Source organism: Floridaenema fluviatile BLCC-F154 (assembly GCF_041929135.1).
Lineage (GTDB): Bacteria > Cyanobacteriota > Cyanobacteriia > Cyanobacteriales > Aerosakkonemataceae > Floridanema > Floridanema fluviatile.
This window is the reverse complement of the sequence record NZ_JBHFNS010000066.1, coordinates 1-57671: the sequence shown is the minus strand read 5'-3', so window position 1 is coordinate 57671 and position 57671 is coordinate 1. Positions and strand designations below refer to the sequence as shown.

Sequence of the window (57671 nt, the reverse complement as noted above, 5' to 3'; positions counted from 1 at the left end):
CTTTCCCACAACCCAAGAAGATTCACCGAGGAATAATCACTGATTTGAGAAGGTAAAGCGAAAGAAGGGCGGAAAATCAGCGCCTTTGCGGATAAATTCCCACAAATTCCCACTAATTCATCCAACCACGCCTCTGGTAACGCCGTAGCAATAATTTCCCGTCGAATATGTTGCGCCACTAATTGCAATTGTCGCGGATTATCTACATCCAAATGGAGAGCAGAATTCGCCAAATCAGCAAAAAATGGGTCTAACCACTCAATAGAAGCCAGAAATTGCCGCAATACTGGAGCTTTAACCACAAAACCAGGAACTATCGGATAACCCCTGTGAATTAAATGGCTCAAGTAAAACGCCTTTTCGCCTACAGCGAGGCGATCGTCAAATCGAATCTGGTCAAGCCAGAGAAAATCATCCACAGATAGACAGAAAAATTAACATAATATTTTATTTTCCCTTTTTCATTGTGCCGTGGCGTGGTGTCTCCTGCTTTTCTGCTAATTGCAGCAAAACCTCTGGAAACATTACAAACAACATCTGTAGAGTAGATCAAGAAGTAAGTAAGTGAAAGTATCGGCATGGCCGTTTCTCCAACTCCAGAAACCAAGTCCGTGCGTGAGATCAGCGCCATTTCCCTGTTAATTGACCTCGCAGAACGCGGGGAAATTGACCCTTGGGATGTACAGGTCATTGAAGTGATTGACTTAGCTTTGAGTCAACTAGCCGCTTTAAATGATACTCGTTCTGGCTCTTGCGAGGCTGACTTATCTCAATCTGGACAAGCGTTTTTAGATGCCTCTCTGTTAGTGTTACTCAAAGCTAAAACTTTAGAGGAACTAGAATTATTCACCGATGAAGCTGATGTGGAAACAGAAGCGGAAATTGCTGAGTTGGATGATTGGGGTAATCCTTTATTACTACCCAGGAATTTGGAACGTCAACTACGCCGTAGACCTACGCCAGCACCACCCACTCGCCGACGGGTAACTCTTCAAGAGTTAATCGACCAACTGCGGTTAGTCGCAGCTGCCATTGAGAAAAAACCACCAAAAATCCGTACCAGTCCCTTGCGTTCCCAGTCACGCACCCAAGCGATGCGCGTCGCTATGGAATTGGTGAATGAAGAAAATTCTGTGGAAGTGGCAGCAGAATTGGAACATTTACTGGCTACATTCTGGTCAGAAGATACGGAAGATGACAATTGGTTAGATTTAGACCTGCTAGTACACTTATGGTGGCAAAGAAAACAAAGAGATCTGGAGGTATCTACAGAGATTGCTGCACAGCTGGCGGTTGTAGCGGATGACTCTGCTCAAACTGTGGAATTAGAAGCCGCAGAAACCTTTTCTGTTATTCATCCTTCACCCCAAGAATTAGTCAATGAACGGGTGAACGTTTTCTGGGCTTTGTTGATGCTTTCGGCTCAGTCCAAGGTAGAGTTAGTTCAAGAGGAATTCTACCAAGACTTGAAAATCCGCACTTTAGTAGAAGTGGAAGAAAATCGATCGGCTTCACCGATGAGTGAATCAGTTCCAGGCAAGTGACAATTGATGAAGGAAGCAAGACAATAAATTAATGAGCACTGACAAGTAGCCAATTTATATGGACTCTAGTTTGAGGTAAGCATATTTATGAAAGCCATGATTCTGGCAGCAGGTAAAGGTACTCGCGTTCGCCCAATTACATATACTGTACCCAAACCCTTAATTCCGATTTTGCAAAAGCCAGTGATGGAGTTTTTAGTTGAATTGCTGCGCTTGCATGGTTTTGACCAAATTATGGTCAATGTCAGCCATTTGGCGGATGAGATTGAAAATTATTTTCGTGATGGTCAAAGGTTTGGGGTACAAATTGGCTATTCTTTTGAAGGCAGAATTGATGAAGGTAAGTTAGTTGGAGAGGCGATCGGATCGGCAGGCGGAATCAAACGCATTCAAGATTTTTATCCTTTCTTTGATGATACTTTTGTGGTATTGTGCGGCGATGCTTTGATCGATTTGGATTTGACGGAAGCGGTGAAATGGCACAAGGCAAAAGGTGCGATCGCCACCGTAGTCATGAAGTCTGTTCCCAAAGAAGAAGTTCCTAGTTACGGCGTAGTCGTGACTGATGAAGAGGGAAGAATCAAAGCTTTCCAAGAAAAACCCAGTGTGGAAGAAGCCCTCAGCACTGATATCAACACGGGTATTTATATTTTTGAACCTGAAGTTTTGAATTATGTTCCTTCAGGTATGGAGTACGATTTAGGCGGTCAGTTATTCCCTAAATTAGTGGAAATGAATGCTCCTTTTTATGGAGTAACAATGGATTTCCAATGGGTAGATATTGGAAAAGTTCCTGATTATTGGCGGGCGATTCGTGATGTATTAATGGGGAAAGTGAAAAATGTTTCTATTCCCGGACATGAAGTGCGCCCCGGTGTTTTTACTGGCTTAAATGTGGCAGTAAATTGGGACAAAGTTGATATTAAAGGCCCAGTTTATATTGGTGGCATGACTCGCATTGAAGATGGGGCAAAAATTGTTGGCCCAACGATGATCGGCCCAAATTGTTGGGTTTGTAAAGGTGCAACTGTAGATAACAGTATTATTTTTGAATACTCACGTTTGGGAGAAGGTGTGCAACTAGTAGATAAGCTGGTGTTTGGTCGTTATTGTATTGACAAAACGGGTGCGGCGATCGATGTTCAAGCCGCAGCTTTAGACTGGTTGATTACTGATACTCGCCAAGAACCTCCTTCGATGACTCCGATCGAACGACAAGCGATCGCAGAAGTTCTCGGTCTCGAAACTCGGTAAAAGAGGCAGGGGGGCAGGGGGGCAGGGGTGCAAGAAAAGTCCGTTACTCAAAACGTCCCCAGTCCCCAGTCCCCAGTCCCCAGTCCCCAGTCCGCTTCTTAATCGACCAAATAAGTGTACCGACTGAGACTGCGTTCGTAATTTTGCAGTAACAGTTGAGATTCTTGTAAAGTAATGCGTTTTTCTTGCAAGGCTTGTTCGGAACGACGGCGAATTTGTTCGACTAAATCTTCCACATCATACTGTACATAACCGAGTACTTCGTTCATGGTGTCACCTTTAACAACGTGCTCAATTTGATATCCCTTGGGAGTAAGTTTGATGTGAACGGCATTAGTATCACCGAACAAATTATGTAGAGAACCCATAATTTCTTGGTATGCGCCATTGAGGAACATTCCTAAATAGTAAGGTTCTTCGGATTTTAAAGAATGAAGTTCCAGAACTGATTTAACATCGCGGAGATCGATAAAGCGATCGATCTTGCCATCGCTATCACAAGTTAAATCGGCCAAAATTGCTCTTTCTGTTGGTTCTTGATCTAAGCGATGAATGGGCAAAATTGGGAATAGTTGATCGATCGCCCAACAATCAGGTGCCGACTGGAAAACTGACATATTAATGTAATAGATGGAAGCCATGATTTTTTCCAAGTCTTCCAACTCGTCAGGAACATAATCTTGTTCTCTGGTCAACTTCACAATTTTCCGACAACAAGCCCAGTAAAACCTTTCAACTCTCGCTCTTTCAGTGAGTCGCAAAATTCCTAAATTAAACCGACTAACTGCTTCTTCTTTGAACTGAGTAGCATCATGATAAGCTTCTTGGTAATTCTCAGAATTAATTGATTGATAGGTTTCCCAAAGATTCCAAATAATCGGAGGTTCTCCTTCTTGTGGCGGTTCAGGTTCTTCATTAGGAACATCGCTACTACCAAGAACGTCAAAAATCAAGACTGATTGATGAGATGCGATCGCTCTACCACTTTCACTGACTAAAGTAGGAACCGAGACATTATTTTCCGCGCAAGCGTCCTTTAACTCTGCCACAATATCGTAAGCATAGTTTTGCATATTGTAGTTTTTGGACGCATAGAAATTAGTTTGGGAACCGTCATAATCTACCGCCAAACCACCACCGACATCAAGATATTTCATATCTGCACCCAATCTCGCCAACTCCACATAAATTTTGCTGGCTTCTTGGATGGCATCTTTAATTACTTGAATAGCCGAAATTTGGGAACCAATATGAAAATGTAGCAACTGCAAAGAACTTAACAGATCCGCTTCCCGAAACTTGTCTACAACTTGAATAATTTCCGGGATAGTTAAGCCAAATTTAGCGCGATCGCCCGTAGAAGTTCCCCAACGTCCCACGCCTTGAGTACTCAATTTAGCACGCACGCCAACAATGGGTTTAATCCCCAAATTTTTCGCTGCATCAATTACCAAATTGACTTCTTCAGTTTGTTCTAAGACAATGATTGGAGTTTGTCCTAAACGCTGGGCTAACATTGCCGTTTCAATGTATTCTTGGTCTTTGTAACCATTGCAAATCAGCAAAGCCCCAGGCGTATCTAACATTGCCAAAGCAATCATTAATTCCGGTTTAGAACCCGCTTCCAAGCCAAATTGATGTGGTTTACCAAAAGTAACCAAATCTTCAATTAAGTGGCGTTGTTGGTTGCATTTGACGGGATAGACACCCTTGTAAGTGCCGGGGTAGTTGTAACGTGCGATCGCTTTCGCAAAACAAGCATTTAATCGCTCAATCCGATCCTCTAAAATATCCGAAAAGCGAATCATCAACGGCAAACCCAAATTCCGCTGTTTCAGAGCATTTACCAACTCAAATAAATCCAGCGAACCACCACGCTCACCTTTAGGCGAAACAGTAATATGACCAGCCGCATTAATAGAAAAATAAGGCTGACCCCAACCTTCAATTCGATACAGGGCTTCGCTATCTTCAATACTCCACTGTCTAGTTACTTCTCTAGCCACCAATGGCATACCCTTATCCACTTGTGCTAAAGCCGAAGATTTCACATTTTCTTCCACAGTGGTATCTTCAGTCCGTGAGTAAGCCCCCATAGTTCTCGCCCCTACAACAACTACCGAATAGACAGTTTAGCGTATTGGCTAGCAAGTAGTTGGCTAATTTCCTCACCAAGCTTGTCCAGTTTCCCCAACCATTAGAAATTAATAAAAATTTCACCCCAGAAAGCTTTACCATACTATCCGGTAGACAATGTTTGGGAGCGAATTTTTTTGTGGAACGCACATTTTTAGCAATCAAACCCGACGGTGTACAGCGAGCACTTATAGGCGAAATCATCAGCCGTTTGGAAAGCAAAGGTTTTACCTTAGTAGGTTTAAAACTAGTCAAAGTCAGCCGCGAACTCGCTGAAAAACACTACGACGTGCATAAGGAAAGACCATTTTTCCCCGGTTTGGTTGACTTTATTACCTCTGGTCCCGTGGTAGCAATGGTTTGGGAAGGCGACGGGGTAATCGCCTCGGCAAGGAAAATTATTGGTGCTACCAATCCTTTAAATGCTGAACCTGGTACAATTCGTGGTGATTTTGGTGTGAGTGTGGGACGTAATTTAATTCACGGTTCCGATGCGCCAGAAACTGCAACTCGCGAAATTAGTCTTTGGTTCAAAGACGAAGAATTGGTAAATTGGCAACCAACAATTACCCCTTGGTTGTATGAATAATTTTAGTTGAGTTTCATTTTTCTGCCACCGCTAATCCGGTGGCTTTTTTCTTGTTAAAATTAGGAAAAAAACAACAGGTTCGTTGTAGGGATTTAGTCCTACTGTTTGAGGTTGCTACGACTGAAGTCGTCACTACAAACTAATTTATTGGGAAGTATCTTTTATGTTTCAATACGACCCGAAATTACATTGGCCTTCGGCGGAAGATTTACCCGATTCTGATGATACTCCTGTGGATAATGAATTACAAGATTTAATTCCGGGTTTACTCAAAGCAATATTAGCTTTAATTTGGGTCGATCGACAGGATTGGTTTTTCGGTGTTGATATGGGAATTTATTATCATCCTGAACAAAGTGCGATCGTACCTGATGGTTTTCTTAGTTTAGGTGTTGAGCGTTGTATCGATGAAGATTTACGCTTAAGTTACACCCTTTGGGAAGAAAAGCAAGTACCAATTTTTGTCTTAGAAGTTATCTCCCAAACTTACCGAGGCGAGTTAACAACTAAGAAAGATAAGTACGCTGAATTAGGAGTTTTGTACTATGCAGTGTATAACCCGCGGCGGCGCAGAAAACCCCGTTTAGAAGTGTTTAAATTAATTGATGGAGTTTATGATTTGTTGCCCGGTAATCCTGTTTGGATGCCAGAAATCGGTTTAGGAATTGGTAGAGAAGAGGGAGTTTATCAAGGAATAAATCGAGAATGGTTGTATTGGTATAATCAACAAAATCAGAGGTTTTTAACAGCGGAAGAACGAGCTTTTGCGGCAGAAAGACGGGTGGAGATATTGGGGGAGAGATTGCGATCGCTAGGAATAGATCCAGACACCTTAATATAAACATAGTCTAGCCATCTTGTATAAAATGAAAACTACAAGAGTTAAGGAGTAAAAAATATTCCGACTAACGAACAAATACTAAGCTGCTTTACTCTCAGCTGTTGGGCAACAAAAATGTATCTACCAATTTACCTAATTCGTTTTGATGAACGCACTGGGGATGTGTTCTTCTTAGCAGGTGAAGAAACTGAGATATCAATTTACCCTAATGGAGAATGGAGATTTGAGTCATGAAACCTAACTTTCAAACCATGAGTCGAAAAGAGTTAAGGGAATATGTACTAGCACATCGAGATGATGATGAAGCTTTCTATGCTTTAATGGACAAAATAAAGCAAAACCCAAACAGAGGGCCAGTTTTTCCAGCACCAAAATCAATTGATGACTTGAAACATTTCCCTGAGTTGTTAGAAAAACACCGACAAAGGAAACAAGAAGAACAATAAGTTATAAACAAGAATCAGAAACCCGGTTTCTCAGAGAAACCGGGTTTCTAAAATCCTGGCTAAACTACTCGCCAAATCCTAATTGTTTTATCACTACTACCACTAACAAGTGTTCTTTGATCTGGACTAATAGCCAAAGTCTTGTCATTACTGCCACTAACAAGCGTCTTCCCATCTCGACTGATGGCGAGAGAAAAAATAGTATCCGAATGCCCAGTTAGGGTGCGTAAGTCACTACTCAAATTACTTCGATCGCTAAGTAGTAATTATACTCAAGTTAATCAAAGCTCAAGTGATAATAAATAATAAAAAATCCTACTTTTAGCTAAATATTACTAAGCAAAAGTTGCGATTACTAAAATTTAGTGACAATTGTGTGACCTGCTAATCTTCTGACTTTAAGTTATATGCCAAAACCCAACTCTGTTAAAGAATCGGGTTTGGCAAAGGGAATATTTAATTAAGGAAAATTGTCTGAATTTCTGACTTAACGAAATGTTTCTTGTTTTTCTGCTTCAGGGGTGGTAATTTCGGGTTCAGTTTCCGAATCATTTGCTGTGCGCTTAGAAAATCCCCAAATAAATAGCAGTGCAATGATACTAATCATTATCCATTCTGGGGGAATTAAATCTGGGTTAAATGCTCTTACTAGTAACCGCAATCCTACGATGCCAACGGTGAAATAACCAGCGTCTCCTAAATGGACGAATTCATCTAACCAACGGATGAATAAACCTGCCATGAATCGCAATGTGATGATGCCGATCGTCGCACCTGTCAAGACTAACCAAATTTCCTTAGAAACTGCGATCGCAGTTGTCACACTATCCAAAGAAAAAGCTAAATCCGTAAACGCAATCATTGGAATAGCGTGCCAAACTGAGGGAAATCTAGGGCCATGATGATGGTGTTCTTCATTATCATTCGAGGTAAAATATTGGAACACTAGCCAAAGTAGATAAAGCCCACCCAATACTTCAAACTGCCAGTATTTTGTCACCCAGGTAGCTGTTAAAATTAAAGCCATTCTAAGTATGTATGCTATCAGCAAACCTATATTGAGCGCCTGACGTTGGAGTTTGCTATCTGCGAGTCCTTGGGAAATTGCGGCTAAGGCGATCGCATTATCCGCAGACAACACCGCCTCTAAAAACACTAAAATCACTAAAATGAACAGCGTCTCAATCCCAACATTAAAAGGAGAGTTAAATATCTGATCCAGCATTAATTATTTCTCAAACCTGACAGTTTATCTTCAACAGCTAACAGTCCACAACCCTTTGCTAAAGAGATTACCTCCATATTAACTAATCTTTAATAAAGTTTTTCAGTTTTCAGTTAGGCAGGTTTCGGGAGTTTTAAATTTAGAATTTTCCTGCCCACCTGCCCCTCTGCCCCTCTGCCCACCTGCCCCCCTACCCCTTTGTCCCGATTTATTGCGACTTGTTACAAAGTATTCCAAAAAGGGGGTAGTTTGACGGAAATTGGTGAACGAACACCCCTAAATCAGGAGATGAGCAATATGTCGATATCTGATACCCAAGTTTTTGTAGCCCTTGTTGTAGCGTTGATTCCGGGAATTCTCGCCTTCCGTCTCGCTACAGAACTTTATAAATAAACAACTCCCGTTTAGGGAATGGGGGTTTTTGGGAAGCTTCAGATTGAAGGAGAGACATCTATTGCCTGTCTGGTGTCTGTTGCTTCTCAATAATTCCCCAAGGGCGGAATTTTCTGGGGCATCTACAGGAGGAAGTGGTAGCCAGGGGATCTAAATAGTTGAATGTGGAGTTCTCGGATCGGCACAAATAGTGTAAACCATCTGGTACTGTCTGCAATCAACTGCTAGGATATACCCTGCTGCTAGCTTCCTACCGCACTGCCAGATATGCCAGCCGCACTTTTTTTGGTGTGGGAATGTCATAATCTCAGTCAGGTATGAGCGGTAAGCTTTCCCTTTCCTTAGCGACTTAGCCCTGGTTGTAGTTTAGGAAAAACCCTTTCAGGATCATGAATGCAATTCAACCATCAAGACCACACCTGGAACCGATACAATCTCCGACTCCCAAAGTTGTACGGAAAAAAGTTCCACAGTTACGAACTCAGCGAACTGGCGCACTTGCTATAGAAACAACTGTTAAATTAGCAGTTAATGTAATTATTTCTGGAGTAGCAGTTTCTAGCTTGGTGCATTTATTGCCTTATCACCAATCAATACAAACCAAGTTACAAGAAATTAGGTTTGAAGTTAAAGAAACTGAGCAGCGGGTTAGTCGCTTGGAAACAGAATACAAGCGTACTTCCGATCCGCAACAAGCAAAAAATATTATGCGCGAACAGAGTCATTTAGTTGATCCGGCACGCCGTCAGATTGTTTTGCTTCGTAAAGATAACAAAGGTATTCAGGAATTAGATTAAGCAGTGGCGATCGCAGGAATTTTTGGGATTGTTTGCTGAAGCTCGATCGGGAAAAGGGGAGCAATCACCGCAACCCTTCCTGTTTTGTGCTTAAAAGTCAAAGGGACTGAGTATTTCGGCGATCCAAGCTTGAATTTGCTGCTTTTGGCGACCTTCGGGGAAGAAGGGTAGGGCACGACGATAGTCGGCGATCGCATAGTTCCAGTCGCCTCGTAGGTGGTGGGTGCGTCCCCGTTCTGCCCAAGCGTGTCCTGGGAGTTGTCCTAGTCTTAAGGCGAAGTCGAAGTTTTCTAGGGCGCGATCGTACATTTTTAAGTCTCGAAAGGTAATGCCCCGATTAATTAAAGCGCGAACATGAAGGGGGTTGAGATCGATCGCTCGATCGTAATCTGCGATCGCTTTAATTAATTGTTTTTTGGCAGCATAATAATTAGCACGGTTATTGTAAGCAGCTGCTAAATCAGGATTAATTTGAATTGCTTTGTTATAGTCGGCTAAAGCGGCATCTAATTCACCGTTCTGGTAGTAAACAAATCCCCGATTATTGTAATCGTTGGCGTTGTTGGGGTGGCGATCGAGCAAACAAGTTATAATCGCAATTGCTTCCGAGTAGTTGCCTTGACGCATTTTGTTTTGCGCTAATTTCCGCAGACAAGTTTCTCGCTCTACCTGCGTGGATGCCAAACTCGGCGTAACTGAAGAGTTGCCCTCTTGACTTGGACAATCAGATCGGTTAGGGTGGTAAGCCTTGTTTGTCGATGGAACATTTGAGCAGGCTTGATATTTGAAACAGTCTTGGTTGTCTACAAAATAGCTAGTGTTCATCTGACCCCTACAATCCCCTTACGCTAAGTTTGGTTCCACACCTTACAATTTAGAAACTTGTGACTCAAAATCTATCTATCTGTTGTGTCACTTTGTAGATGTGTCTTTAGTAATAAAGACTGTTATTAGCCGTGATAAGTTCACTACATACTAAAAACAGTGGTCAATTTGGCTATTGTCTACTAAGTACAAACTACAGATTGGATGAGCGGGATTCCTGAATTAGCAGTAGACGCTACAATTTCTGATTCCCTTAGATACTTTTACAAGGGTTTTTATATCAATCGGGAAAGTATTGATGTCCCCAGGTCACGGTAAGATCCAAACGGTTAGGATATCTTTGTTGCTGAATGTGAGATGACCATGACAACTGCTTTCCTAAATGCTCAAGCTTCTGATGTGTCGGCTGATGATTATGTGGTTCTGGGATTAGCCACTTGCTTTCTGAAAGCAGATGGAGAAGTACATCAGGTTTCTGTTGTGGAACCTATTCCTTCGGCGGCGCTAGAAGCATTGATTAAAGGAATTCCTACTTCCTATCAGTTTGCTAGTGCGACTACGCTGGGAACGGTTTTACCCAGTGAAATACCGCAGTTACCCGCAGATTTTCCTGCGGATGCTCAGTTTTGTGATGATTTTGCGGAACGTGCGATCGCAGCTGCCCGGACTTATAAAAGTCGTCCGGTTGCTCAATCTCATATTCCTCTAGGTACAATCCGCCAGGATTTCAATTATTCTGTAGAACGGAAGCGAGTGTTGAATTCTCAACGCATTGTTCGTACTGAGGATAATGTGAAGCAGCACGAATATACACACAAGACACTCTAGCATATTTACTGAGTTTAACTAAGACGAAATGTTAAAACTATACGGCGGTGCTTTTAGTCGGGCAGCAATTGTTAAATGGTATTTGGCAGAATTAGATGTTCCCTTTGAGTTTGTCCTGTTGGATATGAAAAATGGGGAACATAAAGAACCTGAGTACTTAGCAATTAACCCTTTTGCAAAAGTCCCGGCAATTGTGGATGGAGATTTTCAACTTTGGGAGTCGGGGGCGATTTTGCTATATTTGGCGGAAAAGTACGGCAATTTACCTAATTCACCGGAGTATAAAGCGACGCTGGTTCAGTGGGTGTTGTTTGCTAATGCTACATTGGGGACTGGGGTGTTTGTGGAGGCAAATCGCGATCGGGAAATGCCCCGCTTAATGACTGCATTAAATTCAATTTTGGCTAACCAAGCTTTCTTGTTAGGTGAAGAATTTACAGTGGCAGATGTGGCCGTGGGCTCGCTTTTAGCCTACATTCCCATTATGTTGAAGGAAGTCGATCTCAGCCCATATCCAGCGGTTTTAGATTATATGAAACGGGTGACTGAACGCCCCGCTTTTCAAAAGGCAATGCAGCCATAAATTAAGAAAGCTGATTTATCTGGCTAATCGATCGAAAATTGAAAATCCCAAATCGAATGTCCCACGGCTACTAGTCGTGGGTTCTCTATTGCATAAATAAAAATAGAGAGATAACGTAGGTTTGGAGCCTTTTCTCCAACACTATACAAATTGCAAATTTGACAAACAAAACTTAAAAATATGCCAGAAATCAGACGTAACCTAATTACTAGAGATTGGGTCATTATTGCAACTGAAAGAGCAAAAAGACCTCATGAGTTAATTACGCCAAGACCTGCCAAAACAGTGCTATCATCTTATAGTCCAAGTTGCCCATTTTGCGCGGGAAATGAGGAACGTACACCGATTGAATGTGGTCGGATTAGTGATGGTAATAGCTGGAAAGTACGTTCTGTTCCTAACAAGTTTCCTGCCTTAACAACTGAAGGCGAGCCTCTAATGAAAATTCAAGGAATTTACCGTTCTATAGAAGCGATAGGCACTCACGAAGTAATAATTGAACACCCTCGCCATGATTTAACTACTGCTTTGTTACCAGTGTCAGATGTAGCTAATATTATTTTCCTCTACCGCCAGCGTTATCAGGAAATCAGGAAAGATAAGAGAATTAGAGCAATCATTATTTTCAAAAATCATGGAGAAAGAGCAGGTACTTCTCTAGAACATCCTCATTCACAAATTGCTGCTACTCCGGTTGTTCCATCACAAATTCGGATTCGCATTGAAGAAGCGATTCGATTTTTTGATGATACGGGAGAGTGTTTATTTTGCCGAACTTTGCGGGAAGAATTAGTTGCTAATAAAAGAATCGTTTTCAGCAGTGAATACTTTGTCGCTTTTATTCCTTATGCGGCACTTTCACCTTTTCATATTTGGATTTTTCCCCGTCGTCATACAGCATCTTTTGATGAAATTACTGATGTAGAAGTTGTGGATCTGGCTTTTACTTTGAAAACTGTGTTAGCCAAACTGTATTATGGTTTAAATAATCCTGATTATAATTATTCTATTCGTTCTTTACCTACAGATTCCTTTGCTAAAGATTACTTTCATTGGTATATTGCTATTGTGCCTCGTTTGGGGATTACTGCTGGTTTTGAATTAGGAAGTGGAATGTATATTAACCCGGCTCTCCCGGAAGAAAGTGCCAAATATTTATCAGAGTTACAAGTTCCTGAGTGAGGTTAAATTAACGGATTTAGCGGTTATTTAATAGATAAAATTGCCTTACTTTTAACTAACTGTTTAAAATCGCGAAATGGCAGGGGACGACTAAATAAGTAACCTTGCATTTCGTCACATCCATTTTGGCAGAGAAATTGCAGTTCTCCTGCGGTTTCTACTCCTTCAGCAATTACTTTTAAACCTAATTGATGAGCCATGTCAATGATGGCTTTGGTAATGGCTTGCTTTTTGGAATTATGCTCAATATCACGCACAAAGCATTGATCGATTTTCAAAATATCAAAGGGTAGTTGTTGTAAGTAATTTAAGGAGGAGTATCTTGTGCCAAAATCGTCGATCGCAATTTTAATTCCCAAAGATTTCAATAATTTTAGTTTATCAACTGCTAACTTAACATCAGCGATTAACAAACTTTCCGTTAATTCAAATTCAATAAACTTTGGTTCTATGCCAGCACTTAAGGTGATTTTAAGTAACTGTTGCGGTAATTCTTCTTGATTGAACTGGTATCCTGATAAATTGACGGCGACGCGGATAAATCCTAATCCTTCTTGATGAAGCAATTTTGTATGTTTGCAAGCGGTTTTCAATACCCAATCACTAATTGGTTTAATCAAACCTGTTTCTTCAGCTATGGGAATAAATTTAGCGGGGGAAATAAATCCTTTAGCTTGCTGAAACCAACGTAAAAGAGCTTCTGCACCGACAATTTCCCCGGTGCGTAAATCCACTTTAGGCTGATAGTAAAGTTGCAGTTCTTGACGCTCTATTGCATGACGCAAATCTATTTCTAATGCTAGTTCGTTGTCCCAATCTACACTCAATAATTTCTGATAAAACTCATAGCGATTCCCTCCTAAAGTTTGGGCATAATTCATCGCTTTTTTGCTACAATTAATTAATTGTTCTAATTCATAACCATCATCATTAAACATTGCCATGCCAAGGCTAGCAGTGACAAAAATTTCTCGATGATTAACTAAGAAAGGTTCGTTAAACAATGAGAGAATTTGTTGAGCAGCGTTGCTTACTTCTTGTTTATAATTTACAGCATTGAGAACGATCGCAAATTCATCATTATTTAATCTAGCTAAAAGTTCCTGATTACCTAAATAAGCAATCAATCTTTTGCTGACTAAATTTACTAAACATTCATTTTCTTGATAACTTAATATGTTACTGAGTTTTTGTATGCGATCTAACCGCAAACAAAACACTGGAACAATTCTCGGCGCGAGATTGTCAACTATCTCCGATTTGGCGGAAAAATTTAGAGTACTAGTAATTTGATGAAACTGTTTTTCTAATAAAGTTAAATTGGGTAATTGACTTAATTGCAGCAATTTTTCCTGAGCTACTTGAATTTGTGCAGTGTAACGAATTGCCATTGCTTTTTCAGTTTCATATCTTTTTAAAGCAATTTCGATCGTAGTGCTAACATCTTGCGGCTTAAAAGGTTTAACTAAATAACCATAAGGCTCTGTATGTTTGGCTTTTTCTAAAGTATCATTATCAGCATAGGCGGTCATATAAACTATAGGAATTTGTAGTTGAGTATGAATTATATAAGCTGCTTTGATACCGTCGATCTCTCCGGGTAGCATAATATCCATGAGTATTAAGTCTGGATGATTAGCGATCGCTTCTTGAATAGCTTCTTCACCCGTACTCACTAAACCTACGATTTCATAACCTTGTTGTTGTAGGTTTCTAGAGATATTTTCGGCGGCTATTAACTCATCTTCAACTATAAGTAGTTTAATGTTCTTTTTCATGGTTATTCAATTTTTGCTTAGTTACTAGGGTGAACATGATTTTTGCTTAACTAACTGGATAATTTCTAAATTCTCGGTTTATACTCTAACTGCTGAAAGGTTAATTTGACAAAAGTGCCAATTTGAAAATCTAATTCTAAATTAGCTTTCAATTGTTTGGCGAGAATTTGGACTAGTTTCAAACCCAAAGAAGCTGGATTTTGCCAGTCTACTGTTCCCGGAATACCAATGCCATTATCTACCACAATTAAATGCAATTTTTGATTTTCAGCTTGAAAGAGTTGGACTTTAACTTCTCCCGATCGACCATTCGGAAAAGCGTGTTTATAAGCATTTGTCACTAATTCATTGATAATTAAACCGCAAGGAATAGCTGTTTCTAAATTTAATGATAATGGTTCAGCTTCCACAACTAGTTCGATATTGTTGTTACTACTATTAAAGGAAGTACATAGGTTGTTAATTAATCGTTTAATATATTTCCCCAAATTTACCTTTCCTAAATTTTCCGATTGATACAATTGCTCATGGATCAATGCCATTGTATGAATACGATTTTGGCTATCATGGAAAATTCCTAAGAGATTAGGATCGTTAATACTATGAGCTTGCAAATGTAAGAGGCTAGCAATTACATGAAGATTATTTTTGACGCGATGGTGTATTTCTTTCAGTAAAACTTCCTTCTCCTTCAGAGAAATATGAATTTTTTCTTCTGCTTCTTTGCGCTCAGTAATGTCACGCACTATAATTAATACTTCATCTTTACCACAGGGAGAAATCCGAATTTCTTCATAACAAACTCTGTTATATTTGAGGAGTTGATGTTCGTAAATTTGAACTTCTTTGGTAGTCAGTGCTTTGTCTATGTGTTCTAATTGTTTTTGCAGAATCTCTGGGGTAAGTAGTTCGGAAAGATGGGTGGCGATCGGGACGTAATTCCTAGCAGATGAGTCTTTGGGAGGAATAAAATTTAGGCAAGTCCCATCTCTTTTTACCCGTAATAATAAATCAGGGATTCCATCAATAATCGCCCGATTTGTAGCTTCGGTTTGTGATAATGCTTTTTCAGTGATTTTGCGTTTACTAATGTCAGTTACCATAGCTAATGCACCGATGTATTCTCCAGTTTGACTATAAATTGGTGAGCAGGAAACAATTGCCCATAAGTCTGAGCCATCTTTACATTTAAATTTAAAATCTTGCTGTTTTGTAACACTTTTGCGGCAAAGTTCTAATCTTTCTCTAGCGATAACTTGGCTTTCTCGATCCATAAATTCAAAAATTGACTTTCCCAGCATATCTTCGGGATTATAACCTAACATTGTAGCTATTTTACTGTTCGCAAAAGTAGTATTTTGCTGACGATCGAATTGCCAAATTCCCTCCCCAGCAGTTTCGACGATTCGACGATATTGTTCTTCACTAGTACGTAATGCTTCTTCGGTAAGTTTATGTTCGCTAATGTTCCTAACTACCGCCAAAATTTGGTTACTTTTCCAAGGAATTAGTCGAGCTTCTTCCCAAACTCTTTCAGTTAATTTATAATCAAAAGTTACCGGAGTTTGCGTTTTTATTGCTTGTGCGATCGCAGTTTTATATTTAGCAAAAACCTCGGCTGGTAAAATTTCAAATAATTTTTTATCTAATACTTCTTGATTAGGTAAATTTAAACTTAAACTGGCCTGATTATTATTATAATTGGTAACTTGATAATTATTGTCTATATGTAGTATTAAATCAGGAATAGCCTGGAAAATCGCTGACATTTCTTCCAATAAGGAAGCTAAGTGATATTTGTTTTGAGGAACTCGCTTTGATAAAAACTTGCCATTGAACGATTTAATAAAAATTGAGGAATCTAAAGCTGGAAATATTTTTAATAGGGAAGCAAAAAATTCTCTTAGACCGATCGAGGTAATCATAGCAGCCACAGCAATAATGATTGAGTTAAATTTATAAAATCCATTTTGAAAGCCCCACATTGAGACGATTTCCCTGATTTTATTCCCAATATAGAAAATTATCAATCCTCCGCATACCCAAAAAAGTTGGTTAAGTTGCTTTTGGTTAGATAAATATGCTAAATAAATAGCGATCGACCATAGTAGATAACAGCTAAAGTAAATTACACTATAGAGAAGTAAGTCTTGCTCCCAAGTACTAGAATGGCGATCGAAAAGTTTTATAATCTCTGCTATTTTCATTGGTTTCCTTTTCTTGAGCTTTGACGCTCCTAATTTCAAAATTCAATAAACAAGAAATCTGACTAGGTGGCAATTTAACCAATTTTATCTATACGAATTCGCTAGTTTTAAGTATTTTCACTTGCCACTAAGCTATCGATATAAGCAGAGCATTTCTCCACAAACTACTGAGTTTAAATTTCCTTTGCTTAAAAACTAAAGTAGACCCAGGGGGAAATTTTTGACAGATGTTCTCCATGTCAGATAGAGAAACATTTCTACTACACTAAACTGTGCAATATTTGTTTATAATAAACTAAGTTATTCCAATCGCATAGATAAATTTATTTAAATTTAATAAAAATTTTAAATTATCAATAATTCTCAGGGAAGCTCAGTCAAAAGATGATGTTATTACTTATCATTATATATAATTTAATTCACATTTAAAAAATTATTTTAAGTTTTTCGGCAATTTTACTGATAATCTTTAGTTATAAATTAGCGATCGTTACGACATTTCCTGAGTAAATTTACACAATATTTGCATAAAAAAATACCTGTACTATGCAAAATTAAACTATAGTAAATATTAAACCGTATTTTTAATTACATTGAGGAAAGGTGAAAAGGAAATGAGAAGATTCCACCCTTTCCCCCTTTCTCTGATAACTAAAGAAGTTTAGTTTGAGAAGCGATTTACTTCACAAACAACAAAGAAGAAGTGATTAATCACGTTGTATATTCTGCATTAATCTTCACATAATCATAACTCAGGTCGCAACCCCAAGCTTTGCCAGAGCCATTGCCATTGCCAATGCTGACAGAAATCAACACTGTATCATCTTGCAAAAAAGCACCCGAAGCAGCTTTCTTGAGATATTCATTAGCCGCAGAACGATCGAAAGCTAAAGGCTGACCATTTTCCATTAACAGAAAGTTACCCAAACTAACTTGCAAATCTTTTTGGTCAAAATGCACACCTGCACGACCAGCCGCAGCTGCAATTCTACCCCAATTGGGATCGCGACCAAAGATCGCAGATTTGACCAAAGAAGAGCCAGCGATCGTTCTAGCGACTTGACGCGCCGCCCGATCGTCCGACGCACCAGAAACTACCACTTCAATTAAACAAGTAGCACCTTCACCATCCCGCGCCATTGCCTTAGCCAAATATTGACAAACTGCGGTTAACATAGCTTCTAGTTTCTCTGCTTCCGGGCCCATTTCCGTAATTGCCGGAGTGCGGGATTGACCATTTGCCAAAGCAATTAAACTATCATTAGTGCTAGTATCGCCATCAACCGTAATTTGATTAAAAGTCTTGTCAGCGGCGCGAGAGAGCATTTCTTGCCACAGTGCCGAAGAAACAGCAGCATCGCAAGTCACAAAAGATAACATTGTCGCCATATTAGGATGAATCATCCCTGCACCTTTAGCAATTCCCCCAATTCGTACCGGACGACCATCAATAGTAGTTTCCAAAGCAATACTTTTCGGTACAGTATCGGTAGTCATAATTGCTTTAGCTGCTGAGTCTCCCCCATTGTCCGAGAGAGAAGTAACTAATTGAGGAATGGCAGCTTTTAAGATGTCCATTTTAATTCTTTGACCGATCACCCCAGTCGAGGCAAGTAAGATCGAATCTGGAGGAATATTTAAAGCTTCTCCCAGAGTTTTGGCGCATTCTTCTGCATCCGTCATGCCTTGAGTGCCTGTACCAGCGTTAGCTTGTCCAGAGTTACAAAGAATCGCTCTAGCACTAGCTTTAGTTTGCAATATTTGCCGACAATAGTCCACTGGCGCAGCCCGGACAACAGAGGTGGTAAAAACTCCCGCGGCGATCGCTTCCTCATCCGACACAATTAACGCCAAATCCGGCAATCCCGAAGCCTTCAATCCCGCCGTAATACCCGCCGCCCGATAACCTCTTGGTGCCGTAATGCTACCATCAATCACTTGCCAATCTGACATTTTTCTTTCTCCCAACAGCATCGTTTGAGAGGCGATTATATCAGGAAAGGCATGGGACAGGGGGGCAGAGGGGCAGAGGGGCAGAGGGGCAGGGGGGCAGAACAATAATTGATTTTTTTGGTTATTCGCGTCGCATTAGCCAGGGAGAGGGGTTAATAATCATATTGACTAACATACCGAGAATTTTATTGTAATTTCGATAAAGTTCTCTTCCCTGTTCAACATCTAAATAGTTAGACTTGACTGCAAACTCTATCCAGCATTGAGTTTCTGCTGCTTCTGCTTCTGAGTCACTTAACTTAGCTACAAATGCGGCTTGATAACGACGCTTGCGCCACGCTTCAGCTAAGTTAGCGCATACAGAACGTGAGGAACGACGAATTTAATCGGTGAATGAGAAACGTTCTTCCACAGGAAATTTCTTACTCAATTCAAAAATTTGCATCGCTACCTCAAATGCCAACTGGTAAACTTCCAAATCTCGGTGACTTTGGATAGGCTTCTTTTGATTCATTTAAATTAATTAAAATTGCTTTTTGTTTGTTCTAGTACAATACCATTTTCTCCTCTGCCCCCCTGCCCCTCTGCCTCCCTGCCCCTCTGCCCCCCTGCCCCTCTGCCCCCCTGCCCCTCTGCCCCTCTGCCCCTCTGCCCCTCTGCCCCTCTGCCCCCCTGCCCCTCTGCCCCCCTGCCCCCCTGCCAAAAAAAAAAGGGGAGCCGCTTGGATAACGACTCTCCCGATCATCAGGGTGCATCTACTTACATCAATATACCATTCTGGGGGTGAGGGGTGACACCCCTTTTTTAAGTTTTTTATGAAGTTTGACAGATTTTTAGTAAAGAAGTTGTCAAGATTGCAGCTTCTTGGCTAAAAGTTGATTGGTGAGTTGGGGGTCGGCGCGACCGTTCGTTTCTTTCATCATTTGTCCGACGAAGAAGCCGAGTAGTTTAGTTTTGCCGTTGCGGTATTGTTCCAACTCTTTGGGATTGGCGGCGAGGATTTTATCAATTAAGGATTCTAAAACGGCAGGATCGGAGATTAATCCTTTATCTTTGACCATTTCTTGAACTGAGCCGCCTTTTTTGAGCAGTTCTGGCAAAATCTCTTTAGCAATCTTACCACTGATGGTTTTATCTTCGATTAAGGAGATGAGTTCCGCTAAGGAATTTGGTTTCAGGGCAATTTCGGTAATACTGAGTTTTTCGTTGTTCAGGTAGGCCGTAATATCACCCATTACCCAGTTTGCCGCTTGTTTGGGGCTAGCACCATTAGCGACTGTGGCTTCAAAATACTCGGCTACGGTGCGATCGTCCGTCAATACCCTCGCGTCGTAAGGGGAAAGTCCCAATTCAGTTTCATAACGGTGGCGCTTGGCGGCTGGTAATTCGGGTAATTGCTCTTTCCATTGTTGCTTTTGGTCGGTGGAGACTTCAATCGGTGCAAGATCTGGTTCGGGGAAGTAGCGATAGTCGCTGGAACCTTCTTTAGTTCGCATACTGACGGTTTTTTGACTTCCTTCTTCCCAAAGGCGTGTTTCTTGAAGGATTTTTTCTCCGGCTTCTAGTGCGGAAATTTGCCGTTCTATTTCGTAATCGATCGCCCTTTGAATTGCACTAAAGGAGTTCATATTTTTAATTTCAACTTTAGTGCCAAATTCTTTTTGTCCTACTGGACGCACGGAAACGTTAACATCACAACGTAAGGAACCTTCTTGCATATTCCCGTCGCTGACTCCGAGATAACGCATAATGCGCCTTAGTTCTTGGGCATATTCTGCTGCTTCTTGTCCCGATCGCATATCTGGTTCGGAAACAATTTCTAACAAAGGAACGCCTGTGCGGTTAAAGTCAACTAAGGAATAGGTAGAACCGGAAAGGCGATCGCTACCTGCGTGAACTAACTTTCCTGCATCTTCTTCCATGTGTAGACGAGTAATGCCAATTTTTTTCCTTGTTGCATTACCTTCTTCATCTACTAACTCAATTTCTAACCAACCATGTTCACAAATTGGCAAGTCATATTGAGAGATTTGATAATTCTTTGGTAAGTCAGGATAGAAGTATTGTTTGCGATCGAACTTGCTATAGGTGGCAATTTCCGCATTCAGGGCTAAACCAGCTTTTACGGCATATTCCAGCACCTTTTGATTCAGTACTGGTAATACTCCTGGCATCCCCATACAAATAGGACAAACATTTTCGTTCGGTGCTGCACCAAATTTAGTCGAACAATTACAGAAAATTTTGGTAGCAGTACTCAGTTGACAATGGGTTTCTAAACCAATGATGGCTTCGTAGGTAGTTTTAGCTGGAGCAGCTGTAGTCATGGGTTAATAAATCGCAGCTTTCTTGTGAATTGGCTTCTATTTTAACTTCTGCGTCCCTCCATGATAATCGGTTTCCCGCAATTTTTTTGCCCGTCTGCTACCAGCTAACTAAATAAGCACTGCTAATTTTATTTTCCCATATACTTACTAACAATATTGGCAATATATTCTTCGGTCACGATCTCCTTTTCTTTTTCTGAGCCAAATTGACTGCGAATTTCTGCTAATTCTCCAGCATCTAACCAAACACCTGCACAACCAGGACATTTATCAATTAAAACCTTTCTTTTGATACTGTAGTAATGCCGCATCATTGGAATACTGGGACACTTAGGACAGTATCTTCTCAGATTAGGATTAACTTCTAGTTCTGAATTTTTTGTAATATTCAGGAGACTTTCTCCCTCTACCTCTTCCAGGTTATCAACCTTGTCTAGTTCAAATCGATCGAACCAAATCCCCCCACAGCCGCCTTCGCAAACATCAACAATAATATTTCCAGCTAATTTCTGACTTAACTCATTGCCACAAGCCGGACATCTCATATATTTGTTCTCCTAACTAACTCTTCAATTTTATCCTTTCTGCTAAAAAATAAAAAAATATAATTCCCGCTAAGTCAGCCAGCAAGTTGATCGGCCCAGAGGTAGATATAGAGGAAAATGTTCGGAGGAGTTCATCAATTATACAAAACAGAGCGATGATTAATGGAGCTTGGGGAAACAGGATGCCAAATAACATTACAGTACGTTTACTTAGGGCTAGATGACTAAAGAACGAAGCTAAGCCCAGAAATAAAAAGTGCATGAACGTATTGGCAAAAGGAATATTTGTCAGTAGATAGAAGAAACTCTTTAAAGTAGCAGAAGTAGAAATAAAAATTAAAAATCCTAAGTATAAGCAACAAGCAAAAATCCAAATTTTGTTTGATGATTTCATCTGGAAAAAGTTCATAATTGCTGAGTCTGTTATAAACATCATGACAACTACAAAGGCAATTCAGCTAATTTTCGATTTAGCTGAATTTTATCAGGGTTAGGGCATTCCTCCAGCGATCGATGGTTTCGATTCTCTCTTGCTTTATGTATTGCTGCCAATATATCAAAAGCGGTAAATCTCGGATTGACTAATTTTCAGCAATTCTACTATCAGAGTACTGACTACTATAGCAGAAGGCAGAAAGCAGTAAGGTAGAAATCCAGAAAAATCTAATGGTTTGAGCATAATTTGGGCAACCAGGAATGGCTGAGTCACCTTGGCGGTTGCCATCTAACAAAAAGTGAGCGATCGGCAAACCAGTTACAGCACAACGAAAAAGGAGGGAGAAAGCGGAAAAAATACTATTTTTCCCTCCTCAGCAATTTCATTTCGCAGATGCTAATTTATAGTCCTTCTCGTAACTGTTTGCGTGCAGTTTCTAAGGCTTCGGTTAATTTTGTTGCATCTCTTCCACCTGCTTGGGCTAAATTTGGTTTGCCTCCGCCTCCGCCTCCGCAAATTTTGGCGATTTGTCCGATAAACTTGCCAGCTTGTAAGCCTTTTTTATTGACTTTTGGGCTAAAAGCTGCTATGAAATTTACCTTTTGGGGTTCAGAACTGGATGCTAAAATTACGGCTGCTTCGCCTAATTTTTGCTGTAACCTTTCGGCGGCGGTTTTTAATGATTCAGCATCAACATTTGGCAGTTCAGCTACTAGGATTTTCACCTCGCCAACTGTTTCGGCTTCTGCTAACAATTGCTCGGATTTAGTAATTGCTAATTCGCCTTTTAAGCTGTCTAATTCTTTTTGAGTTGCTTTCAGTTCGTTTTGTAAACTGGTAATTCTTTCGGGGATTTCTTCAGGTTTGGCTTTAAAGCGATCGCTCAAATCCCGCACCACTTTATCCCGCAGATTCAAGTATTCTAACACTGCTGGTCCTGCCACGGCTTCAATCCGTCGAATTCCCGCAGCAACACCTGTTTCTGAGATAATTTTAAATACCCCGATTTCGGCAGTATTATTCACATGAGTTCCGCCGCAAAGTTCCATCGAAATACCGAAATCTAACACCCTTACTTCTGCACCATATTTTTCTCCAAACATGGCGATCGCACCTTTTGCTTTTGCTTCTGCTAAGGGCAGAACTTCCACAACTCCCGCGTGTGCTTCCCCAATCCAAGTATTAACTAATTCTTCAACTTGTTGGATTTCTTCGGTTGTTAAAGCACGGGGACAATTGAAGTCAAATCTTAAGCGATCGAATGCTACCAAAGAACCAGCTTGCGAAATAGAATCATCAACAATTTTCTTCAAAGCTGATTGTAACAAATGGGTAGCGGTGTGATTAGCTTGGGCGCGACGACGACAAGATCGATCGATTTGGGCGTTGACGCTATCTCCGACTCTTAAATTACCTCTTTCGATGCGTCCAAAATGGACAAAGAAATCTGATTCTTTTTTAACATCGTGAATGCTCACAATGGAACCATAGCCGCTAATTGTTCCGCGATCGCCAATTTGTCCGCCAGATTCGGCATAAAATGGAGTTCGATCCAAAACTATTTGTACTTCGCTTCCGGCTTCTGCTTCTTCTACTGCTTCCCCCTCAATTAAAAGTACTTCAATTTTGGCATTAGCTACAGCTTCGGTATAACCTACAAACTGCGTAGCATGGATATTTTCAGCTAATTTATCCAGGGAACCTTGTACAGTTAAATCTATCGTTTCGTGGGCAGATTGCGATCGAATTGTTTGTTTCTTCATCGCCGCCTCATACCCTGCCAAATCTACCGTTAATCCCTCTTCTTCCGCAATTTCTTGCGTTAGTTCTAAAGGAAAACCGTAAGTATCATAAAGAGTGAAGGCATCATTTCCGGGAATTTCCGTTTTTCCCGCTTTTTTAACTTTTTCAATAATTTCTTGCAGCAGTTTTTCACCCCTTGCCAAAGTCTTCAAAAAGCGAGTTTCTTCCCTTTGTAATTCCGCTTTGATAGTTTCTTCTCTTTGGCGGACATGAGGGTAAGCTGATTCGGAAAGTGCGATCGCAGTTTCGGCAACTTTCGGAGTAAAATCTTCAGAAATTCCCATCAATCTCCCATGACGCACTACCCGACGAATTAATCGCCGCAACACATAACCCCGCCCGATATTTGATGCCCGAACTTCATCAGCAATCAAATGAACAACCGCCCGAACATGATCGCCAATTACTTTTAAAGAAACCTGAGTTTTTTCATCAGCTTTAGCGTAATCAATACCAGCAATTTCCGCCGCAGTTTTGATAATCGGAAAAATCAAATCTGTTTCGTAATTATTGGGAACTTGTTGGAGGATTTGCGCCATCCTTTCCAATCCCATTCCGGTGTCAATATTCTTGTTTTGTAGAGGAGTTAAATTACCCTCAGCATCCTGGTTATACTGCATAAAAACCAGGTTATAAAATTCAATAAACCGAGAATCATCATTTAGATCGATCTCGTCGTCGCCTCGTTCAGGATGAAAATCGTAATATAATTCTGAACAAGGGCCACAAGGTCCAGTTGGGCCAGAATTCCAAAAGTTATCATCTGCGCCCATGCGTTTAATTCGCTTTTCTGATACCCCTATTTGATCTCGCCAAATTGCAAAAGCTTCGTCATCTTCCTCGAAGACACTAACAGCAATGCGTTCTTTGGGTAAACCAAAAGTTTTTGTCGAGAGTTCCCAGGCATAAGCGATCGCAACTTCTTTAAAATAATCCCCAAAGCTAAAATTACCCAGCATCTCAAAAAAAGTATGATGCCTTGCGGTACGCCCAACATTTTCAATATCGTTAGTGCGAATACACTTTTGCGACGTAGTGGCGCGAGGAAAATCTGGGCTTCTCTGTCCCAAAAAAATCGGCTTAAATGGTAACATCCCAGCAATAGTTAACAAAACAGTGGGATCTTCCGGTACTAAAGATGCGCTAGGCAAAATTTGATGTCCTTTTTGGGCAAAGAAGTCGAGGAACTTTTGCCGAATTTCGCTACCGCTAAGATATGGGAGAGATGCTGGCATGAGTCTGTCTAATGTACTTGGTGATAGGGGACTAGGGATTAGGGACTGGGGACTGGGAAGAAAGATTTTAGTTGTTTCCCTATGCTATCCAGTCTTCAATCTCCAAACCCCCATTTTAACTATATTTTGGGTTTTATTTCCGGCTTTTACTGAGGGCAGGGGTGCAGAGGAGATGGGGAAGTGGGGAGACAAGGGGAATTTTTAACTCAAAACTCAAAACTCAAAACTTCCCCAGTCCCCAATCCCCAATACCCAATCCCCAGTCCCCAAAACCACAAATGTTAACGCTATTTGCTAAAAACTAAGTAGTGTAAAGACAAATCAAATTAAGTAAACAAGTTCTCACCGCAAAAGTTATCTGTGCTACTTTAAAGATGGACACCGAAAGGAACAATAAATCAACCAAAAACAAACGGTTCGGTCGCGGTGTCTCCTGACAGGAACCAGATTGCAGTTATCAAGGCATAGCTTAAAGAAGTGGCAAAACTCTCTTTGTTAGAGCAGCGCCAAACCCGGATCAGGAAAGACCAATCTATGCGAAAGCCGTGGTAGTCAAGCTGCAATTATTATTGTCCACCTTAGTTGTTTACCGTTTATCTTCGTCCTACTTTTTGACGATTAACAGTTGAAAATTTTGATCATTTTTTCCGAACGTGCCTAGTCCCCTCGACTAGGCATTGTTGTGTTTTGGGGTAAGAATTTGAGGAATAGTCTATACAGTGGTAAAAAGATAATAGTTCCTCAGCAATGCAATAATAATGCTTACCTCAACTATTGAACTTTTAGAAACGGCGCGGATCAATGCTTATGCGATCGGTGCTTTCAATATTTATAACCTGGAAGGGGTAAAAGCTGTCATTAATGCGGCTGAAGCTTTGCAAAGTCCAGCTATGTTGCAACTTCATCCCAGTGCTTTAACTTATGGTAAATCGCCTTTGGTGGCGCTGTGTTTGGAAGCAGCTAAGTCTTCTTTAGTACCAATTTCCGTTCATTTAGATCACAGCACTTCGGAAAAAGATATTCAAGCAGCTTTAGCAGCAGGAATCAAATCTATTATGGCAGATGGTTCGCCTCTTGAGTATGAGAAAAATTTAGCTTTCACTCGTGAAATGACTAAGTTATCTCATGAAAATGGGGCGGTTGTAGAGGCAGAAATTGGCAGAATCAGCGGTACAGAAGATGGTTTAACTGTAGCAGAATACGAAGCAAAAATGACCGATCCGCAACAAGCAGCGGAGTTTGTTCGGGAAACAAATGTTGATACTTTGGCTGTAACTATTGGCAATGTTCACGGTAAATATAGAAGTGAACCTAAGTTAGATTTTCCTCGATTGGCGGCGATTCGGAGGTTAGTTGATATACCTTTAGTTTTGCATGGCGCTTCCGGTTTACCTGAATCTATGATTAGCAAATCAATTCAATTGGGAGTTTGCAAGTTTAATGTGAATACGGAAGTGCGGGAAGCTTATTTAGATGTATTGAAATCAACTAATTCTTTGTCTTCTCCTGATTTGTTAGATGTGATGGAAAAGTCGATCGCAGCTATGCAATCAGTTGTAGAAGATAAGTTACAGCTTTTTGGTTCTTGTGGCAAAGCTTGGTTACACCAAAATTCGCCTAATGGAGTGCTAGCTTTTAAGTGATTCTAATACAATTTGAGCCGCATTATAACCTGCTGCACCAATAACCGATCCAGCTGGATGACAACCTGCACTGGCGGAATAAAGCCCGGTTATTGGTGTAGTATATGGGAGGCGATCGCTAAATCCATAAGAGTTATCAACGTGGTGAATATGTCCTCTGGTAATCCCAAAATGTTGCTCAATTTTTTGGGGATGTAAGGGAAAGACTTCTTGCACTAATTCGGATGTTCCGGGGGCGAAGCGATCGCAAATTGACAACAAATTATTTACATAGCGACTCTCTTCTTTTTCCCAAGTTGTTCCTGTTAATTCGTAAGGCACCCATTGCACAAACAAAGCTGAATTATGTCTTCCTTCTTCATCTTGTAAAGATGGATCGATCGTTGTATGAATGTACCATTCAATTGTCGGAAAATCTGGTAAAATTCCGGCTTGAACTTCGGCGAATGTGGTGTTTAGCGATCGCATTACCTCCGATTCATCTGGTAATAAATGAATTGTCGTGTTAAACTGCCCTTTATTTTCCGGTAAACAGGTGAATTTTGGCAAGTCTTTTAAACAAATATTTACTTTAAAAGTTGTGCCGTTTTTCCTGTATCCTTCTAACCTTTGATTATACTCGTTTGGTAATCTTTCCGCACCTACTAATTCTCGCATTCGGAAAGGATCTGCATTAACAATAATTATATTAGCAGAAACTTCGCTACCATCAGCTAAAACTAAGCCTTTTACTTGATTATTTTCTACCAAAATTTCGCTGACACCTTTGCCAGTTTCGATTTTTGCCCCAGCTTTAATTGCTTCCTTAGCCAAAGTTTGGGTAACAGTTCCCATTCCCCCTTTTACTACCATCCAAGTACCGTCACTTCCCGGTAATCTACACATATTATGAATTAAAAAATTCATCCCTGTTCCGGGTGTATCCCAAGTTCCACAAAGTCCCGAAAACCCATCGGTAACGGCGTACATTGCTTTAACTAAGTCGCTTTTGAAGTTAAAGCGATCGAGATATTCTCCAACTGATTTTCGACATAAATCAATAAATATTTTGCGTAGTTTTGGACGGACATATTTTTCCGCTGTTTCTTCAATTGAAAGTGGCGCAGTTAACCAAGTTGGGGCGATGTCTTCTCTAATTTGGGAAATCTCGTTTTGTAATGCTTCGTTTGCTTTCCAGTCTGCTTGCGAAAAGAAGTCAATAAATTGCTGTTTCATTGCTTCTTGATTTGAACCAAAAAGCAAATATCTGTTATCGGTAGTGGGTAAAAAATAATGAGGATCGCGCCTAATTGTCGGTAAGTTTATGTGGAGTTTTTTTAGTAGTTCGGGAGGCATTAAACCGAGTAGGTATGCACCTGTTGATGTTCCTAAGTTGGGGGCGGTTTTGAAGGGTTTTTCGGTGCGACAAGCGCCGCCAATTACGGGTTTTTCTTCTAATACTAGAACGTTAAATCCTTGGCGTGCTAGAATTAATGCTGATACTAATCCATTGTGTCCAGCACCGATAATTAAGATATCAGATTTTCTGTTTGGTTGCTTCATAAGTTTGTTTTTTAAACCGCAGATAAACGCAGATGTTCATGAGAGTTTTTGCTGGGGCGCATCATCTTTTTTTTTACCACAGATATCCACAGATGAACACGGATGAACACAGATTTTTATTCAAGTTTTTGGTTAGCGCATAGATAAGTCTGGATGTTTTTTATTATCTGCATTCAACTGCGGTTTTTAAATACCATTTTATCTGCATTGCTGCAAAAATCTTGTGGGAATTTCTGGATGACTACCAAAGTGCAAGTGGATGTAAGAAGCATGAATTTTATGCGAGTTCCATCCTTCTTCACTTACTAAATTAGCAGAAAACCCTTTGAGTTTAAACAAAGGTTTTGTTGGAGTTTTGGATAAGCTGGAACGATGAAATTCATGTCCCCAAACTGTTACATCAGATGGTAAAATTGGGCTATCCTGCAATGCTGTTGCTTGGCGATATCCTAATGTTAAACGCCTACCCATTTCTGCTGTTGTGGGTAAAATTCCTAGCATCGGATAACTGTTTCCTGAAAAATCTATTATTTCCTCGCATAAGTACATTAAACCTCCACATTCTGCATAAGTTGGAGTTCCTGACAAAATCGCTTTTTTCACTGCTTCTCTAATCGAAATATTCTCAGTTAATTCTTGGGCAAAAACTTCGGGAAATCCACCCCCAAAATAAAATCCTTGCACATCTTTCGGTAAAGTAGTATCATTAAGAGGACTCCAAAATACTAATTCTGCTCCTAATTGCTTCAGTAAATCTAGGTTGTCTTGATAATAGAAATTAAATGCTTTATCTTGTGCGATCGCAATTCTCACTGGGGACTGGAGACTGGAGACTGGGGACTGGGTTTTTTTTAATTTTAGTTCTGGAGTTTTCAACATTGGGAGTAGTTTTTCCCAGTTAAAACAAGTTTCTCCTAAATGGGCTAACTTATCAATTACAGCATCCATTTGGGGAAGTTCTTCAGTAGGAATTAAACCTAAATGTCGATCGGGAATTGCAATATCATCTTCTCGCCGCAATACTCCTAAAATTGGTAAATTTAAAGGCAATAAAGCATCTTTTAAAAGTTCTAAATGTCGATCGCTTCCCACCCGATTTAATATTAATCCAGCTATCTTAATTCTAGGATCGAAAGTGCAGTAACCTTTTGCGATCGCAGCAACCGACCCAGACAACCGACTACAATCAATTACTAATAATACAGGCAAATCCAACAACTGAGCAATATGTGCAGTACTAGCAAAAAATTTATTTTCTTCCCCAGTACCCAGTCCCCAGTCCCCAGTCACCTTTACCCCATCAAACAACCCCATCACCCCCTCAACTAAAGCAAATTCTACCCCTTGAATATGGCGAGAAAAACATTGCTTGACGTAACTTTCCGAAGTCAAAACTGGATCTAAATTTCGACAGGGTTTTCCCGTAACATAATGATGAAACATTGGGTCAATATAATCTGGCCCAACCTTAAAAGATTGTACTGCTAAACAGCGATGTTTTAAAGTTGCAAGTAGGGCAAGTGTTACCGTTGTTTTACCTACCCCACTGCGTTCTCCAGCAATAATTAAACTCATGGCGATTTTAGATTTTAGATTTCAGATTTTAGATTTTATCCTGAATCGAAAATCCAAAATCTAAAATTGATCTTACCGATTGACTAGCTTGAGAATTTCCGCCGTGACTGCCATACTTTCTTCATACAAAGTATCACGACTCCAGCGTTGTAACTGCTGACTCAATAAGTTTTCTGCTTGTTGATCGAACATTGGTGTTACTTGTTCAATCCGACAATTTTGTGCGCCACCGCCTGATTCCATTCGCATACAACCTGCGATTTGCGAACATAAAATTGTACAACAATCAGCTTGGGGATTAGTAGACATCAAACGTAAACCAATTAAATCTCCCGGTATTTCTCCAGCGGCGATCGGAATTGCGGCTAATTCTACTTCAATTTGTCGCTGATCGGCACCGACAAATTTAACCTTGGTAATATCATATTCTCCGCCAAGATTTTCATGGATCACTGGATGCCATTGTAACCGACTAGCAAACCAACCTAAAAACATTAAAGCTTGTGCCGAATTACCTTTTTCATAATCGATCGTCATCAGATCAATTTCCTTGACATAAGGACGACGTTCTGGGGGATCGAATGCTTCTGCACTTAACTCTTGCCAAGGGAACAAACGCCGCCAATTTAAGTCAGCAATATTCAATCCCGACTCAATCAAATCTTGCACAATTAGCAAATCTTCTTCTATAGCATTAAAGTGCGAAGAATCGATAATTATGCAATCGCTAGACTCAGCAATGCGCTTAAACAAATCATGGTTAGGATCGGGTGTTGCTTTCCACCAAGCGAATTTCGGTAAATCTGCGATCGCCAATTCGGGAATCATCCCACTAATTCGATCTAAAGCCGTTTGTGTGCCTTTCAGCGTAATATATTCACAGCAAATTAACGTCGAACTAGTGCGTTTTTGTACCGGACAATAAGCCGAAACTTGGGCGGTAACACCTTCATCTTCCCCCACCGTTGGACATAGCGCAATGATGCGACAAGGATTAGCAGCAGCGATCGCATCTGCAAAACCTGCACCCGAAGCATCTAACGCATATTGTGTATTTGTGGTGGTGTTACCATCAGCTTTTAAACCATCACCTTTTTTGGCAATTTCCGCTTTTAATTTCGCCAAAGTTTCTGGATTAGACTTTCCAGTTACTTCCAAACCTAAAGCTTTTTGGGCAACTTCTAAAGCTGTTTGCGTCCGGGGCCCGCCAATACCATCAATCGGGCCCATATAATATCCTAAAGCCGCTAAAAGTTGTTGCGTTTCTTCCGGTTCATAAATTACTAAACTAAAAGTAGCTGCCCTAGTTGCAGCTGCTAAAGAACCTTCGCCGCCAGCATTATAACTTTGCCAAATTTGACTTAGTTCGGTTTCAATATCGGCGACAGAGACATCTTTTGGTGCTTGTAACGAAACTAATGGTGCAGATGAAGTAGTCATAGTTCAATTTTGGAGTTTGGATTTTGGACTTTAGATTTTCGAGTCAACCGATTTTAAATTTCCGATTTTCGATTCAGCATCAATCCAAAATCGAAAATCGAAAATCGAAAATTGTTAGGGTCTTCGCCAACGTTTGCCATCACGGTTAATTAGCAATTCTGCTTCTGCTGGTTCCCAAGTGCCTGCTTCATACTGAGGAATAGATGCGGGGTCAGTCGGAGTTTCCCATGCTGTGAGTGCGGGAGTCACTACTCGCCAAGCTTCTTCTACTTCATCGGCGCGAGTAAACAAAGTTTGGTCGCCCATCATGCAGTCTAGCAATAAGCGATCGTAAGCGTCGCCACTGGTTTTACCAAAAGTCGTCCCATAACCAAAGTCCATTTCTACTGTCCGAGTTCGCACTTCTAAACCAGGCATTTTCACTTCAAAACGCAAAGCAATTCCTTCGTTTGGTTGAATTCGCATAATTAGGACATTAGCACTAGCTTGTTGGGCTGCCGACTGAAATAATAAATAAGGCACTTCCCGAAAATGAATCGCTATTTCTGATACTTTTTTCGGCATCCGTTTCCCAGTTCGCAAATAAAAAGGTACACCTTGCCAGCGCCAATTATCAATCATCAATTTCATCGCCACATAAGTTGGCGTAGTCGAATTAGGATTAACCCCCGGTTCATCTCGATATCCCGGCACCTTTTCCCCTTTCATCCAACCAGCTGAATATTGCGCCCGAATCGCTGATTGAGTTAAATCATGGACATTCGCCAACCTTGTCGCTTGCAAAACTTTTACCTTTTCCGTCCGCACTGAATCCGACTCCAAAGAATTAGGCGGTTCCATCGCCGTCAAGCAAAATACTTGCATCAAGTGATTTTGCACCATATCCCGCAACGCCCCAGAGGTTTCATAATAACCTGCACGGTCTTCTACCCCTACAGTTTCCGCGACAGTAATTTCAACGTGATCCACAAATTGGCGATTCCACAAAGGTTCAAAAATCGCATTGGCAAACCGGAATACCAACAAGTTCTGCACGGTTTCTTTGCCTAAATAATGGTCAATCCGGTAAACTTGTTGTTCTTTACAATACTGAGTTACAACTCGGTTCAGTGCTCTCGCAGTTGCTAAATCTCGACCAAAAGGTTTTTCAATTACCAAGCGAGTTTTTGTCGCATCAGCAGTCATTCCAGCATTTCCCAACTGTTTAATTGCTTCCCCATATAATTTAGGCGCAACTGAGAGGTAAAATACCCGATTTCCTCTTGTACCTCTCTTGCTATCTAACTCGGCTAAAAATTCTTTCAGTTTTTCATAGCTGTCCGGGTTGTCAATATCACCGGGACAGTAGAACAAACCTTGAGCAAATTCTTCCCAAAGTTCCTCGCTACCCACGCCGTCAGAAAATTCTTCTAATCCTTTCCGCATTTGTTCGCGGAAATAATCATGACTCCAGTCTCGACGCGCCACACCTACGATCGTCGTTTCTGGCGGTAGTCGTCGCTCTCGTCTTAAATGATAAATTGCCGGAATCAATTTCCGTTGCGTCAAATCCCCAGATGCACCGAAGATTACCAAAATTTGTGGTTCTGGCATCTTCTCTTGTTGTAAACCTACGCGCAGGGGATTGGGTAACAATGTAACCATTTTGTTCTTTCTACCTTATATATATAGTGTCAATTTTCGATTACGCTTTCACTTGCAACCGTATTTCTTCTAACTGTCTGCTTAATTCCTTGACTTGAGCAGTTAGATCGTTAATGATTCCTTCATATTCTGCTTTCAGTTCTGCTCTCACTTCGGCTCTAATTTTCTCCCTTTCATAAGCCAAACGACGTTCCCAATCAATATCTCTTTGTCTGAGTTCAGCTTTCAGTTGTCTGTTTTCTTCCCGCAACCTTTCTAATTCTGCCGCTACTTCAGCTGCTCGCTTTTCCCTCTCGATATTCTGTTTCCGAATTTGCTCTCTGAGTCGTTGATTTTCTTGGCGCAACTGTTCTACTTCCGAGAAATTACCCGAAGCACTTCGCTTTGTCTTCGCTGATGAAAGTTTTTCCTCAACTAACCTCTGTACTGCTGCACCTGTGGGAATACCATTTGGCGCTAACTCTACTGCCTGTTGCCAAATTTCTATCTGTAACTCTGGGTAAAGTTGGGTCAAGGGACGAACTTGATTTTCCTTTCTTGGCAAAATGTCTCCAATTGGAGACAAATTTTCCATCACCTGGGCAGCATTAATGAAACGATAGGCTGTGGGTCGTGCCATTCCCCACCTATCTCGGCAATAAGCCTCGAAAGTTTTGTGAGTTTCCCGGTGCAGTTTCTTTTCCCGAATTTCTTCCAAAGCTTTGCCGACTTCATAAAAAGTCTGAAGTCCCCGTTCGATGACGGTTTCTAGTTCGTCAAGTCTCGCTTTTTCGGAAGCATCGAGTTGGGCGTTCAGGTCGCTGTTGTCTGAAATCCTGTTGGTACTTAACATGGCAGTTGTCTCCAATTTGGCAACACCACAGTGGTTATTCAAGTAAAGTTGCTCTTACCCCCTCTGTAGAGACGTTGTATACAACGTCTCTACAGAGGGGGATTTACAGCAACGATAGCCTTAATTTACACTGGCTCTAGTTGTTTTACTTTAGTTTCTAAGGAATCCATTAAGGATTGGAAAGGTTGAACGAATTTTTCAATGCCTTCGCTGAGTAATTCTTCCATGACTCGATCGATGTCAATGTCAATGTCTGGATCTTTGAGGTTTTCCATTAAGGTGTAAGCTTCATCAACTTTCGATTCCACGCGATTATCTACATGACAATGATCGGCGCAAGCTTCGATCGTACTCGGTGGTAAAGTGTTAACTGTATCTGGGCCAATCAGTTCATCAACGTACATGACATCGCTGTAATCAGGGTCTTTAGTACTAGTGGAAGCCCAGAGTAGTCTTTGGACTTTAGCACCTTTGGCGGCTAGTGCTTTCCAGCGATCGCTCTGGATTATCTCTTTATACTTTTGGTAAGCAATCTTGGCATTAGCAATGGCAACTTTCCCTTTCACTTCTCGTAATTTTGCTTCTTGGGTAATGCTCACTGCACCAGCTTTTAGCTTATTATCAATCCGACTGTCAATGTTAGAATCAATCCGACTCAGGAAGAAACTAGCAACGGAAGCAATCTTACTAATATCTTTGCCTTCAGCTGCGCGTTTTTCCAAACCTTTGATGTAAGCCCAAGCCGAATTGATGTAACTGTCTACTGAGAATAACAGGGTTACATTCACATTAATCCCATCGGCAATTACTTGCTCAACTGCTGGTAATCCGGCGCTAGTACCAGGAATTTTAATCATCACGTTTTCCCGACCGATTTCTTGATAGTAACGGCGGGCTTCGTTAATGGTAGCTTCTGTGTCGTGAGCAATGGTAGGTGGTACTTCAATGCTGATGTAACCATCTAATCCATTTGATGCTTCGTAAACTGGACGGAAGATATCGCAAGCGTGACGAATATCGTCAAAAATCAGAGATTCGTAAATCTTGTAAGTTGGTAATTTTTCCCTAATTCCTTTTTCGATATCAGCATCGTAAATTTTGTTGCCTGCGATCGCTTTTTCAAAAATCGCTGGATTAGAAGTAATTCCTTTAATCCCACGAGTTTCAATCATCTTTTTGAGTTCACCGGACTCAATCAAATCACGAGTCAAATTATCCATCCAAATACTTTGACCGTATTCAGCTATTTCTAAGATATGATTCGTTGGCATGATCTTCCTTTTTTACTACTATCTACTTGCGAATTATCTGGTGTAAATTAGATTTTTTATGAACTGGCAAACGTTTACGGCAGATTAGGCTAAAGCTTTTTGCTTATCTTCTCTAGCTCCTTCGGTGATAAAAGATTCCACCAAAGCCACATCTTCTTTACTGCCAATAAATAGCGGTACACGCTCATGCAATTTCTTCGGCACTACATCCATAATTTCCTGCATTCCATTACTAGCACGACCACCAGCTTGGGCTGCTAAAAATGCTAAAGGTGCAGCTTCATAAAGTAACCGTAATTTACCATCTGGTTTCTTCTGCGTGCCGGGATATAAAAATACTCCTCCCTGGAACAAAATGCGGTGGAAATCTCCCACTAATGCCCCACCATAACGGGCAGTGTAACCTTCATGACGATGCACATAACGGGTATAATTCCGAATCGAGTCTTCCCACTGCCAAAAGTTACCTTCATTCACACTATAAATCGGCCCATGTTCGGGAATTTGAATGTTTTCATTAGAAAGAATAAACTCACCTAAACTAGGGTCAAGAGTGAAGGAATGAACACCTTTGCCGATCGAATAAACCAACATCGTACTCGGCCCGTAAAGTATATAACCTGCGGCAATTTGTTTGTGTCCATTTTGTAACAAATCTAACGCAGAACCATCTTCATCGGTGCCTTCTTGTTGGCGAATGGAAAAGATCGAACCAACATTAATATTGATATCAATGTTAGAGGAACCATCGATCGGATCGTAGAGCAAAGTATAACGTCCGATCGGGCAATTTTCTGGGATGTAATAAGGTTTTTCCATTTCCTCGGAAGCTAAGCGACAAACTAATCCACTTTGCTTAAATACCGAGATAAAAACCTCATTGGCGTATAAGTCCATCTTTTTGACAGACTCTCCCTGTACATTTACTTCCCCAGTAAATCCCAGGACATTCTCCATTAAACCTGCTCTACTCATGCGACGGGCAATTAATTTTCCCGCCAAAGCAATACGATTCATCAAAGCACTCAAATCTTGTGCATCTGCTGAGAAACTTTGTAATTGCTGCAAAACGTGCCGGGAGAGCGTGGTACAATCCCGGTCTAGAGCACGTTCCTGAACTAGAGGCTCAATAGCTTCCATTGATTTTCCTCCTCTCTACAAAAGCCGCTGTTTAAGTGGGACAGTTTCAGATGTTGCTCCTGCGATTTCTGCCCAAGCGTCTCCTATTAATAATCTTAGAGAGGCTTTTTTCATAGAGCCTCTAACTTTAGACGAACTACAGAAATGCTATTTGCAGTTAAACGATAAATGGTTATTTGGCAATATGTCGGAGGTATTATTTTTGCTAACCAGATCCCTGACTTTTTGAAGAAGTCGGGGATCTGAATCTGTGTGTATTATTCGATCGAAATTGATTGTGGCCCACTGCTTCTGCCGTTGTTATCGTCAGTGGTGCTCGAACTAGGAGTGGTAACACCTGATTGTTGATCTAACCAGCTTTTCACTGGGTCATCATTTAAGCTGAGGTGAAGAATACCAGAAAGAAATCCACCCATAAAGGAAACTGGGTGTTGGATTATTTCTTTAAAAACGGGGGTTAGTTCGTCGATAAACATAAGTAATACACTGGCGCAGTGATGATTCCTTTGGGATTGTAGCGCGTAAAATCAGGGATTGGGGAGTAAAATCTCCTAGTAACTGTTTCGCTACAACTCTTACTCAGGTGATAGTTGTAGCCAGGGATAATTTTTTACTTTACTAATTTTTGCTGATTTTTGAGGATTTGCGATCGCTTTTGTTGGTGTTATGGCATACAAGTTTCTAGCAATAAGCTGTTACGCATTTAAAAGTCATATTGTAGGGTGCGTCAGATTTAGATATTTTCCTTTCTACATAGGCTTTACCGTCTGACGCACCCTACTCGTTAATAAGTGATTTAAATGCGTAACAGCTTACAGTTGCGATCGCCGATTCAGGGAACAATCGAGTTATGCTGTGGAACTTAAATAATCCTTAATTGATATTTGCTAAGAAAGTTTGAAATTTTGGTGAATCTGACTGGCAATCGCTTAAATATAAGTATGGTAAAAAAAACAATTGCAACAAACAGTAAAGCTGAATATACATCTGTGTTCATCCGTGTTCATCTGTGGTAAAAAAAAATTCTAATTTTAACAAAATGCTAACCAATATTAACTTAAAAATAGCTGAAGAAATTCGGGTACGTGGTACAGTCCAGGGAGTAGGATTTCGCCCAACAGTTTATCGCCTTGCTAAACTTTGTAATTTGCGAGGTGAAGTTTGTAATGATGGGGAAGGCGTACTGATTAAAGTTGTGGGAATTGCTGAAGCTGTAGAAAGTTTTGTCGATCGACTTCAGAAAGAATGTCCGCCTTTAGCAAAAATTGAAGCGATCGCACGTTTCCCCCTACCTCAACCACCAAACTATACAGATTTTACCATTACTCAAAGTATTAGTAATAAAGTGAAAACCAGCATTACTCCCGATGCTGCAACTTGTCCTCAATGTAAAGCGGAAATCTTCGATCCTTTTAGCCGTTGGTATCGCTATCCTTTCACTAATTGTACTCACTGCGGCCCTCGTTTAAGCATTGTTCGGGCTATTCCTTACGATCGCCGCAACACCAGCATGGCAAATTTTACTATGTGTTCGGAATGCGCGAAAGAATATGCAGATGTCACAAATCGCCGCTTTCACGCCCAACCTGTAGCCTGCCATTTTTGTGGCCCAAAAGCTTGGTTAGAACGAGCAGATGGTAAACCCATTGTATCAGATATGTTCTCAATATTGGACGATGTGGATGCAGTTTGTACTCTGTTGCAACGCGGGGAAATTGTTGCTATTAAGGGCATTGGTGGAATACATCTCGCTTGTGATGCTACCAATGAAACAGCAGTGCAAAAACTGAGAGAACGCAAACATCGCTATCACAAACCCTTTGCTTTGATGGCGAAGAATTTAGAAATTATCGAGAAGTATTGTGTCATCAATGAGTTAGAAAGGGAACTGTTAGAAAGTGCGGTTGCTCCCATTGTACTCTTACAATTAAAAGAACACAATACAGAAATTTTAAAACCTATTGCTGCTTCGGTTGCGCCTAATATTAAATCTCTTGGTTTCATGTTGCCTTACACACCGTTGCATCATCTGATATTGCGGCGCATGGAACGTCCGATCGTCCTCACTAGCGGCAACATTTCCGATGAACCACAATGTATTACTAATGAAGTAGCAAAAGACAAGTTGAGTAAAATAGCTGATTATTTTTTACTACACAACCGCGAAATTGTCAATCGGGTTGATGATTCGGTAGTTAAAGTAGTAGGAAATCGCCCCCAAATCTTACGTCGTGCGCGTGGTTATGCACCTGCGCCAATCCGCTTGCCATCAGGATTTGAACAAGCTCTTCTTATTTTAGCAATGGGGAGTGAATTGAAAAACACTTTTTGTTTGTTGCGAGAGGGAGAAGCGATTTTATCGCAGCATTTAGGGGATTTAGAGAATGTGGCGGCGCTGACAGCTTATCGGGAAACATTGGAATTGTATTTGCATTTGTTTGAGCATAAACCAGAAGCGATCGCACTAGATCTTCATCCCGAATATCTCTCGACCAAAATAGGTAAAGAATTAGGAATTAATCCCGTCTATTCTATTCAACATCATCACGCCCATATAGCAGCTTGCATGGCAGAAAATGGGATAAATTTAGAGACTAAACCGATTTTAGGAATTGCTTTAGATGGTTTAGGTTATGGTGAAGACGGCACGCTTTGGGGGGGTGAGTTTCTCTTAGCAGACTATCGCAGCTATGAAAGATTAGCAACCTTCAAACCAATTGCTATGTTAGGAGGAGAACAGGCGATTTATCAACCTTGGCGGAATACTTACGCTCACCTGATGGCAGGATTTAAATGGGAGGAATTGGAGGTAAAATATAGAGAGTTAGAAATAGTAAAATTTTTAGGGAGACAACCGCGATCGCTCTTAAACCAAATGTTAGCAAAAAAGATTAATTCTCCGTTAGCTTCTTCCGCCGGACGCTTGTTTGATGCGGTAGCTGCTACTTTGGGAATTTGTTGCGATCGTGCGAGTTATGAAGGACAAGGTGCAATCGAATTAGAAGCTTTAGTTGATGATATTTATGAGCAAACAATATATCCTTTTGAAATCATCTCTGCACCAATTTCCTATTTGGAACCTCGGACAATGTGGCAAGCATTGTTAACAGATTTACAACAAGGAGTTTCCCAGAGAGTGATAGCGACTAGATTTCATTTGGGACTGGCAAAAGCGATCGCATCAATGGTAAATCATTTGCGAGAAACTCACTCTTTTACTCAAGTTGCTTTAACAGGAGGTGTCTTTCAAAATCAGGTATTATTAGAACAGGTTAGTAAACATCTAAAGGAGATGAATTTAACAGTTTTAACTCATAGTTTAGTCCCAGCAAATGATGGCGGATTGTCTTTAGGACAAGTTGCGATCGCAGCAGCGCGATCGATCCATAATTGATTGTAAATTGCTTGAGAAAACGGAAAACATGAAAACTTTTACCGCAATTATTGAACGAGATCCAGATACCAGACTCTATGTAGGTTATGTCCCCGGATTTCCGGGAGCACATTCCCAAGGAGAAAGTTTAGATGAACTACAAGAGAATCTCCGCGAAGTAATTGAGATGCTTTTAGAAGACGAGAATCCTGTCTTTCAAGCAGAATTTGTTGGTACTCAACAAATAGTAGTTAAGTAAAATATGGGCAACATTCCTGTTTTGAAACCACAAGAAGTTGTCCGAATCCTAGAAAATTTAGGATTTGTTGAAGTTCGTCAAAAAGGTTCACACAAGCAATTCCGTCATGAAGATGGTCGAGGTACAACAGTTCCGTTTCACAAAGGTCGAGACATTTCGCCTAAACTGCTACGTCAGATTGCAAATGATATTGGTTTGACAATTGAAGAAATGCTAGAGATGGAATAAAAGAAAATAAATTTCAAATTACAAAAGGTAACATAAAATGTGTTTAGGAATCCCCGGTCAAATAGTCGAAATCACAGACGTAAAAAACAAACTCGCCACCGTTGATATTAGTGGCGTAAAACGTCAAGTTAACATTGCTTGCATAGTCGATGATACCCATCCCGTCGAATCTTGTTTAGGAGATTGGGTATTAGTTCACGTCGGTTTTGCTATGCAACGAATAGACCCCAGAGAAGCAGCAGAAACCCTAAAATTACTAGAGGAACTAGCAGAAATTCAAGAATCCCTAACGGTTAGTAATTAACTTTTCACAAATGACCAATGACCAATGACCAATGACAAACCACTATGAAATACATCAACGAATTTCGAGATCCCCAAAAAGCGCAAACATTAATAGAACAAATTCGACAAATAAGCAACCAAATTTCCAGCGAAAAACCGATTAAAATTATGGAAGTTTGCGGCGGACATACCCATGCAATTTTTAAATATGGACTAGAAGATTTGTTACCAAAAACGATCGAACTAGTTCACGGCCCCGGTTGTCCAGTGTGTATAATGCCAAAAGGTAGACTAGATGATGCGATCGCCCTAGCACAACAATCTAACATTATTTTCACAACTTTTGGCGATGCAATGCGAGTTCCCGGATCTAAATATAGCTTGCTGCAAGCTAAAGCGAATGGTGCAGATATTCGCATGGTTTATTCGCCTTTAGATGCGCTACAAATCGCCAAACAAAATCCTGAAAAAGAGGTGGTGTTTTTTGCGATCGGATTTGAAACAACCGCACCTAGCACTGCTTTAACTGTACTCCAGGCAGAGTGCGATCGTGTAGAAAATTTTAGTCTATTTTGCAATCATGTATTAGTTGTACCAGCATTAGAAGCATTATTAGCTAATCCCGATTTGCAATTACAAGGATTTGTTGGCCCAGGTCATGTTAGCACAGTAATTGGTACAGAACCTTATCAAGTTATTGCCGAAAGATATCACAAACCTGTCGTAGTTTCCGGGTTTGAACCTTTAGATATTTTGCAATCAATTTGGATGGTTGTTAAACAGTTGGCAGAAAAACGTTGTGAGGTAGAAAATCAATATAGTCGCTTAGTGCATTCTCACGGTAACGCCGTTGCTTTGGATGCCATGCAACGAGTGTTTGCGGTGAGAGAGGCGTTTGAGTGGCGTGGATTGGGTGATATTCCGCTGTCTGGGTTGAAAATGCGTGCAGAATATGCGCGTTTTGATGCAGAGGCGAAATTTACTTTCCCCGGTAGACAAGTTGCAGATCACAAAGCTTGTCAGTGTGGGGAGATTCTTAAGGGTGTGCTGAAACCTTGGCAGTGTAAGGTTTTTGGCACCGCTTGTACTCCTGAACATCCCCTTGGTGCTTGTATGGTTTCTTCGGAAGGGGCTTGTGCTGCTTACTATAAATATGGGCGTTTGTCAATAGGTAAGCGGGAAGAGGTGAAAGTTAATTAGATTTGGGTTTTTTTTACCACAGATGTTAGCGCAATCTTTTGGTGGTGGAAATGAATTGTGAAAACTTCTTCTTCTTTCTTCTCTTCTTCTTTCTTCGCGCTCTTCGCGTCTTCGCGGTTCAAAAAAAATCTTTTTCACAAATCAATTAAACTCTCTATATGAATATTTCTCATCTAAAAATGCCTCAACGTAAGAAAAAATTTCAGGAACGCACTATTACCTTAGCTCATGGTAGCGGTGGTAGTGCGATGCGCGATTTGATTGATGATGTTTTTGTGGGTAGTTTTGATAATCCCACTCTTTCTTTATTAGAAGATCAAGCGCGAATCGATTTAAATAGTTTAATGTTGTTGGGCGATCGCCTAGCATTCACCACAGATTCTTACGTCGTCACTCCTCTATTTTTCCCTGGCGGTGATATCGGAACTTTAGCAGTTAATGGTACTGTTAATGACTTATCTGTTAGCGGTGCAAAACCACTTTTTCTCAGTTGTAGCGTGATTCTCGAAGAAGGTTTAGAAATTGACACTCTCCGTCGAGTTGTTGATAGTATGAAAGCTACTTCTTTAGCAGTTGGCGTACAAATCGTCACCGGAGATACTAAAGTTGTGCCTCGCGGTTCTGCTGATAAATTATTTATCAATACCACTGGTATTGGTGTAATTAAAACAGGTATTTCTCCCGCTGCTAAAGAGATTCAACCAGGGGATATTGTATTAGTTAATGGTACTCTGGGCGATCACGGTGCTGCTATTTTAGTAGCAAGGGGAGAATTATCTTTGGAAACTGATATTAAAAGCGATTGTCAACCTTTAAATGGGTTAGTTGATGCGATCGTATCCGTTTGTCCAAAAGTTCGGGCGATGCGCGATGCTACTCGCGGCGGATTAGCAACAGTATTAAATGAATTTGCCCAAAGTGCAAATGTCGGAATTCGTTTACATGAATCAGCTATTCCTGTTAAAAAAGAGGTAGCTGGAATGTGCGAATTGTTAGGTTTCGATCCGCTATATTTGGCAAATGAAGGTAAGTTAGTAGTTGTAGTTCCCCCTGATTCAGCAGATGAGGTTTTGGCGACAATGCGATCGCATCCCACAGGCAAAGATTCTCAAATCATTGGTGAAGTTATTGCCAATCCTGCGGGAGTTGTATTGCTAAAAACTGAGTTTGTAACAGAGAGAATTGTTGATATGTTAGTAGGCGAACAATTGCCAAGGATTTGTTAAATGCACGAATTAGGAATTACTCAAAATATTGTAGCGATCGCCACTGAACACGCCAACGGTTCCAGGGTAAAACGAGTATCTCTAGAAATCGGCAAACTAACAGCAATCTTACCTGATTCGATCCGCTTTTGTTTCGATGTTTGTTCTCAAGGAACATTGCTAGAAGGGGCAAAATTAGAAATAATTGAAATCCCCGGTTTAGCCCATTGTCGTCAATGCCAAACCGAAGTATCTTTAGAAATGCCTTATGGTATTTGTCACGCTTGCGGTAGTAACGATCTAGAAATTTTTCAAGGCGAAGAACTTAAAATTAAGGAATTAGAGGTAGAAGAATTATGTGTGTAACTTGCGGCTGTTCTGATGATGCCAATGTAACTGTTACCAATCCCCAAACAGGAGAACACACTCATGTTTTAGCTGACGGTACAGTTATTTCCCATTCCCATAATCACGAACATTCTCACGAACATTCTCACGAACATCATCACAACCATTCTGTTGCCAGCGAAAATGCTCAATTACACGCTAAAATGCACGGAACAACAGTTACTTTAGAACAAAACATTTTAGCCAAAAACGATTTATTAGCTGCCCAAAATCGCGGTTGGTTTAAAGGTCGAAATATCTTAGCACTTAACTTAGTTAGTTCTCCAGGATCGGGAAAAACAACATTGTTAGCGAGAACAATTCAAGATTTAAAAGACAAGGTTGTAATTAATGTAATTGAAGGCGATCAAGCAACTACAAATGATGCCGATCGCATTAAAGCCACAGGTTGCAATGTCGTCCAAATTAACACAGGTACAGGCTGTCACCTAGATGCCCAAATGGTAGAACGAGGATTGCAAGAACTCAACCCTCCCCTTAACTCAATTGTGATGATTGAAAATGTCGGAAATTTAGTTTGTCCGGCTTTATTTGACTTAGGAGAAAGTGCCAAAGTAGCGATTTTGTCAGTGACAGAAGGAGAAGATAAACCGATTAAATATCCCTATATGTTTCGTGCTAGTCAGGTGATGATAATTAATAAAATTGACTTATTACCTTATGTGCAGTTTAATGTCGATCGCTGCATCGAATACGCCCATCAAGTTAATCCACACCTCAAAATATTTCAGGTATCTGCAACAACCGGAACAGGTTTAGATGCTTGGTATCAATGGTTAGGTGTTTAACAATAAAGACTATCCGTAGGGTGCGTTAGTGTTAACGTAACGCACCTTCTTTATGCTAATCCACAGTGAAAAGAGGCAGTTGTAGGGTGCGTCAGATAGGATAATTCTGGGTCAGAACGCTAATTTTATCACTCTGACGCACCCTACTTTATCTAACTAACAACTTGCCTTACTATCATCGGTAATTTGCTATAATCTTGCGCTCATGTCTATTCTATGTTCAACGACATCTTACAACGGATGCGCGAGCTAATTTTAGCTCAACAGTACGTAATGACAGTCCACGCTGAAGAAGAAATGAGTGATGATAATTTAAGTATCTACGACATTGAACAAGGTATCCTTACTGGTGAAATTTTAGAACGCCAAAAAGATAGGGTAACAGCCGAATCCAAATATCGGATTAGAGGCGAAACATTAGATGGAGAAGAAGTTGAGATAATTGCTAAACTCAGTCCGACTGGAAAAGTCGCTATCATTACTGTATATATACCTTAAAACCAAAAGAAAAAAATGATTTGCGATATTTGCGGCACCGAAGGCGTGCGTATTCGCCGAATTGCCAGAACATACGGCAAAGGTGAAAACCTGCTACTGATAGAAAACATTCCCGTAGTTAGCTGTCCTCATTGCGGCGAAAGCTATCTAACAGCAGAAACTCTCCACGAAATTGAGCGAATTAAACAAAACCGTAAAAAATTAGCTGTTGAACGCCCTGTCGAAGTAGCTAGTTTTGCTTAAGCGCAGGGGTTAATGCACCGTAACGCGATCGCACTATTTATTTTTTTCGATCGCAACTTTGAGATTCTAAAATGCTATCGAAAATCGGATAATTTTTCGTTCCCAGGTTGAACCTGGGAACGAGATCTGAGAGGTTCTACCTCCCCCGCTGCGAAATCTGCCTTCTGCCTTTTTTAAGACTCAGGTTTTTGTTCCGGCATTAAACACTTATCAGAATCACAACCTGCTGGCCCTGCTTCTGTCATTTCACCCAAATCATATTGACTCAAAGCTGTATAGAAATTATCAGTTTTACGCCGCAATTTCACCTCGTTCATTAATTGCTCATACTTCTCTTTAGAAATCGGTTCAAAGGGCAACCGAGGGAAAGTTTGCAAATCATCAAATCTGGCTAAAAGTGCCGCCGAAATGTAACCTTCATCATCACGAATTGCTTCGTAAATTCGCTTACCCAAACCCTCTATTTCATTTTCTCGCAACTCAATAGTCGCGCTGGTGTTGTGCCGCACATAATGTTTTTGGACTTGCATATAAAAGTCCATTTGTGCCAAAGCTGAGAACCTACTAATGTCAATTTCATCAGCGCCAGGTAAATCAGCCCAAAGTACAGAAACGGGAATTTCTACCAACCATTCGGAACACCGACGATCGAAGGGATCGTTTAACAAATTCCCATTCTCATCTTTATCAGATTGAGCCGGAATAACATTGTAGCCGTAGTCAATACAAGCAAGAGCTACAGGGTCATTTTTCCTAAAGGTAATTCGCCGAATAAATCGTTGTGCTTTTGGGGGATGCCATCCCGGAGATGCGCCAGTTAATAATGATTTGGTTCCCGAAGGTTGAACGGTAGTACAACGATTTGGGCGTTTGATATTGTGCTTGTCGCAATAATCCCAAACCACCCGATGTACAGTTTCTCGCCAACGATTTAAGTACTCTGCTTCCTGTTCTTTAAACTTTAATCCTTGCTCAGTTTCTAGTCTTCCTTCCGTCCACCAATGCAACCAATCAACACCAAAAGCATTCACAAAAAAGTCAAACAAACCTGTAAAAGAAACCCCTACAATTGGGTCTATTTCTCGACTATAGCGATAACGAGGTTCAACAAATTTGTGATTCAAAAGTGTTGCTACAGATAAAGCACCTGCGGTGAAAGCATCCTCCTGTTCTTGCTCGTTTTTGGGGTCAATTTGATTCAGGTGAATCTCCGAAAGGTTGCAATGGAAGTTCGCACCGATAATTTCCAATTTTGTTAACCTAAAGGCTTTTTATCCTTTAGTTCTGGAGGTTTCCCTCATACCCATTTCTGGGATACAACTGGTCTGTTCCAGTTCAGTTCAGCATATCTTTTAATCTAGTTTATTTAGACTCCGGGGACTCTTGGAGATGTTATATTCTCTTCTGATTTTTAAAGAGTTTCAATCTCTATGCGTTGCACTACCTTAGACTTTTAAATCTTCAGGTTAGCTCAGGATTAGCGTGCCATAAATAATTATTTTTGGTTTAGCTTTCCCTGATTTTCCCCGGTTTTTAACGTGAGGCAAAATTACTAACCACACGGATTTAATCCCAGACGAGCTAAACGATGTTCTAACTCATTAGGAGAAATATTAGGATAGTTTTCTTCTATCCATTCTTTAGCTTTACCTCGATCGTAAGCCTGAAGAAAATCAACTTTTAATTCAGGTGTTTTTAGCAGATCGCAGTTAGCTCTAGCAACAGCTTCTCCAGCCCACTGAATCGCACCTTCACCAGAATAATACTGTGTTCTAACAGCTGCAATTGTTTCTTCTAATGTTGGTTTATGATGAAAAACGCGAGAGTGATTTGCCATTCGCAAAGCATCTCTTTCTGGATCAATTCTCCAGTTTCCATTTTCATCTTGTTGCCAAAGATTTGATTTAGCATTAGCAAATAATTCATCTTCGCTATTTCCTTGGCGCATTCCAGCACTGTTATGTACCAACAAACCATCAGCAATAAATTCGTGATCCTCTTCAACCTCAATGTCAAAAGTTTCCGCTTCACCAGCAGGAGCCACAAACTGAACTTCCATTGGCAACCAATGAGAATTTACTAAGTCTTCAGCTAAGAGGGTATCAAAATTAGCATCTCGGAATTTGCCCGATTTGCTCTGTGAATCTGCGGTAATAGCTCTAGCTGTTTTTGTAATGCTGGGCTGCCATCCTGTTGCTGCTAATTCTTGCACAAATTGATAAGGTAAACTCAAGCCATTCTTTTTAGCTAACTTAAGTTTAAAACCATCCCTGACGGCAAATTGATTAATTAAAGCTACTGCTACAGCTTGGGATTGTAAACCGCGAATATGAATCCAATGACAACCTTCATAGATTCTTTCTCTGTTTGCCAAAGTCTTAGGTTTACGCTCATGTAAAGTAGTAGCAATTCCCAAGGATAAAGCTAGTTTTTGCACCTCTCGCAGGAATTGTAATTTGTTAGAATTGACCAACACATTTCGGGAAGGAGTGCCATCTGCATCACTTAATCCGGCGAGAAAAGCGGCTCGAATTTCTGGTGTACCTTTCCAAACAATTTCAGGAATAATTGGTACACCCCAAGGTTGTTTGTATTGGGCTAATTCAACAGCTAAATCTTTACGATAAACATGAATATGTGCTGTGTTATTTTGATAGCTAACACTAGGACTGTATCCAAGCTGATAAAGAATGCGTAGGCATTTTTCACCTAATTTCCCTTGAAGTCGTGCTTGGGAAAAAGCAAAAGTAACTTGTCCTCCCCCACCATTCCGGCGCTTTGAAGATTCTAGATCGACGTAACCATCTCCAATGTAAAAACCTAATAGCCAAGCAAAGTCTGTGCTAGCACAATCAGATCCTTTTTTGTGAGGTGTTGAAATTAAGCGATCGCCTTTCTGCAATTCGCCTGCATATTTCCAAGTGTACGATCGCAGTCCGTCATAAACAGCAACGCGATGATTAGCAGTACAACGAATTGAAGTAGCAGGAGTACGGATTTCTACGACTTCCTGAATACCTTGGATAAATTTATTCAGCACTGGACGATATTCACCTGATGAAGTTAATACTAACTCCCCAACTTGAATATCTTGAATAGGTTTGATCCCAGAAATTGCTGCCACTTTTGTTCCGTAAGCAATACAGCGGCGAACATTGCCAGCGACGACCACGACTGCTGCTTCATCAATTAATAAACAGCATTCAACTGAATTTAATTGTCGCCCTAATGCTTTATTTAAAATTGCCGCACAACGAAGATAAAGATCGGGCAATTTAATTGGGTTAGCAACTCCACCAAACCCTTTTAATTTTTCGCCAGCCGGACGAACATTACTCAAATCTATGATTACTTTTACTTCTCCAGTAAAGCGTTCATCTGTAGATAATTCCAGTAAAGTTTGATAGGATTTTACCCAACCTCTGCGGCTATCTCCGACATAAATTGTGACTTCATTGCCAACAATTGTAACTTCGGTTTCTTCGCTTCGTTGATTGATGGGAATTGTGCCAATTTGACCTTGCAAATTAACTTTTAAATAGTTGCGAATTGCTGGTAATCGATCGATATACTGAGGTTCTAGGACTGCTCCTGTACCACAGCCCATCATCGCTAAGTCCATCAGCAGTCCAAAAGCTCGCCAGTCACAGATGTTGGTGCTGCTGCAATTGTATCCACCGGAAAAGTTTTCTGGTTGTTCGATCCATTCGGTGCCGCCTACCCACAACCAACGCCCGGAGGAAAGAGCTTTGATTTGGCGTTGCATCCGGTCTAGGATGGCGGTTTCTGCGGGGGTGAGTTTGCCGAGTTTGGTTAGTCCTTGGATGGTACGATCGCACACCTCATCCCAAGTTTCCCGCCCTTTCTCCATGCGGCGACTGTACGTTCTGTAAAATACCGGATTGGCAGCTGGCGCAGTTTCAGGAAATTGACTAGTCTGCTGTACTTTTTCAAGCTCTCGAACCATATTGTTTTTGTCATAGATCAACAGACTCACTATTATATATGGAGTAGAAAGCTTTACAAATTAGACTTTTTGCGCTAAATATAGTTATCCAACTGGTATTCCCAGTCCCCAGTCCCTAATCCCCAGTCCCTAATCCCTGTGTCCCTTGCTCCTTGGCGATCGCATCTCACCCACGCTCTACAACGTAACCGCAGTCTGATTTACTCCCGTTATGTACAACTGGCGACTGTGCGGGAAAATAATCGTCCGGCGAATCGAACTGTGGTTTTTCGCGGTTTTTTAGAGAATACTAATCAATTGAAGTTTGTTACAGATTCCAGAAGTCCGAAAGTTGAGCAAATTGATTACCAACCTTGGGGCGAAATTTGTTGGTATTTTGCTAATACTCGCGAACAATTTCGGATTTCGGGACAGTTAATTTTAGTTAAAAATAATGAGGTTAATTTAGATTTACAACAGGCGCGAAAAATCGCTTGGCAAGAACTTTCTGATGCTTCGCGGGTACAATTTACTTGGCCTGAAACTGGTAAATTGAGAGCAGAAGCAAGAGCTTTTCAAGCACCACAACCGAATCCAAATGAACCTTTAGATAATTTCTGTTTGTTGTTATTAGAACCTGATTTTGTCGATCGTTTAGAGTTGCGGGGAGAACCACAAAATCGATCGCTTTACAAAATAGATAGTAACGGAAATTGGTTTACAGAAGAAGTAAATCCGTAAGCAGGGGAGCAGGGGAGACACCGAGACGCAGAAAATTAAATTTTTACCTTTCCCCTCTGCCCCTCTGCCCCTCTGCTCCTCTGCTCCTCTGCCTTTTATTAAATCCCTGCGCCGTCTAAGAATTGTTGAATTTTTTGATCGCTGATGCGACAGACTAATTTGCGATCGCTGCCTTCGCTGTGAGTCAGGCGTTCACCGCAATCATCTACACTAATTCTTACACCAACTGGAATTGCAACTGGTTTTTGAGATTGTTGATTATTTTGTAGTTCTTCAAATTTTTGTTCTAAAAACTCGATGCGATCGACTAAAGCACGAATCACTTCTGCTTCCGAGTCGGGTAAACTGCCGTGTTCCAAAGGATTGACGCGCACACCAGAACGATAAACGATTCTACCGGGAATTCCCACGACTGTGCAATCAGAAGGTACATCGCGCAATACTACCGATCCTGCACCAATCCGAACATTGTTGCCGATTTGGATATTGCCCAGAACTTTCGCACCTGCGCCGACGACAACATTTTCTCCTAAAGTTGGGTGACGTTTGCCGCTTTCTTTACCTGTACCACCAAGGGTAACGCCTTGGTAAATCAGGGCATAATCTCCGATAATTGCAGTTTCTCCAATCACGACACCCATTCCGTGATCGATAAATACACCATAACCAATTTGTGCGCCTGGGTGAATTTCAATTCCTGTGAGAAAACGGGCGATGTGAGAAATCAGGCGGGGGATGAATGGAATGCCCACCATGTATAGCCAATGGGCGAAGCGGTGCAAGAACAGGGCTTGCAAACCAGGATAGCAGAATAAGACTTCCAGCCAGTTACGAGCGGCAGGATCGCGATCGAAGATAATGCGGAAGTCAGCTACTAAGGCGTTTAGCACGAGCAGATACCAACATTTGGCAATAATTTGGCACTTTCGATCTTAGCGTCATCTGGCACACTTTTGAGTGTGGAGAACAACACTCTATTTTATGGTGATTATTCTTTTGGCTTCTGTGCAACAGGTTCGAGGCGAATCAGTTGACCATCTTGCTCATCGGTGAGAATATACAATAGTCCATCCGGGCCTTGCCGAACATCTCGCACTCGCTGAGAGATGGCAATACTTTCTTGTGATAAAACATTACCTGCTTTGTCTAGAGTAATTCGACGTACATCACGAGAAACTAGTCCACCGGAAAATAGATTTCCCTGCCATTGGGGAAAGCGATCGCCATTGTAAAATGCTAATCCTGAAGGTGCAGTTGCAGGTGTCCAAACTGTTTTCGGATCGACCATACCTGGTTGAGATTTTTGCGCGGAAACTGGCTCACCAGTACTATATTCTCGACTATAAGAAACCACAGGCCAACCATAATTTTTGCCAGCTTGCACAAGATTAAGTTCGTCACCCCCACGGGCACCATGTTCATTTACCCAAACTTGATTATTGATGGGGTCGAAAGCTATACCTTGAATGTTGCGATGTCCATAACTCCAAATTGCCGAATTAGCATTATTATTTCCCACAAATGGGTTATCTTTTGGGATAGTGCCATCGTCATTTAAGCGGACAATTTTACCAAGATGACTTTGTAAATTTTGTGCTTGTTTGCGAATTAAGTCGCCATCAAGTCGAACTGGGGGATTGCCACCATCACCGATCGATATTAACATTGTGCGATCGGGTAGCCAGAGAATCCGCGAACCGAAATGTTGCCCTCCTGATTTGGTGCGGTTAACTTCAAAAATTACCCGGACATCTTGTAAAGCTTTACCATCAAATCTAGCTCTTGCTACTCTAGTACGATTAGCTTGCTCAGTACCATGAGCATAAGTTAGATAAATCAACCGATTTTCGGCAAAATTCGGGTGAACTGAAACATCCAGCAAACCGCCTTGATTAACCGCAAATACTTCAGGAACACCTGTTACAGGTGTTGGTTCTAATTTACCATTGCGAACAACCCGTAACCTTCCGGGACGTTCGGTAATTAACATTGTGCCATCAGGGAGCCATGCTATACCCCAAGGGTGTTCTAAGCCTTGTAATACAGTCACTTGGCGGAAGTTTTCTGTAGTGGGTGCGGACTGAGTTTGTTTTACTGTAGAGTTAGTTACTGGTTGGGGCGATGGGGAAACCTCAGTAGGTGAGGTAGTAGTTTGGTTAGTACATCCAGCGATCGCCAACAGTACAATACCTTTAGCCACAGGGAGTAAAAAGGTTTTCCCCCATTGTTTCCTAAAAATAGTTCCCATCATAGTGCGTCGCGAACCCACAATTCTCAGTCCTCAGCGAAAATTACTCTCTAATAAGTAAAGTATAGTTACCTCTTACGCCTTCGTCTTTGGAGCCTACCCAAATTTGATATTCTCCAGCTTTCCAGTTTTTGTCGTCAATACTGCCGATACCGCAGCGAATTACGCCATTTGGCCCTTTAACAACTAACGTGGTGGAGGTGCGACCGCTGCGGAGTTCTAATTTCAGATGGGGGAAGTCTTTTTGCAATGTTAATACGTGGTCAGGAGTGGCGCTGGTGCTGTATCCGATGCAGAAGTTGTTGTCGCGATCGCGATTAGCAATAGAAAATAGGGAGTAGGAACCTGCGGTGGAACCTGTAGCGATCGCACTAGAAGGTTCAAATCCTGGTGCTACATTAATAGCACCATAATTAGCTGTTTGGGCGACTACAGAAGAAGCGCAAAGCAATGTTACCCAAGCGAGAAATCGGGCGTGTTTGAAGTGCTGAATTGGTTGTTTGGACATAGTAGCACCCCCTGTTTTGTTGTAAGTAGAAATATCTTTTCATCTCCAAGTTATTTCAGAGTGCGATCGCCTCTTACCGATGGCATGACAGTTTAATTTCTGCACACTTTTTTTTAGCAGAAGAGAGAATTTATTGAGAAGTTTCGGTAAGAAAAAACCCGGTTATTTAGATATAAACCGGGTAATTAAGGATATTTATTGGCTTTGTTTATGATTCAGGTAACTTATATTGATTAACAATGCGTTTGGCGTATTCTGGAACATGAGCCTCTAATTTTTCTGGGTAATTTCGCTTCACATATAAATAGTTACGAGTGAAGTGTGAATCAATGGAAAATCGGGCATATTCCAAACCTTTCGGGCCAATTTTTTCAATTACTACGCCCATTAATTTCGCTGCCCACATCGGGAGAGTTACGCCTTTGTCGTAGGCGGGAATGCTTTGCTGGACTGCGTTGCGTCTGTCGCCAGAAGAGTTTACAGGTTGAGTTTCTATCTGGTCTTTGACTAAATCTAGCATTTCTTGTCCTGTATCATTTCTGACAAGAATCCACTGCCAACCAAAGGGTGCGCCCATGTATCCGACAACTAAATCTGCTAAACTGTTGACGTAATCAAAACAGGTCATGCAGGAAGGTGCAAAAACGTCTTTCAGTTCTTTGGTATTTAAACCGAAGAAGGGGACTGTTTCGATCGATCCATCTTCATGTTTAAAATGTACGCGGAAGTCCTGCATAAATTCGTAATATACTACTGTTTCTGGTGACTTGCTGGTAGTGTCGAGGAATTTTTGCAATCCGGCGCGAGTGACATTATCTACACAGGGAGTACCTAAAACATAGAGCTTTTCTAAACCTAGTTGTTTTTCGACGGCGCGTAATGCTTGAATTTGACAACCAACGCCGATTACTAATAGCCGTTTCATGCCAGATTGTTCTATTTGTTCTAGCACAGAAAGGTTGGGTGAAAGTGTGGGTTTGTTGACTTTAGCAGCGAGAATTTCTTCTGGAGTTCGGGCGATAATGGGCATTGGTTGAAAGCGGTCTTCTTTGGTATTTTGGACGCAGACAACGCCTTCGACCATGCCACGATTGAGCATTTCAATTGCGATCGTACTAACTATTCCCGTCCATTGTGCGCCAGGGATTGGCTGTTTTTTGCGTGCTGCCATCATATCTTGGTGAACGCCAAAATACCAATCATCTTGGTTTTCTAGGTTGCGACTGCGCCCATGAGTTTCTGCTTCTAACTCGGCTATTTGCTGATTAATAAAAGCGCAAGCTTCCTTGACATAATGAATGTAATATGTATCGCAAAGCCCACATTCGCTACAAAGATCTTTAGCGGGGCGGCGACTGGTTGATTTGAGGGCTTTGGCTTTTTTGTGTTTGGGGGAATCTACGGCAGTCATGTAAATTTATTCTGTTATGCAAAAGATAGCTTTTATTAGAATACTTTATTCTCATTGAATGAGATTGTCGATTAATCGCTTAAATAAAGACACAGATCTTTTTTTTTGAACCGCAAAGGAGGCAAAGGACGCGAAGAAATTAAAGATATGCAATTAGACAGTAAAACTCAACTGAGAGTCAGGCAAGAAAGCCAAAACAATATTGTCTTTGGAAATTCCTTGAGCAATTAAATCATGAGTTATGCCATGCTCCATACCATCGTATTCGATATAAATTTTTCCATCTTGTAAGGTAATATAGATTAGATTACCTCTGACTCGTTTGCCGCTATCCCAACCTACTTGCATTAGAGCATAGCGATCGCGCATTTCATCAAAAACAGGATCTAATCTGATGTTGCCATGAGAAGGACGCAGTTTAGCGTATTTGAGAATTACCTGTTTTACTATTTCTCGATAACTTGCGGTGGTATCCATTGTTTTACCTCTATTTTGCGTGAGTCTATAATTAGCATTTTTAAAGGAATTTCAGTGACAACAAGTTCGCCAATAGGTTCGCTAAAAATATTGCTATAGGTTATGTCTGTTACAGCCAGATAGAGTTCGCGTAATGGATCAATTTTATCAAGTAATAATCGATAAAGAATATATTGTCCAATTGCTTGCTCTAGATCTGCGATCGCAGACTGACCTCGAAAATCTTTAATTTCTATTGCAATTCTGCTATTTTCCCTTTTAGCACCAATAAATTGTCCTGATATGCGATCGTTACTGGTTAATTCAGTAGCGGCTAAATCTACAAATAAAAATCGTTCACCGTAAGAGATAACATAGGGGTCATCTGTAATCTCCCAGCCATCTTTAATCAGTGCTTGTTTAACAATTTGGTGAATACTATCTCTTGGCGGCATTTCTCATTGGCAAGTTAACATTGTTTTTATTACGATACCTTTAAGGTTATGAACTTTGCGATCGAGATTGAACAAGAGGAAGACGGACGCTGGCTGGCTGAAGTGATTGGGATGCCAGGTGTGCTGGCTTATGGAGAAATAAGGGAACAAGCAGTTGCTAAAGTTCAGGCGTTAGCGTTGCGAGTGTTGGCGGATAAGCTGGAACACGGAGAAGTAATGCCTGATTTGTTGAGTGTTTCTTTTGTAGCAGCATTAGTAAATAGTGATCGCACCTTTCCTCTTCTTCCTTCCTGCCATTAAAATGAATAATGGGTTTCGTGCCTAAATTTTAACCATTGACGTTTTATAACTTTTACGCTACTACTAAGTAGATTTACAAGATAACAATCCTTTAGTAATATGAACTCTGCAACACCCACACGCCAACAATTATCCCAAGCTATAGAAGAACTTCCTTCGGAAGTTCTTCCTGAATTAGCAAATTTTATTGAATATTTACAGTTTAAGGTTAGTTCGACTCCGGCTTTAAAAAAAGATGAACCAGAAGAAAGTAATTTTTTGATGAGTATTGCTGGTCTAGGAGAATCTGAGGAAACAGATTTATCCGAAAGAGATGAAGAAATTTTAAAGTCAGAAGTTGATCCAATTCGAGGCTTTTCTCATCAAGGACACGAGCAGTAATGACAGCGATTGTAGATACTAGTTTTTTATTGGCAACGGTTAATAGTAAATATAAAAATCATCGTTCGGTAATCGATGTTATTAGTAATTTAAAGGAACAATTAGTTTTACCAATGACTGTTTTACCAGAAATTAGTTATTTAATTGCTTCTCGCTTAGGGCATCATAAGATGAGACAATTTTTAGCTGAATTAGTCAAAAGTAATGTAATTATTGAAGGAATTAATAAAACTGATTTAGAAAGAGTAACGCAGATTTTAAACCAATATTCTGACAGTGAATTAGATTTTGTGGATGCAACAATTATTGCCATAGCTGAAAGAATGAATGTAACAAAAATCCTCACACTGGATCGACGTGATTTTGCGATGGTTCGCCCACAACATTGTACTTATTTTGAAATACTTACTACCTTAGAAAAAGCGATCGCCCCTCTCCCCCTCTTTCTTCTTCTCTTTCCTTCGCGTCCTTCGCGTCTTCGCGGTTCAAAAAATTAACCCTCTTGCATCCCAACAAGATATCCTAAAAAAAGAACCCCAATAACTTGCCAGCATGAACTCCCAAAACGCTAGACAACTGGCATTTCTCACCTTACGAGATATTCACAAAGGCGCTTATGCAGATGTCGCCTTAGATCGCTTTTTGCGTGCATCAAACCTCAACGATATCAACCGCAAATTTGCCACCGAATTAGTTTATGGTAGCGTCAGAAGACAGCGAACTCTGGATGCAATTATTGACCAATTAGGTAAAAAGAAAGCCCATCAACAACCAACCGATATTCGCACAATTTTACACTTGGGTTTATATCAATTACGATATCTGACTAATATTCCCGTTTCAGCTGTTATAAACACCACTGTTGAATTAGCAAAAGAGAATAAATTTGCTGGACTTAGCGGGGTTGTAAATGCTTTGTTGCGCCAGTACGATCGCATCTCCACCCCCAACCAAGACCCCTTAATTTTACCAGAAAACCTGGTTGAAAGATTAGGAATTTTCTACAGTTTCCCTGATTGGATAATTGAATTGTGGTTAAAACAATGGGGAGAAGCGGAAACGGAAAAGTTGTGTGATTGGATGAATCAAACTCCGGCGATCGATCTCAGAATTAACCCGTTAAAAACTACAATCGAAGAAGTAGAAACAGCCTTTAAAGCAGCAGATATTTTAGTCAGGAAAATTCCTCATCTTCCCCAAGCTTTAAGGTTAATGGGAAGTACTGGCGCAATTCAAAAATTACCAGGTTTTCAAGAAGGTTTCTGGACGGTACAAGATAGTAGCGCCCAAATGGTAACACATTTGTTAGATCCGCAACCGGGAGAAATTATAATTGATGCTTGTGCGGCACCTGGAGGAAAGACGACACATATTGTAGAATTGATGCAAGATGTTGGGAAAGTTTGGAGTTGCGATCGCACTCCCTCCCGCTTAAAAAAACTCCAACAAAACGCGCAAAGATTGGGTTTAAAATCAATTGAGATTTGCACTGGCGATAGTCGCAACTTTTCTCAATTTACCAATTTAGCCGATCGCATTTTACTCGATGTACCCTGTTCCGGTTTAGGAACTTTACACCGTCATGCTGATGCACGTTGGCGACAAACTCCCGAAAATGTTAAAGAATTAGCAATTTTACAGAAAGAATTGTTGGATAGTGGATCTAAATATGTCAAACCTGGAGGAATTTTGGTTTATTCTACCTGCACTTTGCATCCTTTAGAAAACGAACAGGTGATTAAAGATTTTCTCGCCTCTCATCCAAATTGGCAAATTGAATTACCTGCTGCTAATTCACCAATCTACTCTTTTGTCGCGCCAGAAGGTTGGATTAAAGTTTTGCCACACCGAGAACAAATGGATGGGTTTTTTATGGTACGTTTGCGATCGACCGCAGAAGGTTTTAACAAATAATCACAGTTGTCTATCAGACAATTCTTGATTACTCTAAGAGATAAATATAGGGAAGAAGCAATGGTTTCAGATTCAGATATTACAATTCTATTAAAGATTCTCATCGGTGCGGCTTGGATTGATGGTAAAATTCAGTCAGAGGAACGCGATTATCTCTATCGGCTAGCAAAAGAAAAGGGTGTGGATAACGATCCCGAAATTTATCCCTGGCTCTATGAATTTCGCACCGTATCGCCCAATCAATGTTATGAATGGGTGCAAGAATATTTAGGCGATCGCCCTTCTTCCGAAAAATGCCAAAATTTAATAGAAGAGATTAGCGCCTTAATTTACAGTGATAGCGATGTCACCTCAGAAGAAGCACAACTAATCACCACTATTCAACAATTAGATCCCGCAAATAACCAACCACAGTCAATGCAAAGTGCTGTTTTGGGTTCCATTCAAAAACTTTACAAACGTTGGGTGTTAGATCAAAATTAGCGATCGCCACAGGAATTTTTCAGATTAAGATTTCAGATTTAGCTGGGAAATTCCTTCACCCATTAACAATCTGAAATCTCCGATCTGAAATTATCTTAATGGAACAATTCATCTCCCGTTACAGCGTAGCTTAACGGGAGATGAATTGTGACCAATTAACTCAGATTGAGCGTAGCAAATCGACATTTTTGTGAATTTGTGCTACTATAAAATTGGTGATTGGTCGATTAACCATGATAGTCTACGAGTTCAAGTTGAAAGGGAAAATAAAGCAGTGTCAAGCAATTGATGAAGCGATTCGCACCTCTCAATTCATCCGAAATAAAT

General features: G+C 40.8%; 54 protein-coding genes and 4 pseudogenes (1 of these 58 running past the window's edge). 29 read left to right on the top strand and 29 right to left on the bottom strand.

The annotated features are described in order from the left end of the window. Positions 1-419, bottom strand: partial view of a putative PEP-binding protein gene (locus ACE1B6_RS17375; RefSeq protein WP_413258510.1) — the beginning only. It extends 2086 nt beyond the left edge of the window; only the first 419 of its 2505 coding nucleotides appear in the window; it begins with the start codon at positions 417-419; its stop codon lies off the left edge, out of view. Positions 420-578: 159 nt separating this feature from the next. Between ACE1B6_RS17375 and ACE1B6_RS17370 the strand changes: the two genes are divergently transcribed. Next, positions 579-1544, top strand: coding sequence for a segregation/condensation protein A (locus ACE1B6_RS17370; protein WP_413258509.1), 966 nt, complete (start codon positions 579-581; stop codon positions 1542-1544). An 87-nt stretch (positions 1545-1631) separates the two neighbouring features. Next, a complete protein-coding gene (locus ACE1B6_RS17365; protein ID WP_413258508.1) occupies positions 1632-2798 on the top strand; it encodes a sugar phosphate nucleotidyltransferase in 1167 nt (388 codons plus the stop codon). A 98-nt stretch (positions 2799-2896) separates the two neighbouring features. Here ACE1B6_RS17365 and speA read toward each other — a convergent pair whose 3' ends face one another. Then, positions 2897-4894 (bottom strand): biosynthetic arginine decarboxylase, encoded by a 1998-nt coding sequence (gene speA, locus ACE1B6_RS17360; RefSeq protein WP_459563049.1) that lies wholly within the window; start codon positions 4892-4894, stop codon positions 2897-2899. 179 nt (positions 4895-5073) lie between these two features. Between speA and ndk the strand changes: the two genes are divergently transcribed. From ndk to ACE1B6_RS17340, 4 genes are all read left to right on the top strand, one after another. Beyond that, positions 5074-5523, top strand: coding sequence for a nucleoside-diphosphate kinase (gene ndk / locus ACE1B6_RS17355; protein ID WP_413258515.1), 450 nt, complete (start codon positions 5074-5076; stop codon positions 5521-5523). Positions 5524-5686: 163 nt separating this feature from the next. After that, a complete protein-coding gene (locus ACE1B6_RS17350) occupies positions 5687-6364 on the top strand; it encodes a Uma2 family endonuclease (protein WP_413258507.1) in 678 nt (225 codons plus the stop codon). A gap of 57 nt (positions 6365-6421) precedes the next feature. Next, positions 6422-6598, top strand: coding sequence for a DUF6888 family protein (locus ACE1B6_RS17345; RefSeq protein WP_413258514.1), 177 nt, complete (start codon positions 6422-6424; stop codon positions 6596-6598). Further along, positions 6595-6810, top strand: coding sequence for a DUF6887 family protein (locus ACE1B6_RS17340; RefSeq protein WP_413258506.1), 216 nt, complete (start codon positions 6595-6597; stop codon positions 6808-6810). The genes ACE1B6_RS17345 and ACE1B6_RS17340 overlap by 4 nt, the downstream gene beginning before the upstream one ends. A gap of 59 nt (positions 6811-6869) precedes the next feature. Here the strand turns inward: ACE1B6_RS17340 and ACE1B6_RS17335 are convergent. Both ACE1B6_RS17335 and ACE1B6_RS17330 read right to left on the bottom strand, forming a co-directional pair. Next, positions 6870-7040: pseudogene (locus ACE1B6_RS17335) on the bottom strand (WD40 repeat domain-containing protein); the annotation flags it as partial. Positions 7041-7297: 257 nt separating this feature from the next. Then, positions 7298-8035 carry a TerC family protein gene (locus ACE1B6_RS17330; RefSeq protein ID WP_413258504.1) on the bottom strand — a complete coding sequence of 246 codons (738 nt, stop codon included), beginning with the start codon at positions 8033-8035 and terminating at the stop codon, positions 7298-7300. Between the two features lie 297 nt (positions 8036-8332). On the opposite strand from ACE1B6_RS17330, the gene psaM reads away from it, so the two are divergent. Both psaM and ACE1B6_RS17320 read left to right on the top strand, forming a co-directional pair. Then, positions 8333-8428, top strand: coding sequence for a photosystem I reaction center subunit XII (psaM, locus tag ACE1B6_RS17325; protein WP_073596774.1), 96 nt, complete (start codon positions 8333-8335; stop codon positions 8426-8428). Positions 8429-8817: 389 nt separating this feature from the next. After that, positions 8818-9225 carry a slr1601 family putative cell division protein gene (locus tag ACE1B6_RS17320; protein ID WP_413258503.1) on the top strand — a complete coding sequence of 136 codons (408 nt, stop codon included), beginning with the start codon at positions 8818-8820 and terminating at the stop codon, positions 9223-9225. A gap of 90 nt (positions 9226-9315) precedes the next feature. Here ACE1B6_RS17320 and ACE1B6_RS17315 read toward each other — a convergent pair whose 3' ends face one another. After that, positions 9316-9909, bottom strand: a complete 594-nt coding sequence (locus ACE1B6_RS17315; protein WP_413258502.1) for a tetratricopeptide repeat protein — start codon at positions 9907-9909, stop codon at positions 9316-9318. A 504-nt stretch (positions 9910-10413) separates the two neighbouring features. On the opposite strand from ACE1B6_RS17315, the gene ACE1B6_RS17310 reads away from it, so the two are divergent. From ACE1B6_RS17310 to galT, 3 genes are all read left to right on the top strand, one after another. Continuing rightward, the gene (locus ACE1B6_RS17310) at positions 10414-10878 is read left to right on the top strand and encodes a hypothetical protein (protein WP_413258501.1); all 465 of its coding nucleotides are present in this window, start codon (positions 10414-10416) and stop codon (positions 10876-10878) included. A 28-nt stretch (positions 10879-10906) separates the two neighbouring features. Next, positions 10907-11461, top strand: a complete 555-nt coding sequence (locus ACE1B6_RS17305) for a glutathione S-transferase family protein (RefSeq protein ID WP_413258500.1) — start codon at positions 10907-10909, stop codon at positions 11459-11461. 180 nt (positions 11462-11641) lie between these two features. Next, the gene (gene galT, locus ACE1B6_RS17300) at positions 11642-12643 is read left to right on the top strand and encodes a galactose-1-phosphate uridylyltransferase (RefSeq protein WP_413258499.1); all 1002 of its coding nucleotides are present in this window, start codon (positions 11642-11644) and stop codon (positions 12641-12643) included. Between the two features lie 23 nt (positions 12644-12666). On the opposite strand, the gene ACE1B6_RS17295 is transcribed toward galT, so the two are convergent. The 8 genes and pseudogenes from ACE1B6_RS17295 to alaS form a co-directional block, all read right to left on the bottom strand. Next, the gene (locus ACE1B6_RS17295) at positions 12667-14421 is read right to left on the bottom strand and encodes a two-component system response regulator (protein ID WP_413258498.1); all 1755 of its coding nucleotides are present in this window, start codon (positions 14419-14421) and stop codon (positions 12667-12669) included. A 65-nt stretch (positions 14422-14486) separates the two neighbouring features. Next, a complete protein-coding gene (locus tag ACE1B6_RS17290) occupies positions 14487-16628 on the bottom strand; it encodes a PAS domain S-box protein (RefSeq protein ID WP_413258497.1) in 2142 nt (713 codons plus the stop codon). Between the two features lie 711 nt (positions 16629-17339). Next, positions 17340-18581, bottom strand: coding sequence for a bifunctional ornithine acetyltransferase/N-acetylglutamate synthase (gene argJ, locus ACE1B6_RS17285; RefSeq protein ID WP_413258496.1), 1242 nt, complete (start codon positions 18579-18581; stop codon positions 17340-17342). 121 nt (positions 18582-18702) lie between these two features. After that, positions 18703-19095, bottom strand: a pseudogene (locus ACE1B6_RS17280) (four helix bundle protein). Between the two features lie 334 nt (positions 19096-19429). Then, positions 19430-20908: an Asp-tRNA(Asn)/Glu-tRNA(Gln) amidotransferase subunit GatB gene (gene gatB, locus ACE1B6_RS17275; protein WP_413258495.1), complete on the bottom strand. Its 1479-nt coding sequence runs from the start codon at positions 20906-20908 to the stop codon at positions 19430-19432. Between the two features lie 128 nt (positions 20909-21036). Beyond that, positions 21037-21453, bottom strand: coding sequence for a TFIIB-type zinc ribbon-containing protein (locus ACE1B6_RS17270; RefSeq protein ID WP_413258494.1), 417 nt, complete (start codon positions 21451-21453; stop codon positions 21037-21039). A gap of 556 nt (positions 21454-22009) precedes the next feature. Beyond that, positions 22010-22177: a hypothetical protein gene (locus ACE1B6_RS17265; protein WP_413258493.1), complete on the bottom strand. Its 168-nt coding sequence runs from the start codon at positions 22175-22177 to the stop codon at positions 22010-22012. Between the two features lie 113 nt (positions 22178-22290). Beyond that, complete coding sequence (alaS, locus tag ACE1B6_RS17260) at positions 22291-24927, bottom strand: alanine--tRNA ligase (protein ID WP_413258492.1); 2637 nt, start codon at positions 24925-24927, stop codon at positions 22291-22293. Between the two features lie 758 nt (positions 24928-25685). Here alaS and ACE1B6_RS17255 point away from each other — a divergent pair. Continuing rightward, complete coding sequence (locus tag ACE1B6_RS17255; protein WP_413258491.1) at positions 25686-26570, top strand: class II fructose-bisphosphate aldolase; 885 nt, start codon at positions 25686-25688, stop codon at positions 26568-26570. On the opposite strand, the gene ACE1B6_RS17250 is transcribed toward ACE1B6_RS17255, so the two are convergent. The 8 genes from ACE1B6_RS17250 to ACE1B6_RS17215 all read right to left on the bottom strand — a co-directional run bounded on the left by ACE1B6_RS17250 (position 26556) and on the right by ACE1B6_RS17215 (position 36490). Continuing rightward, on the bottom strand, positions 26556-28112 hold the full coding sequence (locus ACE1B6_RS17250; RefSeq protein ID WP_413258490.1) for a phytoene desaturase family protein: 1557 nt from the start codon (positions 28110-28112) through the stop codon (positions 26556-26558). The genes ACE1B6_RS17255 and ACE1B6_RS17250 overlap by 15 nt on opposite strands. A 198-nt stretch (positions 28113-28310) precedes the next feature. After that, positions 28311-29687, bottom strand: a complete 1377-nt coding sequence (locus tag ACE1B6_RS17245) for a cobyrinate a,c-diamide synthase (protein WP_413258489.1) — start codon at positions 29685-29687, stop codon at positions 28311-28313. Positions 29688-29759: 72 nt separating this feature from the next. Continuing rightward, a complete protein-coding gene (opcA, locus tag ACE1B6_RS17240) occupies positions 29760-31127 on the bottom strand; it encodes a glucose-6-phosphate dehydrogenase assembly protein OpcA (protein WP_413258488.1) in 1368 nt (455 codons plus the stop codon). A 114-nt stretch (positions 31128-31241) separates the two neighbouring features. Beyond that, on the bottom strand, positions 31242-32771 hold the full coding sequence (gene zwf / locus ACE1B6_RS17235) for a glucose-6-phosphate dehydrogenase (protein WP_413258487.1): 1530 nt from the start codon (positions 32769-32771) through the stop codon (positions 31242-31244). Between the two features lie 40 nt (positions 32772-32811). Continuing rightward, complete coding sequence (locus ACE1B6_RS17230) at positions 32812-33603, bottom strand: hypothetical protein (protein ID WP_413258486.1); 792 nt, start codon at positions 33601-33603, stop codon at positions 32812-32814. A 125-nt stretch (positions 33604-33728) separates the two neighbouring features. Continuing rightward, positions 33729-34874: a transaldolase gene (tal, locus tag ACE1B6_RS17225; RefSeq protein WP_413258485.1), complete on the bottom strand. Its 1146-nt coding sequence runs from the start codon at positions 34872-34874 to the stop codon at positions 33729-33731. 84 nt (positions 34875-34958) lie between these two features. Further along, positions 34959-36014: a class 1 fructose-bisphosphatase gene (gene fbp / locus ACE1B6_RS17220; protein ID WP_413258484.1), complete on the bottom strand. Its 1056-nt coding sequence runs from the start codon at positions 36012-36014 to the stop codon at positions 34959-34961. A 257-nt stretch (positions 36015-36271) separates the two neighbouring features. Further along, positions 36272-36490 carry a hypothetical protein gene (locus ACE1B6_RS17215; RefSeq protein ID WP_413258483.1) on the bottom strand — a complete coding sequence of 73 codons (219 nt, stop codon included), beginning with the start codon at positions 36488-36490 and terminating at the stop codon, positions 36272-36274. 563 nt (positions 36491-37053) lie between these two features. Here ACE1B6_RS17215 and hypF point away from each other — a divergent pair. The 10 genes from hypF (at position 37054) to ACE1B6_RS17165 (ending at position 44501) form a co-directional block, all read left to right on the top strand. Beyond that, positions 37054-39408, top strand: a complete 2355-nt coding sequence (gene hypF, locus ACE1B6_RS17210) for a carbamoyltransferase HypF (protein ID WP_413258482.1) — start codon at positions 37054-37056, stop codon at positions 39406-39408. A gap of 28 nt (positions 39409-39436) precedes the next feature. Beyond that, the gene (locus ACE1B6_RS17205) at positions 39437-39646 is read left to right on the top strand and encodes a type II toxin-antitoxin system HicB family antitoxin (RefSeq protein WP_413258481.1); all 210 of its coding nucleotides are present in this window, start codon (positions 39437-39439) and stop codon (positions 39644-39646) included. Between the two features lie 3 nt (positions 39647-39649). Then, the gene (locus ACE1B6_RS17200) at positions 39650-39874 is read left to right on the top strand and encodes a type II toxin-antitoxin system HicA family toxin (RefSeq protein ID WP_413258480.1); all 225 of its coding nucleotides are present in this window, start codon (positions 39650-39652) and stop codon (positions 39872-39874) included. Positions 39875-39911: 37 nt separating this feature from the next. Next, complete coding sequence (locus ACE1B6_RS17195) at positions 39912-40178, top strand: HypC/HybG/HupF family hydrogenase formation chaperone (protein WP_413258479.1); 267 nt, start codon at positions 39912-39914, stop codon at positions 40176-40178. A 44-nt stretch (positions 40179-40222) separates the two neighbouring features. Beyond that, positions 40223-41359 (top strand): hydrogenase formation protein HypD, encoded by a 1137-nt coding sequence (hypD, locus tag ACE1B6_RS17190; protein WP_413258478.1) that lies wholly within the window; start codon positions 40223-40225, stop codon positions 41357-41359. Positions 41360-41517: 158 nt separating this feature from the next. Beyond that, entirely contained in the window at positions 41518-42585 is a 1068-nt protein-coding gene (gene hypE, locus ACE1B6_RS17185) for a hydrogenase expression/formation protein HypE (RefSeq protein ID WP_413258477.1), read from the top strand. Next, complete coding sequence (gene hypA / locus ACE1B6_RS17180) at positions 42586-42930, top strand: hydrogenase maturation nickel metallochaperone HypA (RefSeq protein WP_413258476.1); 345 nt, start codon at positions 42586-42588, stop codon at positions 42928-42930. After that, positions 42921-43760 carry a hydrogenase nickel incorporation protein HypB gene (gene hypB, locus ACE1B6_RS17175; RefSeq protein WP_413258475.1) on the top strand — a complete coding sequence of 280 codons (840 nt, stop codon included), beginning with the start codon at positions 42921-42923 and terminating at the stop codon, positions 43758-43760. The genes hypA and hypB overlap by 10 nt, the downstream gene beginning before the upstream one ends. Positions 43761-43976: 216 nt before the next feature. After that, positions 43977-44258: a DUF4258 domain-containing protein gene (locus ACE1B6_RS17170; RefSeq protein ID WP_413258474.1), complete on the top strand. Its 282-nt coding sequence runs from the start codon at positions 43977-43979 to the stop codon at positions 44256-44258. Positions 44259-44273: 15 nt separating this feature from the next. Next, positions 44274-44501: a type II toxin-antitoxin system MqsA family antitoxin gene (locus ACE1B6_RS17165; RefSeq protein WP_413258473.1), complete on the top strand. Its 228-nt coding sequence runs from the start codon at positions 44274-44276 to the stop codon at positions 44499-44501. Between the two features lie 173 nt (positions 44502-44674). Here ACE1B6_RS17165 and nrdJ read toward each other — a convergent pair. Together nrdJ and ACE1B6_RS17155 are read right to left on the bottom strand one after the other, a co-directional pair. Continuing rightward, positions 44675-45748 (bottom strand): annotated as a pseudogene (gene nrdJ, locus ACE1B6_RS17160) (ribonucleoside-triphosphate reductase, adenosylcobalamin-dependent); the annotation flags it as partial. Between the two features lie 305 nt (positions 45749-46053). Continuing rightward, the gene (locus ACE1B6_RS17155) at positions 46054-48468 is read right to left on the bottom strand and encodes an LAGLIDADG family homing endonuclease (RefSeq protein ID WP_413258471.1); all 2415 of its coding nucleotides are present in this window, start codon (positions 48466-48468) and stop codon (positions 46054-46056) included. A 138-nt stretch (positions 48469-48606) separates the two neighbouring features. Between ACE1B6_RS17155 and ACE1B6_RS17150 the strand changes: the two genes are divergently transcribed. Further along, entirely contained in the window at positions 48607-49188 is a 582-nt protein-coding gene (locus ACE1B6_RS17150) for an Npun_F5749 family FMN-dependent PPOX-type flavoprotein (protein WP_413258470.1), read from the top strand. Positions 49189-49286: 98 nt separating this feature from the next. Here the strand turns inward: ACE1B6_RS17150 and cysE are convergent, their stop codons facing one another. The 6 genes from cysE to ACE1B6_RS17120 all read right to left on the bottom strand — a co-directional run bounded on the left by cysE (position 49287) and on the right by ACE1B6_RS17120 (position 54266). Next, positions 49287-50078 (bottom strand): serine O-acetyltransferase, encoded by a 792-nt coding sequence (gene cysE / locus ACE1B6_RS17145; protein ID WP_413258469.1) that lies wholly within the window; start codon positions 50076-50078, stop codon positions 49287-49289. A 98-nt stretch (positions 50079-50176) separates the two neighbouring features. Beyond that, entirely contained in the window at positions 50177-51436 is a 1260-nt protein-coding gene (locus ACE1B6_RS17140) for a PQQ-dependent sugar dehydrogenase (protein ID WP_459563050.1), read from the bottom strand. A gap of 43 nt (positions 51437-51479) precedes the next feature. Beyond that, a complete protein-coding gene (locus ACE1B6_RS17135) occupies positions 51480-51944 on the bottom strand; it encodes a hypothetical protein (RefSeq protein ID WP_413258467.1) in 465 nt (154 codons plus the stop codon). Between the two features lie 208 nt (positions 51945-52152). Next, positions 52153-53355 (bottom strand): Coenzyme F420 hydrogenase/dehydrogenase, beta subunit C-terminal domain, encoded by a 1203-nt coding sequence (locus ACE1B6_RS17130; protein ID WP_413258466.1) that lies wholly within the window; start codon positions 53353-53355, stop codon positions 52153-52155. A 153-nt stretch (positions 53356-53508) separates the two neighbouring features. Continuing rightward, positions 53509-53832: a XisI protein gene (locus tag ACE1B6_RS17125; RefSeq protein WP_413258465.1), complete on the bottom strand. Its 324-nt coding sequence runs from the start codon at positions 53830-53832 to the stop codon at positions 53509-53511. After that, a complete protein-coding gene (locus ACE1B6_RS17120) occupies positions 53802-54266 on the bottom strand; it encodes a XisH family protein (protein WP_413258464.1) in 465 nt (154 codons plus the stop codon). Before ACE1B6_RS17120 ends, ACE1B6_RS17125 begins: the two co-directional genes overlap by 31 nt. 48 nt (positions 54267-54314) lie before the next feature. Here ACE1B6_RS17120 and ACE1B6_RS17115 point away from each other — a divergent pair, with 48 nt between their 5' ends. From ACE1B6_RS17115 to ACE1B6_RS17090, 6 genes and pseudogenes are all read left to right on the top strand, one after another. Then, positions 54315-54566: a type II toxin-antitoxin system HicB family antitoxin gene (locus ACE1B6_RS17115; protein WP_413258463.1), complete on the top strand. Its 252-nt coding sequence runs from the start codon at positions 54315-54317 to the stop codon at positions 54564-54566. Between the two features lie 99 nt (positions 54567-54665). Continuing rightward, positions 54666-54947 carry a DUF2281 domain-containing protein gene (locus tag ACE1B6_RS17110; RefSeq protein ID WP_413258462.1) on the top strand — a complete coding sequence of 94 codons (282 nt, stop codon included), beginning with the start codon at positions 54666-54668 and terminating at the stop codon, positions 54945-54947. Further along, a complete protein-coding gene (locus ACE1B6_RS17105; protein ID WP_413258461.1) occupies positions 54947-55444 on the top strand; it encodes a type II toxin-antitoxin system VapC family toxin in 498 nt (165 codons plus the stop codon). The genes ACE1B6_RS17110 and ACE1B6_RS17105 overlap by 1 nt, the downstream gene beginning before the upstream one ends. Positions 55445-55499: 55 nt before the next feature. Then, complete coding sequence (locus ACE1B6_RS17100) at positions 55500-56861, top strand: 16S rRNA (cytosine(967)-C(5))-methyltransferase (RefSeq protein WP_413258460.1); 1362 nt, start codon at positions 55500-55502, stop codon at positions 56859-56861. A 60-nt stretch (positions 56862-56921) separates the two neighbouring features. Continuing rightward, the gene (locus ACE1B6_RS17095) at positions 56922-57344 is read left to right on the top strand and encodes a tellurite resistance TerB family protein (protein WP_413258459.1); all 423 of its coding nucleotides are present in this window, start codon (positions 56922-56924) and stop codon (positions 57342-57344) included. Positions 57345-57577: 233 nt separating this feature from the next. Beyond that, positions 57578-57671, top strand: a pseudogene (locus ACE1B6_RS17090) (transposase); the annotation flags it as partial.

Coding starts and splice junctions, on each gene's coding strand:
- ACE1B6_RS17370 (WP_413258509.1), top strand. CDS start 579: ATGGCCGTTTCTCCAACTCCAGAAACCAAGTCCGTGCGTGAGATCAGC.
- ACE1B6_RS17365 (WP_413258508.1), top strand. CDS start 1,632: ATGAAAGCCATGATTCTGGCAGCAGGTAAAGGTACTCGCGTTCGCCCA.
- speA (WP_459563049.1), bottom strand. CDS start 4,894: ATGGGGGCTTACTCACGGACTGAAGATACCACTGTGGAAGAAAATGTG.
- ACE1B6_RS17350 (WP_413258507.1), top strand. CDS start 5,687: ATGTTTCAATACGACCCGAAATTACATTGGCCTTCGGCGGAAGATTTA.
- ACE1B6_RS17340 (WP_413258506.1), top strand. CDS start 6,595: ATGAAACCTAACTTTCAAACCATGAGTCGAAAAGAGTTAAGGGAATAT.
- ACE1B6_RS17330 (WP_413258504.1), bottom strand. CDS start 8,035: ATGCTGGATCAGATATTTAACTCTCCTTTTAATGTTGGGATTGAGACG.
- psaM (WP_073596774.1), top strand. CDS start 8,333: ATGTCGATATCTGATACCCAAGTTTTTGTAGCCCTTGTTGTAGCGTTG.
- ACE1B6_RS17320 (WP_413258503.1), top strand. CDS start 8,818: ATGAATGCAATTCAACCATCAAGACCACACCTGGAACCGATACAATCT.
- ACE1B6_RS17310 (WP_413258501.1), top strand. CDS start 10,414: ATGACAACTGCTTTCCTAAATGCTCAAGCTTCTGATGTGTCGGCTGAT.
- ACE1B6_RS17305 (WP_413258500.1), top strand. CDS start 10,907: ATGTTAAAACTATACGGCGGTGCTTTTAGTCGGGCAGCAATTGTTAAA.
- galT (WP_413258499.1), top strand. CDS start 11,642: ATGCCAGAAATCAGACGTAACCTAATTACTAGAGATTGGGTCATTATT.
- ACE1B6_RS17295 (WP_413258498.1), bottom strand. CDS start 14,421: ATGAAAAAGAACATTAAACTACTTATAGTTGAAGATGAGTTAATAGCC.
- ACE1B6_RS17290 (WP_413258497.1), bottom strand. CDS start 16,628: ATGAAAATAGCAGAGATTATAAAACTTTTCGATCGCCATTCTAGTACT.
- argJ (WP_413258496.1), bottom strand. CDS start 18,581: ATGTCAGATTGGCAAGTGATTGATGGTAGCATTACGGCACCAAGAGGT.
- gatB (WP_413258495.1), bottom strand. CDS start 20,908: ATGACTACAGCTGCTCCAGCTAAAACTACCTACGAAGCCATCATTGGT.
- ACE1B6_RS17270 (WP_413258494.1), bottom strand. CDS start 21,453: ATGAGATGTCCGGCTTGTGGCAATGAGTTAAGTCAGAAATTAGCTGGA.
- ACE1B6_RS17265 (WP_413258493.1), bottom strand. CDS start 22,177: ATGGCAACCGCCAAGGTGACTCAGCCATTCCTGGTTGCCCAAATTATG.
- alaS (WP_413258492.1), bottom strand. CDS start 24,927: ATGCCAGCATCTCTCCCATATCTTAGCGGTAGCGAAATTCGGCAAAAG.
- ACE1B6_RS17255 (WP_413258491.1), top strand. CDS start 25,686: ATGCTTACCTCAACTATTGAACTTTTAGAAACGGCGCGGATCAATGCT.
- ACE1B6_RS17250 (WP_413258490.1), bottom strand. CDS start 28,112: ATGAAGCAACCAAACAGAAAATCTGATATCTTAATTATCGGTGCTGGA.
- ACE1B6_RS17245 (WP_413258489.1), bottom strand. CDS start 29,687: ATGAGTTTAATTATTGCTGGAGAACGCAGTGGGGTAGGTAAAACAACG.
- opcA (WP_413258488.1), bottom strand. CDS start 31,127: ATGACTACTTCATCTGCACCATTAGTTTCGTTACAAGCACCAAAAGAT.
- zwf (WP_413258487.1), bottom strand. CDS start 32,771: ATGGTTACATTGTTACCCAATCCCCTGCGCGTAGGTTTACAACAAGAG.
- ACE1B6_RS17230 (WP_413258486.1), bottom strand. CDS start 33,603: ATGTTAAGTACCAACAGGATTTCAGACAACAGCGACCTGAACGCCCAA.
- tal (WP_413258485.1), bottom strand. CDS start 34,874: ATGCCAACGAATCATATCTTAGAAATAGCTGAATACGGTCAAAGTATT.
- fbp (WP_413258484.1), bottom strand. CDS start 36,014: ATGGAAGCTATTGAGCCTCTAGTTCAGGAACGTGCTCTAGACCGGGAT.
- ACE1B6_RS17215 (WP_413258483.1), bottom strand. CDS start 36,490: ATGTTTATCGACGAACTAACCCCCGTTTTTAAAGAAATAATCCAACAC.
- hypF (WP_413258482.1), top strand. CDS start 37,054: ATGCTAACCAATATTAACTTAAAAATAGCTGAAGAAATTCGGGTACGT.
- ACE1B6_RS17205 (WP_413258481.1), top strand. CDS start 39,437: ATGAAAACTTTTACCGCAATTATTGAACGAGATCCAGATACCAGACTC.
- ACE1B6_RS17200 (WP_413258480.1), top strand. CDS start 39,650: ATGGGCAACATTCCTGTTTTGAAACCACAAGAAGTTGTCCGAATCCTA.
- ACE1B6_RS17195 (WP_413258479.1), top strand. CDS start 39,912: ATGTGTTTAGGAATCCCCGGTCAAATAGTCGAAATCACAGACGTAAAA.
- hypD (WP_413258478.1), top strand. CDS start 40,223: ATGAAATACATCAACGAATTTCGAGATCCCCAAAAAGCGCAAACATTA.
- hypE (WP_413258477.1), top strand. CDS start 41,518: ATGAATATTTCTCATCTAAAAATGCCTCAACGTAAGAAAAAATTTCAG.
- hypA (WP_413258476.1), top strand. CDS start 42,586: ATGCACGAATTAGGAATTACTCAAAATATTGTAGCGATCGCCACTGAA.
- hypB (WP_413258475.1), top strand. CDS start 42,921: ATGTGTGTAACTTGCGGCTGTTCTGATGATGCCAATGTAACTGTTACC.
- ACE1B6_RS17170 (WP_413258474.1), top strand. CDS start 43,977: ATGTTCAACGACATCTTACAACGGATGCGCGAGCTAATTTTAGCTCAA.
- ACE1B6_RS17165 (WP_413258473.1), top strand. CDS start 44,274: ATGATTTGCGATATTTGCGGCACCGAAGGCGTGCGTATTCGCCGAATT.
- ACE1B6_RS17155 (WP_413258471.1), bottom strand. CDS start 48,468: ATGGTTCGAGAGCTTGAAAAAGTACAGCAGACTAGTCAATTTCCTGAA.
- ACE1B6_RS17140 (WP_459563050.1), bottom strand. CDS start 51,436: ATGGGAACTATTTTTAGGAAACAATGGGGGAAAACCTTTTTACTCCCT.
- ACE1B6_RS17135 (WP_413258467.1), bottom strand. CDS start 51,944: ATGTCCAAACAACCAATTCAGCACTTCAAACACGCCCGATTTCTCGCT.
- ACE1B6_RS17130 (WP_413258466.1), bottom strand. CDS start 53,355: ATGACTGCCGTAGATTCCCCCAAACACAAAAAAGCCAAAGCCCTCAAA.
- ACE1B6_RS17125 (WP_413258465.1), bottom strand. CDS start 53,832: ATGGATACCACCGCAAGTTATCGAGAAATAGTAAAACAGGTAATTCTC.
- ACE1B6_RS17120 (WP_413258464.1), bottom strand. CDS start 54,266: ATGCCGCCAAGAGATAGTATTCACCAAATTGTTAAACAAGCACTGATT.
- ACE1B6_RS17115 (WP_413258463.1), top strand. CDS start 54,315: ATGAACTTTGCGATCGAGATTGAACAAGAGGAAGACGGACGCTGGCTG.
- ACE1B6_RS17110 (WP_413258462.1), top strand. CDS start 54,666: ATGAACTCTGCAACACCCACACGCCAACAATTATCCCAAGCTATAGAA.
- ACE1B6_RS17105 (WP_413258461.1), top strand. CDS start 54,947: ATGACAGCGATTGTAGATACTAGTTTTTTATTGGCAACGGTTAATAGT.
- ACE1B6_RS17100 (WP_413258460.1), top strand. CDS start 55,500: ATGAACTCCCAAAACGCTAGACAACTGGCATTTCTCACCTTACGAGAT.
- ACE1B6_RS17095 (WP_413258459.1), top strand. CDS start 56,922: ATGGTTTCAGATTCAGATATTACAATTCTATTAAAGATTCTCATCGGT.